This window comes from Acetoanaerobium noterae (genome assembly GCF_900168025.1).
GTDB lineage: Bacteria > Bacillota > Clostridia > Peptostreptococcales > Filifactoraceae > Acetoanaerobium > Acetoanaerobium noterae.
The window spans coordinates 1-57,671 of record NZ_FUYN01000005.1 but is presented as its reverse complement, the minus strand read 5'-3'; the positions used below and the strand labels follow the sequence as shown (position 1 = coordinate 57,671).

Below are 57,671 nucleotides of genomic sequence, written 5' to 3'. Positions count from 1 at the left end.
CCTATAAGCCCAAATCCTGTTATATCTGTTACAGCATGCACTTTTAGCTTCTCAAAAGGTATAGCTGCATACATATTTAAGTGACTCATTATTTTAACTACTTCTTCATAATGAGATTTTTCTATAATATCTCCTTTAATAGCCGTATTTAGTATACCACTTCCTAAAGGTTTAGTTAAAACTAGTAGGTCTCCCTCTTTTGCTCCAGCATTCGTAAGTACATTTTTAGGATTTGTCATTCCTGTAACAGAAAGACCATATTTCGGTTCATCATCTTCAACAGAATGACCTCCCACTAAAATAGCTCCAGATTCCGCTACCTTCTCATATCCACCTCTTAAGATTTCACCTAGAATCTCCATATCTAAGCAGTTTGGGAAGCAAACAATGTTCATAGCTAAGATTGGTTTGCCTCCCATAGCATAAATATCTGATAATGAATTTGCTGCAGCTATACTCCCAAAAAGATATGGATCATCAACTACAGGTGTAAAGAAGTCCAGAGTTTGTATTAATGCCTTGTCATTATCTATTTTATAAACAGCTGCATCATCAGAATGCTCATAGCCTACGATTAAATTTTCATGGTATTTTTGTGGAATTTTTTCTAATGCTTTTGCCAAATCCTTTGGCCCTATTTTAGCTGCTCAGCCAGCTGATTTTGTTAATTGAGTTAATTTTACACTTTTCATTGTTCTCTCACTTTCTTAACAATATTCAAACTTATACGTTTATAATATATCATAAACTCCATATAAAATAACACCCCATAAATGGGGTGTCTGGATTTTATATTAATTTTCTAGCTTCTTCAATTGCTTTATCATAATTTGGATGGTCAGTTGCTTCTTTTACATATTCCACATATGTTACTTTATTATTTTTATCTATAACTACTATCCCTCTTGCTAATAGTCTCAGCTCTTCAATAACAAACCCGTAATTTAAACCAAATGATAAATCCTTATAATCTGAATACACTTTGACTTTATCTATGCCTTTTCCTACGCAGAATCTTTTCTGAGCAAATGGTAAATCGACACTTATAGTTATTATTTTTACATCTCCTAATGCTGAAGCTGTTTCATTAAAATGAGTAGTTTGAAATTCGCATACTGAAGTATCTAGAGATGGTACTACACTAATTATTTTTACACTAGCTGGCTCACTACTAAAAACAAATGGATTTAAATCATTGTCTACTACTGTAAAATCTGGAGCATTATCTCCCACTTTTATTTCGTTTCCCAGTAAAGTAATAGGATTGCCTTTCATTGTTACTATATTTTGTCTTTTATTCATTATAATCTTCCCTTCTTTGTTTATATGATTAAATACTTAAATTATCACACTAAATCTTATATACCCAAATAATTAATATTAAACTTATAAAAGTTACATAGATTAACTAAAGTAAAAATTTATAATAAGAATTGAAGTTCTAGTTTATATTTAAGATTAAAAAAGCTACTAATCTATTGTTACCTTATCTTTAATATCAGAAAATTTTTTATCTCCGATTCCAGATACATCATTAAGCTGATCAATTGAAGTAAATTTGCCTAGCTCTTCTCTTTTATCCAATATTCTCTGTCCCAGGACGTCTCCAACACCGGGAAGTGTTTTTAATAGCTCAATATCTGCAGAATTTATATTTACAAGGTTAGACGATGAATTCATCTGGTTTAAATTTGTGGCATTAACTACATTCGTATCTCCTATTGCAGGAATTATATAGTGTCCTTCTTCTTCTAATACTAGAGCTAGGTTTACAGCATTTAAGTCAGCTTTTTCCGTAAGGCCTCCACATATTTCTACTGCATCAATTAATCTTTTACCTTTTTCTAGTTCAACAACTCTTTGATTTAAAACTTCTCCACTTACAAAAACAGTTACCTTGCTGTTTTCCTCTTGCTCATAATTTTCTTTTTCAGCATCATCAGCTATAGATTCATCTTGAATTGTAGAGCTATCAGTATCTCCAATGATGTATTCCTTGCTATTTGCATTAAGGTTTATAACCATAACTGTAAGTAAAGTAAATACTAAAATAATAGTTATTAAAAGATATTTATTTTTATTCTTCATAATAATCTCCCTTTTAATATTCTTAAGTTAAACATTTCTTCATAAAATCAAAAACTCCTTTATTTTTTAATTTTTTTCTCTAGTTCTAGAATCAAATTATCATAGTATGTTATACTAAATTCTAGTAATTGTTATTGGAGGTATTTAATGAAAACTAAATTATGCTTTGTTTATGGAATTATTACTATATTATTTTTCAATTTATTTATTAGCTCTAGCTTCGCATCTCCCATTGAGCCTGATATATCAGCTGAAGCAGCAATATTAATTGAGATAGATAGTGGAGAAATTCTCTACGAAAAAAATGCTAATGCTCCAATGTATCCAGCATCAACTACAAAAATAATGACAGCACTCTTAGCTCTTGAGCATTTAAATTTAGAAGATAAAATTACAGTCCCTGAAGATATGGGTCCAGCAGATGGAAGTGCTATGTATCTGCTCCCTGGTGAAGTATTCACTGTTAGGGAACTCTTAGATGGTTTATTAGTTAAATCAGCAAATGATGCTGCAGTACTTTTAGCTAGAACTATATCAGGTGATATTCAAAGCTTTGCAACTTTAATGAACCAAAGGGCAAAAGATATAGGCTGTACTAATACAAGCTTTGCAAATCCTAATGGTCTTCATGACCCAAGCCATACAATAAGCGCACATGATATGGCTTTAATAGCTAGAGAAGCTATGAAAAATGCTACTTTTAGAGAGCTTGTGTCACAAGTAAATGTAACTCTTGATGAAACGCCTCAAACCCCAGAAAAAAGATATTTTAGAAATACAAACAGGTTTTTATGGTCTACGAGTAAAATTATTTATAATAACGAATACATACCAATAAAATACGAGGTTGTTGACGGTATTAAAACCGGCTATACAGGAGAAGCAGGCAATTGTTTAGTTTCAAGTGGGAAGAAAAATAATATAAGAGTAATTTCTGTAGTGTTTAAAGCTTCTGGATATGATGTTTACAGGGATTCAAGACTTTTACTTGATTATGGCTTTGATAATTTTGAGAAAAAAACTCTTATAAAAAAGGATACTGTGCTTGGGAGTCAGCCTATAAACTACTCATCTCAAGGAAGCTTGGAATATGGTACTAAAGAAGATTTTGTGGTTCCTTATCTTAAATCTAGTTTACCAGTATATAACACTAAAATTATGTTAAATGATTTAAAACTACCTATTTCCAAGGGGGATATTGTTGGAAAACTAGTTATTAGCAATGATAAATCTACAAATGAACTTACTCTTTTTGCCCTTAACAATGTCGAGTCTATATTTAATCTCAACTTTATTAAACAGATATTTACATATAATTCTTCAAGTATACTAAAATATTTAGGTTATTCATTATCCAGCTTATTTGTTCTATTTATTGGATTTAGATATTATGTTTATTGCAAGAGAAAAAAAAGATTAAAAAGAAAATCTTATCGTAAACTATATTAAGGCTTTTAATTTCTGCGTTTTTTTGGTTTAATATATATAAGCACAATATTTAAAAAATTTAACCAATTTTACAAGGAGGTAATTCCAATGGTAAAATTATTAATCGGTGAGGCTGGTAGTGGTAAAACAAAAGCAATGATTCAAATGGCAAATGAATCGGTTGAGTTAGTAAAAGGCGAATTAGTTTATATTGAATCAAGCAGTAAACATATGCATCAACTTCATCGAGATATTCGATTTATCTCCACTCAAGATTTTAATCTTGATACTTTTTCTTCAATTTATGGCTTTATTTGCGGTTTGGTCAGCGAAAATTACGATATTGAAAAAATCTTTATCGATGGCCTTGATAAGATAATTAATCCTTTGTCTGCTGATTTAATATCGTTTATTGACGGTATTGATAAATTATCAGATAAGCATGAGTTTGAAATTATCATTTCAGCTAGCATTTATGACCAAGATGTTTTAGAAAAAGTTCAAAAATATTCTCATAACTATGAAAAAGTAAGTTTATAATTTTAAAAATAAAAACACTTCAAATTCGAAGTGTTTTTATTTTTTTCCCTATTAATTATAAAGGTGAATAAATTTTTTAATTAAATATTTTTGAACATAAGGTACAACCCGTAGCTGTTGCAGCAACTCCTCCAAGAGCAGTTTCTCTAAGTTCTACAGGCATGCTTCTTCCTACTTTATACATAGATTCTACAACCTCATCAAAAGGAATTATACTATCGATACCTGCTAAAGTCATCTCCGCACTAATAAGAGAATTTGTAGCTCCAATAGCATTTCTTTTCTGGCAAGGTGCTTCAACTAAGCCTGCAATTGGGTCGCATATTAATCCCATAATATTCTTGATACATATTGCTGCAGCATCTAGACACTGCTTTGGTGTACCACCCATAAGTTCACAAACTGCGGCAGATGCCATCGCTGCAGCACTTCCTGTTTCAGCTTGGCAACCTCCTTCGGCCCCAGCAACAGTTGCATTCATCGTTACAACCATCCCTATTCCAGCAGCTGTAAATAGAGCTTTTGTCATCTGCTCATCAGTAAAACCATGAGCTTCTTGAATTGCAGTTAAAACTCCAGGTATAATACCACATGAACCAGCTGTTGGAGCTGCTACTATAAGCCCCATCGAAGCATTTACTTCTAAAACTCCCATTGCGTATGCCATAGCTTTTGACGTTGTTAGTCCGCTAATATTTTTATTGTTTTCAATTTGCTTAATAAGTTTTTTTGCTTCTCCACCTATTAATCCACCCATAGATTTTATATCTTCTGTTAAAGATTTGTGAACTGCATTCTTCATAATAATAAATGACTTATGCATTTGAGCAAAGACTTCATCTTCTGTTTTATTATAGTTATTCATTTCAAGCTTAATCATAATATCAGAAATCATCAGATTTTTTTTGCTACATAAATCCAATAATTCTTTTCCATTATTAAATTTCATACAATCTCTCCTCTGTAAAAAAATCCTTAATTATATAGAAATTAAAAAAGTATCAATTATATACTCATGTTCCTTCAATTTAAGCAATATATCTTCAGACACCTTTTCATCTAGTTCGAGCATAGTAAAAGCTTTTTCTCCCAAAGATTCTCTGAACAAGCTCATAAAAGCAATGTTAATATTATTTTCACTTAAAACTTTTGTTATATGAGCAACTACTCCTGGCTTATCAATTTGTTGAACCATTATAGTAGTATATTCTCCAGTAAACTTAACATCTATACCATTTATCTGTCTTACTAATACACTACCTCCTCCAATTGATTCTCCAACCAAACTCATAGAAGAATCCTCACCTAGAATATCAATTCTAACTGTATTTGGATGCATCTCAGGTGTAGTTTCTCCTTCAACGAAGGAATATTTCAAATTATTATTATCCGCTATCTCAAATGAATTTCTAATTCTGTCATCGTCAGTATCAAAACCCATTATTCCACCTAGTAAGGCTCTATCAGTACCATGACCTTTATAAGTCTTTGCAAATGAACCATAAAGAGTAAACTTCACTTCTTTAATTGTTCCTTTAAATATCTTATAGGCAATTAGAGAAATTCTCAATGCTCCAGCTGTATGGGAGCTAGATGGTCCTATCATAATAGGTCCAATAATATCAAATACACTTATTTTTTTCATAAAACACCTCTGAAATATATTTTAATTAATTATTCGACTATATAGCTTCTACTGTAATTTCTTGTGCATCTTTCCATAGTCTTTCCAAATTATAAAACTGTCTATCTTCTGTTTTAAATACGTGTATAATGTAATCTCCATAATCTAAAAGTATCCAGTTCGAGCTAGAAGTTCCTTCTTTAGCTCTTACGAAAATCCCATGCTCTTCAAGTTCCTTCTCAATATTATCTGTTATTGATTTAACTTGTCTTTCATTTGATGCACTTGTAATAATGAAATAATCTGCAAGCGATGAAATATTACCAATTTTTAATATTTTTATATCTTCACCTTGCTTATCATCAATTGCCTTGTAAACTAATTTTATGCTTTCCTCAATATTCATTTAATTCCTCCTCTAAAAATCTTTTCCAATTACAATCAATACATCTGGCTCTATATTTTGATATTTTTCAGCTTGCTGTACTATTTTCCCTTTGCCTAAAATATTTTTGACTGAATTAGCTAATTTTTTATTGTCCTTATAATAAATTATAGTTTCATCATATGAAAATTTATCAGCGTTTCCAGTTTTTGTTATAGTAAAATCTTCAATCTTTAAAAGATCAGATGCACGTGTAGCAACTCCATTTTTACCAGATCCGTTTAAAATAATAATCTGAGCATCTTTTTCATTAACAACAGGTGTTTCTGGTGCTTGATTTGAATTCGTACTTGAATCAGAATTGTTTTCTTCAGTACTATTTTCATCTAGAATTTCTGGATAATTTCCTGACATTAGAAATTCCAAATCACTTTTTAAAGTTTCTTCATCTATTTTATAGTAAGAAATTCCATTAATTGTAGCCGCATCACCTGGCACAACAGATTTTTGAATCTCAGCAGGTTTTATTTTCAAACCTTCTTTCGCTAAATCAAGCATATCTTTTTTACTCATATCAGTATCTACATACATAAACAAAGTTTCTATGTACTGAGGGACTCTAATTATCGATGCAGGTGACATAACTTTTTCTAGTACGGCTTGTATGAACTCTTGCTGAGCATTAATTCTTCCTAAATCTTGGTTCGCATATCCTTTTCTAAAACGTAAATACTCCATAGATTTTTGTCCATCTAATATTTGTCTTCCCTTTTTTAAATCTATTTTAAGTGGTGGTGTGGCATAAGGGTCAGAATATTTCATATTCATAGGAACATCAATCTCAACTCCCCCTATATCATCTATCGTTTTAAATAAGGCTTGGTAGTCCACTCTAACATAGTGATGAATCGGAATCTGAAGCAAATCCTTTGTTGTTTTTAAAGCTAAATCCACGCCTCCATAAGCATGAGCGTGATTTATTTTATCCATACCCTGTCTTCCTCTAATCTTAACCCTGCTGTCTCGCGGAATCGATAAAATAAACGCTGTGCTAGTCTTCGGGTCAATACTTAGTAGCATCATAGTATCTGTTCTTGAAGTATTCGCTTCATACTTACCGTTAAGAGCATCAATTCCCAGCATAAGAATATTTACTCTTTCCTTTTTTACTTTTGTATCCAATTCTTCAGTTTTAACTGCAGCTTCTATAGTTTTATCAACTTCATCTTTTTCGAAATAGAAGTAAAATCCAGCTCCAAATACTAAGGTAAATATCATAAAAAAGCTTATAAAAATCTTTAGAAAATGTTTCACACACAGACTCCTTTCTCATTTAGAATACTTAAAAGATAATTTCTTGCTTCAACTGTCCTAGTATGAACAATTTTATTTTCTTCAATTAGATGTATAATTGTTCCATTAAAGGCAGTATATAAAGCTAAATTATAATCTATATCTACTAAGTTTCTTATTTTATCTACACCAGGATAGTCTCTATTTTTTTCGATATAGTCTGCCAAACAAATTAATTTTTCAAGCTCGCTCATTTTTTTTCTTCCTGTAGTATGGAACTCAATTGCATTTAACACATCATTATCATTAACATTGTAATTGTTTTGAGCTATATGTCTTGCAATTTTACCATGCATTAGCTCTTTATTGCCATACTCAATATCATCAAAGTCTAATTTATTAGCTTTAGAAAATTCAAGCATATTCTTCTTGCTCATCCCTTTAGCATAATCGTGAAATATTGCTGCTAGCCTTGCTCTTTCTTTTGAAACTGAAAATTTTTCAGCTAACTCATCTGCAGAATCGATTACTCCTAATATATGTATGTACCTTTTTTCGCTTACATTCTTTTTTAGCTCTATCATTATATCTTCCATATATCACCTAGCTCTATAAAGATTATGCTTATAAATATATCTCTCTACTTGATTGTCCACCATGTAAGTTATACTTTTATTATTGTATATATTTTGTCTTATTTCAGTAGATGAGATATCAATAACAGGAGTTTCAAAAAAATCTACTTTATCGAGAAAATCTTCAGTCAAATTGATTAAATTTCCAGCACTTTGTGTAGTTCTTGATACAACTACAAATCTTGTATATTCAGGGAGCAGTTCATAATCTTTCCACGTATGGATGGTTTCAATAGTATCATAACCTACTATAAAATATATCTCGCTATCTAAGTAAACAGTTTTAAGTTGTTTTAATGTATCTATGGTATAAGTATTGCCTTTTCTATCTATTTCTATTAATGATGAAAAAAAATAATCATTGCTCGCTATAGCTAGATTAACCATATTATATCTATGAATTGCTTCTGAGACATTTAGCCCATCTTTGTGTGGTGGTTGTCCAGAAGGGATGAATAATACTTTATCCAAATTGTACTTAATTCTAACTTGTTCAGCTATAAATAAATGTCCATTATGAATAGGATCAAAGGTTCCACCCATAATACCTATTTTTTTATTTTTCATCTGATTGCTCCTGTTTCATCAATATAATCTATACTAACTTATATATTATACATTAATTATCTTATTTTACCAACCTTTACTCCTAGAATAAGGAATTCTAATGCAAGCTAGAATAAAAACTACCCTTACGGGTAGTTTAAATGAAGTCAAATATATTTTTCTTAACGAAAACTTTACAGTTTATTTAGGCAACTTGATTTTAGGATTGTTTTTTGACTTCTTATAGAGTGTAAATGTAAAACCTATAGCTTGTACAAACTCAGCATTAATTTCTTGTGCTAATGTATTGGCTGTATCTTTTGTATCCAGTCCAGAATTTTCTAATATTCTTATTTTTAGTATTTCTCTTTTTTCAAGCGCTTCCTCTATAGAAGCCTTGACAGAATCTGTAATGCCTTCTTTTCCAATATGAGACATTACTTCTAAGTTATTTGCCAAAGATTTTAAATACGCTCTTTGTTTTCCTTTTAGCATTTCATCACCTACTCATAATATTCAAACTCTAAATCATAAATTCTTACCGTATCTCCATCCTGAACTCCGATAGAACGAAGCTTATCAAATACTCCAGTTTTTTCCATGATACTTTGGAAATATCTTATAGACTCCATGTCTTCAAAATCTACTGAATATAATAGTTTTTCAAGTCTATTACCTTCTACTATAAAAATGTCATTTTCTTTATAGACTTTAATTTCATCAATATTCTGAGAGATAACCTTTGTTTCATCGTAAATATCTTCTTCATCAAATAAGTCTACTTCCTCTGCATCTTTTAGCATCTGAGAAATAGTATTTAAAATTTCATCTACTCCGCTTAGAGTAGCAGCAGACATGCTGTAAACCTTGTAACCTCTATTTTCTAATTCTGACTTAAAATTATTATATATGTCAATATCATCTAAAATATCCATCTTATTAGCGACAACTATTTGAGGTCTAGATGATAATTTTTCATTATATTTTTTTAATTCTGTATTGATTTTTTCAAAATCATCTAAAGGATCTCTTCCTTCAATTCCTGATATATCAACAATATGAACTAGAACTTTAGTTCTTTCAATATGTCTTAAAAAGTCATGTCCTAAGCCTATCCCTTCGTTTGCACCTTCTATGATTCCAGGTATATCTGCAACCACAAAACTATCGCCATTTTTTAATTTTGTCACTCCTAAATTTGGTGTAAGAGTTGTAAAATGATAGTTGGCTATTTTAGGTTTAGCTTTAGATATTATTGAAAGGAATGTTGATTTACCAACATTAGGAAAACCAATTAACCCTACATCAGCTATAAGTCTAAGCTCTAATATAATGTTCTTTTCCTCTCCATCCTTGCCTGCTTTTGCAAATCCTGGAGCCTGTCTTACTGACGTTTTAAAGTGAGTGTTGCCTTTTCCGCCATATCCACCTTTTGCCGCAACAAACTCATCTCCATCATTTTTCAAATCCGCCATAATAAGACCAGTTTCTTCATCTTTAATAATTGTTCCAACTGGAACTCTTAGATATAAATCTTCTCCATGTTTTCCAAACATATTAGAGCCTTTTCCGTCTTCTCCTGGTTCAGCGACATATTTACTTTTATATCTGTAATCCATTAGAGTACGTAAATTTGAATCTGCAATAATTATTACATTTCCACCTTTACCGCCATCTCCACCTGCTGGTCCACCTGCTGGTACATAGATTTCTCTTCTAAAAGCAACAGCGCCGTTTCCACCATTTCCAGCTTTTATATATAACTTTGCTTTATCTACAAACATTTTCTCACCTTTTTTCTTCTATATACAAAATTAGGAGTGCTTAAAAGCACTCCTATAAGTATCTTATGTGTATACAACAAGGTTCCCTAACCAAGTAAGCAATTTAAAATCACTTAAATTAGTTGGTTTCTTATTCTGCTACAGCAGGATATATGCTGACTTGCTTTCTCTTCTTATCTTTTCTTTCAAACTTTACAACTCCGTCAACTAGAGCGAAAAGTGTATCATCTCCACCCTTTCCAACATTGTTTCCAGGATGTACTTTAGTTCCTCTTTGTCTTACAAGTATAGAACCAGCAGATACTTCTTGACCGTCATATCTTTTAACACCAAGTCTTTTAGATACAGAATCACGACCGTTTTTAGAAGAACCTACCCCTTTTTTACTTGCAAATAACTGGAGATCCATTTTAAACATGAATTACACCTCCTCTTTTCTTATATATATATAATCCGAATAGTTTTCCTTAATATTATCTAGCCCTAATCTTAGCGTATTAGTTAAAACTTGAACTTTCTCAATCATACTAGGCTCTAAATCATCTGGAAGTTTAAAATATAAGTATCCGCTTTCAATTTTATACTCAATGTTTCCATCAAGTATATCTATTAACCCAAGTAGAATCGTTTGAGTTATTCCAGATATTGATGCGCAAACTATATCTTGTCCATATTCTGAAGAGTTAGCATGTCCGCTAATTTCAACACTATTAATATCATTTTTTTTAAACTTTAATACTACTTTCACCATATTAAGCGTTTATAGATTCAATAGTAATTTTAGTATATGGTTGTCTATGACCTTGCTTACGTCTGTAGTCTTTTTTAGCTTTATATTTGAATACAATTATTTTCTTAGCTTTACCTTGAGCTAAAACCTTAGCATTCACTTTATAAGCAGCAGCATCAGAGCCAGTCATCATTTGACCATCTTTAGAAACAGCAACAATTTTGTCTAGAGTTACAACATCTCCTTCAGCAGCGTTTAGCTTCTCTACGAAAAGAGTATCTCCCTCTTTAACCATATATTGTTTTCCACCAGTCTCAACGATTGCGTACATACAGCACCTCCTATTTCCAGTCTCGCCACGTAAGGTTTTTCATAATTGAAAATTAATACCTCAAATGAGCGGCTTCTTACAAATATTTATGATATCATAAGACCATAGAGCTGTCAACGAAAATTAACCTAAAAGTGAGCCTTTAAAGTCAATTTTTTTACGTCTATAAATTCAGCCTCAATAGTTATGTTAAGCTCGTTTTCTATATCATTTAAATATTGTTTTGTCGTTTCATTTAATATATATGGTATCTTAATCTTAAATTGCTTTTGATTTGTGTGCTTAGTAGCGTTGCTAAGCTCTATAAACAACTGGTTAAAATATAGTTCATCGGTTAAAACCTTTCCGAGTCCATCACATAATGGACAAGATTTAGTATATCTCTCATAGATATTTTCTTTATCTCTTTTTCTAATAATCTGCATAATCCCAAGCTCTGTTATTGAAGTTACTGATGATTTTTTCCCATCTTTTTTTAAAAGCTCTGTTACCTTATTAATTAGTTTAATTTTGTTTTGGTTCTCTTTCATATCCATGAAATCAATTAAAATAATTCCCGATAAATCTCTTAGTAGTATTTGTCTTACTGCCTCGTCAGCAGCAATCAAATTTATTTCGAGGGCATTTTTCTCAAATCCGAGCTTATAGTTAGCATTACCACTATTTACATCTATTATATGGCATGCTTCCGTACTCTCTACAAATAGAGATATATTATTATTAACTTCAACTTTCTTTTGAAACAAGTTTCTAATCTGAGAGGTGAGCTTCAAGTAATCAAATAAAAACTCCGTATCGATAAAAGTTGGAGTAATTATCTGAATTTTGGATTTTAGCGAATTTTCAATATGCTTTAAAAGCTGTTTATCGTTACATATTAATTTATCAATACTTTCAGGGTTTGACTTAAAAATGAATTGCTCTATAGGATCATACTGAGTGTATATAAGTTTATTATTTAATCCTAGCTTGGATTGTTTCTCAATTCCATTCCAAATATCGAATAACTTATCAATATCACTTTTGATTTCATTTTCGCTTACATTATAGGCTAAGGTTCTTATCACTATGCCTACAGAAGTTCCTATGCTCTGCTTGAGATAAGCTTTAAGCTCGAGCTTCCAGCTATCATCCTCTATCCTATTTGAAAAATTGATATCCTTTCCATAAGGAAACATGACGCAATATCTTCCCATCAAGCTTAGCTCTCTCGTTAATTTAGGCATTTTATTTTTTATTCCAGGTCGTTTTACTTGAAGCAGTAGCTCGTCTCCTTTTTTCAAACCCACTAGAGAATAATTGTCCTGCAAGTATCCTTCACATATACCTAAATCAACAATAGCTGAATTTAAATTCTGGTTTATTTTTTTTACAGTTGATCTGTATATATTTCCCTCTGTAATGGAGTCTGATGAAGATACAAAATCTACTCTTATAAGCTTTTCATCTGATATGCATGCTAACTTATCAAATGCTTTTCCTTTTTCTATAATAAAATCCATTAAAATATCCTCTACATAATATTAGATTTTTTTCCAGTGTCTTCATCTATATGGTATGTTTCAAGCTTAATTAAATCATATTCAATTCCACTTAAATCTTCTAAAGATTCAACTAGCTCGATAATTTTTTTAGGATTAATGCTTTTAACTGAGCCACTGCAAATATCAACAAAGATACTAAGACCATCAGATTTTCTTTCAAAATCAATAGTTCCAATATATTCTTTTACATTGTATTCTTTTATGTTTCCTTTTTTTGTCTTTTTAGTTAGAAGCATCTCATTTGTATTGTTTATTTTATTTATAGCAGATATAATTTTTAATATTTTGTTTTCATCTTCCTCATCTACTGCGATCTCATACCTGCTATGAGTTATAAATGCCACTAAAGAATCTACTTTATCAGTTAAAATTTTAGCTTCAATAAAATTTATTCCTTCAACTGTTTTTTCGTTTAATTTTTGAATAAGTAAATCTTCTTCTACAGCCTCGTCAAATTCCATGTCTAAATATTCACAATGACTTTGAACTCCTAGCTGCAGCGCTGGAGAAAATGCAGTTTTAGGATGAGGATTAAAACCTTCACTATATGATAATTTAAGGCCAGTCCTTCTTACGATTCTTTCCATCAGCTTTATTATATCTAGGTGAGATATGTAGCTAATATCTCCTAGCTTACTGTATTTTATTCTTACTAGCATTAGCATAACCCCCTTGCAATATCAACATTAATATTACATGCTAAACAACCATTTCTGCAGTCATGGCTAGTTTCAGCTTTTAAAGCCTTTTCATTTTCTCTTATTAGAAACTCTTTTGAAACACCACAATCGATGTGATCCCAAGGCAATATTTCGTCGTATTCTCTTTTTCTTGTAGAGTAGAAATTCATGTCTATATTACATTCATCAAATGCTTCTGTCCATTTATTATAGCTGAAAAATTCATCCCATCCGTCAAATTTACAGCCCTTATTAAATGCCGCTTCAATTACAGCTCCAAGTCTTCTATCTCCTCTTGCAAACACCCCTTCTAGGCTACTAGTTAATGGTGCGTGATAGTTAAAGCTTATGTTTTTTGAAGTTCTAAACTTATCTTTAAGATATCTTTGCTTATCTCTTAACGTTTCTATATCATCTTGAGCCATCCATTGAAACGGTGTAAAAGGTTTAGGTACAAAACAAGCCGAGCTCATAGTAATGGCAGTTCTAGGATGAATTTTCCCATTATTTATAGTTTTATGCACATTAAGCGTATCGTAGCCCATTTTAATTATTCCATCTAAATCTTCATAGGTTTCAGTAGGAAGTCCAATCATATAATACAGTTTTATCCTATTCCACCCGTTCGAAAATGCTTTATGAGCTGTTTCCATCAAATCTTCATTGGTTACACCTTTATTAATTACATCCCTAAGCCTTTGTGTTCCAGCTTCAGGTGCAAATGTTAGTCCAGATTTCTTTACTTTTTGGACCTTTTCAGCCATCTCCACAGAAAAATTATCTAGTCTTAGTGAAGGCAATGAAATACTAGTCATATTTGAAGAATGCTTCTCATTCAATTCATCTAGAAGTTCTCCTAACTTAGAATAATCACTACTGCTAAGTGATGATAAAGACATTTCTTCATATCCTGTAGCTTTAAATATTTTGTCAGCAAGTTCAAGTAGCTTTTCTATACTTTTCTCTCTAATAGGTCTATAAATCATACCTGCTTGACAGAATCTACATCCCCTTGTACACCCTCTGAATATTTCAAGCATTATTCTTCCATGTACAATCTCAATATTTGGTACTAATAAATTTTCAGGATAAAATGCACTGTCCATATCCTTAATGATACGCTTTTTTATTTTTGACGGAATGTCATCATGTAAAGGGCTTACAGTTTTAATAGTATTATCATCATTATATGAAACAGTATAAAATGCTGGTACATATACCCCTTCTATACTTTTAGCTGCTTCCAAAAGAAATTCTTTTTTAGAGTAATTTGCCTTCTTATGTTTTTTATAAAGCTCCATAATTTCTTGCATTATTTCTTCGCCTTCACCAAGAAGAATCATGTCAGCAAAATCAGCAAGAGGTTCTGGATTATATGCGCATGGCCCCCCCATCATAACGATTGGATGGTTTTCGTCTCTGTCAGAAGAGCGAAGAGGAATTTTGCCTAGCTGCATAATATTTAGTATATTTGTATACGAAAGCTCATACTGAAGAGTAAATCCTATGAAATCAAATTCATGAAGTGGAGTTCTTGACTCTAAAGAAAACAAAGGTAAATTATTAGCTCTAAGCCTTTCTTCCATATCAGTAGCTACTGAAAATACACGTTCACACCAAACTCCATCTATGTTATTTAATACACCATAAAGAATATGCATTCCTAAATGGCTCATCCCTATTTCATATAAATCCGGAAATGCAAAAACATACCTTACATCTATATCATCAGTGTTTTTCATTACACTATTTAGTTCTTTTCCTATATATCTTCCTGGTTTTTCAACCTTATCAAATAATCTTCTATAATTTATAGACATTTTTCCCTCCTAAATTCAAGAAATATAATTTAACTACAGCTTTTCATTATACCTTAACTTTATAAAAACTGTCTATAGACTAAATATCTAGTAAGATAGTAAAAACCGATATACCCAAAGATATATCGGCTTAATATTAAAGAGTTAGCTATTAATTCTATCATTTAAGGTCTTTACTGCAAAAGTAGCTACATCATCAGCAAATCTTCCAGGTCCAAAACCTGCATCATAACCCAATTCCTTTGCTATTTCATTATTTATTCTAGGCCCTCCGCAAAGAAGTACAAATCTGTCTCTAAGTCCTTCTGCTTCTAATAGTTCAATTAAATGTGTCATATTTTGAATATGTACATTCTTTTGAGTTACTGTTTGTGAAACCAAAAGTACATCGGCTTCAAGTTCAACTGCTTTCTTTATGAAGTCTTCATTGGCAACTTGGCTTCCTAGATTATATGCATCTATCATTTCATATCTTTCAAGCCCGTAATGTCCTGCGTAGCCCTTCATATTCATTATCGCATCTATTCCTACTGTATGCGCATCTGTTCCTGTACTTGCACCTACAACAACAATTTTTCTTCCTATGTTTTCTTTTATATATTCATCTGTTTCTTCCATAGATAGTATTTCAGAGTTTACAGCTTCAACATGGATTTCATTGTAATTTACAGACTGAACAAAATTTCCATAAACCACAAAGAAAGTGAACTCCTCATCTAAAGACTGTTGCATTACTACGCTTGGCTCCTCAAGTCCCATCTTTAATGCAACTTGCTTTGCCGCTTCTGCCGAACGTTCATTATTTTTTAATGGTAAAGTAAAGCTAATCTGCACCTTTCCATCATTCATAGTATCTCCATAAGGCTTAACTCTTTCTAAATCCAAAACCTTATCGAATTCCTTTTTTTCCATAGAATATAAACCTGAGCTCATTTCAATTTCCTCCCATACAATGAATTACTTATTAAGCATCAATTCTACAAATGGGTTGTAATAATTCTCATCCTTGCTAACTACCCCATTTAAACCTTTTCCACCGTCTTTAGGTCTCTTAACTCCACCAAAAATACCTTTTTCTAATGTATCAAACAAGCCAAGTTGCTCTATTTCCTCTAGCAGTTCATTTGCTTTTTCTAAAACAAATCCAGCTCTTTTTTGTATTAATCCATCTTCTTTAAACTGAATTTCTTCAGATATAGATTCCATATTATTGAATATATATTGAGCATTTTCAATTGAAAGAGCTCTATCTGACATAAATGGTGTATGAAGAGCCTCTGTAAGCATTCCAAGAAGATGAATTCTCTGGTTAGTCATTATTGTTACCATATTAAATAAGGCATCTTGAATATGTCCTTTAAATATATTTCCTGTCATAAATTTTGTAGGAGGCATATATTTTAAAGGAGCTTTTGGGAAAATTTCTCTTGCCATTTGAGCTTGAGATAATTCGTAAAGGAATCCATTTTTTAGTTCAGGATCCATTTCAAAAGCATGCCCAAGTCCCATTTGTTCTTCTGGAAGCCCAGCTAGTAAAGCAAATTGCTCATTAATAAACTGAGAAGCTAGTACTGTATGAGCTTCTTCAAAAGCATCTGCTGTTGTTAAGTAGTTATCTTCTCCCGTATTGATTATTACTCCTGCAAATCCGTTTATAATTCTTGAGAAATTTTGGTCTATCATAGTTCTTTGCATATTAATATCTCTAAATAATATGCCATATAATGCATCATTAAGCATTACGTCTAGTCTTTCAATTGCTCCCATAGCAGCAATTTCAGGCATACATAAACCAGAACAGTAATTACAAAGTCTAATGTATTTTCCAACCTCAGCTCCAACCTTATCAAGAGCCTCTCTCATTAGTCTAAAGTTTTCTTGAGTTGCATAAGTCCCGCCAAAGCCTTCTGTTGTTGCTCCATAAGGAACATAATCAAGCAGAGATTGTCCAGTAGTTCTTATAACTGCTATAACATCAGCTCCTTGCTTTGCAGCAGCAACAGCTTGAGTTATATCTTCATATATATTACCAGTTGCAACAATTACATATAATAATGGTCCTGATTTATCTCCATATTCTTCAAAACGTGATTCTCTTATACTTCTGTTATTTTTTATTTTCTCAACAGTTTCTTTTGCCATAGAAAGAGCTTTAGTTTTAACTTCAAATAAATCCTTCATTGGAAGTTTTGTTAAATCAAGTTCTCCAGCTGATATTGCTTGTGCTATTTCTTGAGGTGTCTTTCCAGTATTTAGTACAGCATTTGCTATATACATTGCTGCCCCAAGATTTAATCCATTGTTTTCTTTTATATGATCTACTACTATATTAGGAAGTGGTACCTCATCAGTATCCACTCCATCTATTCCAAGCAAACGGCAAACTGCTCGTTCAACTGTAACTGTAGTATGTTTTTCAATAAACTCCTGTGTATCAATTGCAATTGCTTTTGCCTTTGCTCTTGCTTTTTCTACAAGATTAAAATCCAAATTTAATTTACTTTCCACAGATATCACTCCTCATAATACTTTTTTATAATAGAATAAAGTTCCTGATTAAGACCCAAAAATTTACAGATGTTTAAAGCATCTTTGGGAACTGCTTCATCTTCACATTTTTCTAGAGTATAATCCATAAGTTGCTGAAGTAGCTCATGATTACTTGATGATTCACTAATGCTACTAACTGATAACTTATCAAAATCTATATTTTTTAATCCTCGTACTCTATACTGAACCACATCTTTTAAATCAATACTGTCATAGTGAGTACTAATCACGGAAAATGTATCTTTATCATTTAAAAATCTCACTACTGCATTGACAATAGCTTTTCCTTCTTGTGGATTTGTTCCTCTTGCAAGCTCATCCATGACAATAAGACCTCTCCCGCTAAGGGACAAATCTATAGCTTCATCTAAAGCTTTAATTTCAGCACCAAAACTACTTAAGCCTCTATTAACAGACTGCAAATCATCCATTATCATATAAATATAGTCAAGTACCGGAAGACTTACATAATCCGCAAAAACAAAAAAACCTAGTTGAGCTAAAGTAACATTTAGAAGCAAGGTTTTAAGTGTTAAAGACTTACCTCCCATGTTTGCTCCAGTTATCACAGTCGCTCCTTCTTGAAGCTTTAAACCAACAGGAACATAGCTACTTCCTTTTTCCTTTAAAATACTATTAAAATACGGATTATTCATATTATCCAAATGAATTTCATATGTATCCGTTATTTTAGGACAGTTACACTTATAATCCTTAGCAAGCTTTGCTTTTGCGATAAGCAAATCTAAATAGGTAACTAAATTAATATTTTTTTCTATAATATAAGCAAAGTGTCCTAGCTTCTTTGTAAGCTCTTTTCTTATTTCTTGCTCTCGTATCTCTTCTTGATAAACTAAATCTCGTCGTTTAGATAAGGTTTTTTCAATTAAGTCACTATTTGTTTCATTTCTGATTTCCTGCTCAAGTCTTTTTTTATCTTTTCTAATTTTACTTAAATTTTCACAATAATCGTCATAAATCATAAATGTTGGCAATTTCATACCTTCAGGATCTAAAAGAGCATATACATCATTAAGGCTTTCAAGTTCAAAATTTTGAATTGAAATATTATTGGTATGGACGGCTTTAATTAAAGAATTTACATAGTAAGAAAATAATTTAACTTCATAAAGTTCAACAATGTCTAAAGTTCGTTGTTTTTTTAAATTGGTTATAGTTCCAGAAATATCTTTAATTTTGCTTAAAATTGAAGCAAACTGTGTGTAAACTTCTTTACGATTTATTATATTATCTAAACAATACGATATATTACTAAATTCAACTAATAGTTTTTCCTTGTTATCTTTTCCAAATATTTCAAGATTTTTAATTCTATTTCTACCCATAGGAGTTAGTATTTTCATTTGAGAAAAGACAAAATTCAAGCCTATATCTCTTATTTCTTCTTTTTTCAGCTTATACATAACTATCTCTCCCAAATACATTAATTGCATTAAGTCCCGTACTTTCTTGCAATGCTTTTCTTAAATCTTCATCATCCAAACTAGCTCCAGTAGGAGATGTGGGATTATAATATAATTCTTTTAAATTTATATGGTACTGAACATATATATTGATTGAGTGCCTCTTCATCTGATTATAAACATCTACTCCTATAAAAATTTTAGTACCATCCTCTACAACAACGTCTATGGCCTTATTTTTATGTTTTTTTGAAAGTAGCTTTTTAGAAAGATCTTCAGATAGTACTCCTTTAATATATATTGTTTCAACTTTATCATCAAGAAAGCTATCTATTTTTTCAGCAACCTCAGTAGATGTCTGCGCTTCAAGGAATACTTTGGACTGGTCATTAGCTATAATTACTGCCCTGTGACTTGGTAATAATTCTAATTTTCCTAAATCATCACTTAATTCATGTCTTGGTAAGCTGAGCATTTTTACAACATGAGCAGTTTTTTCCACTACAGTTTTAATATTATTTCCAAGTACAGCTCCAGTACAAAGTACAGCAGAATCAACTATTGCAGGTGAACATTGAGTCATTCTAGAAATAGCTCCATCGACATAAATTTGATCTGCTTTGTATTCTTTTAGCTTACTTACGATTTCTTTCATTTGTGAAGTAGTAGATGGTCCTGCTAAATCTATATATCCATCACTTTTAGAACGAATAAAAACAATATTTCCCATTGGAGTATTTATACCTGTAGATTCAAGAATTTCTTTAGTAATATCAGACTGAAACATACATATCTTAGCTGTCGCAAGTATAGTGTCCTTTTTTACATATATCTTAGGCTTAGGCGTGTGAGTAACTCTATCTACAGATTCTCCATCTCTTCCAATAGAAGTAAGACCAAGGACATCACTGCCCTTAGTCTTACTAAGAATATAATTTAATACAGTAGTCTTGCCCACGTTTTTATCCATTCCAATTATTGCTGTTGAGCGAGAGTTACTTATTACTTTTGACATTTTTTAGTGATGTCCTCTTTGTTTTCTTTCCAAACCCTCTGGTTCAAGTGTTGCTGTCTCTCCATTAAGAAGTCCAGCTACTCCAACCTTATGAACATTTGTTTTTCCTGTACATACATCGCAGTCACAGTGGAAAGTATAATGATCAGGCTCATCGTAAGTTGTAATTACACCTTCAAAGTTACGTAAAATAACTTTATTGTGATTTTGTGAAATAACATAGTTTGGCATAACTGGAGTTTTTCCTCCTCCACCAGGTGCATCCACAACAAATGTAGGAACGCAGTATCCTGAAGTATGTCCTCTTAAGCCTTCAATTATTTCTATTCCCTTTGCAACTGGAGTTCTAAAGTGCTCAATTCCAACTGAAAGGTCACATTGATAAATATAGTAAGGTCTTACTCTTATTTTAACTAAATCATTTACTAGTTTTTTCATAACGTGCATGCAATCATTTACACCTGCAAGAAGCACACTTTGATTCCCAAGAGGAATACCTGCATCAGCAAGTAACTCACATGCTCTTTTAGACTCTTCAGTAATTTCATTAGGATGGTTGAAGTGTGTATTTAACCATACTGGATGATACTTTTTAAGCATAGACACTAGTTCTGGTGTAATTCTTTGTGGCATTACAACTGGTACTCTTGAGCCTATACGAATAACCTCAACGTGTGGTATTTCGCGAAGTCTTTTGATTGTGTACTCAAGCTTTTCATCTGAGATTAATAGAGCATCTCCTCCTGAAAGTAGAACATCTCTTACTTGTGGAGTATTTTTGATATATTCAATCGCAGCATCTATTTGCTTAGTATCAACAGCAGAATCTGTTTGACCAGCGAATCTTCTTCTAGTACAGTGTCTGCAGTACATTGAACATTGATCAGTCATTAAAAGAAGAACTCTGTCAGGATATCTATGTGTAAGTCCTGGAACTGGAGAATCTCCATCTTCATGAAGTGGGTCTTCTTGATCAGAAGCTGCTCTATGTAGCTCTAAAGAAAGAGGTACAGCTTGCTTTCTTACAGGGTCATTTGGATTTTCTACATCAATTAGAGATAGATAGTATGGAGTAATAGCCATTCTTAATGTATCAAGACATCTTTTTACCCCTTCCTCTTCTTCTGGAGTAAGTGGAATATATTTTTTAAGTTCTTCAACAGTTTCAATACGATTTCTTACTTGCCATTTCCAATCGTTCCAATCTTCTTGGCTAACGTGTGAAAAAAACTTATCCTTTAAACTCATAGCAAGACCTCCTTATTAATAAACAATAAATAATAAATAATAAATTAATACCTCGGTAAATTATAGATACATCTTTTCAAATGTAGTTCTAACTATTTCTGATTCTCTAAGTATTTGAAGAGTTATCTCAGCATGTCCTTTTGTGTATCCATTTCCAATTATCATATCAACGTCTTTTCCAACTCCCTCAGCACCTAAAGCTGCTTTTGTAAAGCTTGTTGCCATTGAGAAGAAGTATACTGTTCCGCCATTTCTGATTGGAAGTATTGAAGACATTTCTGTATTTTCTACGTTTACGCAGTTGATTGATATATCATATTCGTTCCCGTTATTTGCTGCTAAGCTTGTTTCTAAAACTTCAACTGGAAGCTGAGCACTTGCTATTATTACATCATCAACTATACCCATTTCCAATAGTTTTGCTTTACTTTTTTCATTTCTTACAAGACCAACTACTCTTCCTGTTGGGCCTACTCTTTTCTTAGCTTCATAGCAGCACATCATTCCAGATTTACCAGCTGCCCCAAGAATTAGAACTGAATCTCCAGGTTTAACAAGCTTTGCTGTTTGAGCAGGTGCTCCAGCTACATCTAGTGCTGCAAGAGCTAAAGTTTCGCTCATGTCAGTTGGTAGCTTTGCATATATACCGCTTTCAAATAATATAGCTTTACCTTTAATTTCTACTCTATCTATGTCTGGCTTAATATCGATTATTTCGTCTATTTGAAGTGGAGTTAGTGAAAGTGATACTAATGTAGCTATTTTATCTCCTACTTTTAAATCAATTTTGCCTTCTAGATCTTCACCGATTTTTTCAATAGTTCCAATCAGCATTCCTCCTGAACCAGTAACAGGATTTTGCATTTTACCTCTTTCTCCAACAATTTCTAAGATTTTTGCAGCAATTTTCTTTGTATCATGACCAGCTTCTTCTTCAATTTGAGTAAAGCTTGCTGAGTCAACATTCAATGCTTGTACATCTATTAGTATCTCATTACTGAAGATGTTCATATCATTAGAAATTTTAAGTGCAGGTTGTGGTAGTGATCCTTTTGGTTCAATTACACGATGAGTTCCATATTTACAGCCTTTCATTACAAATCCCTCCAATTTTTATATAAATTAATTTTATTATTAACTATGTTATTTAAATGCTTTTTTACTTATATTTAAAATTATTTAGAAATACCTAGTATTTCTCTTGCCTCTGCTGGAGTAGCTACTGGTCTTCCAAATTCTTTAGCTAATCTTACGACTTTTTCAACTAACTCACCGTTGCTTTTAGCTGGAACACCTTTTTCTATGTAAACGTTGTCTTCAAATCCAACTCTTACATGGCCTCCTGTAATAATGGCCATCGCTGCCATTGGGAATTGATTTCTTCCCATTGCTGATACCGTAAATGATGATTCACTTGGAATGCTTCCAATTAAAAATACTAAATCTCTTGGTGTTGCACTTATTCCTCCATTTACACCCATAACGAAATTAAAGTGCATTGGAGTTTGGATATGACCTTTTTTAGCTAACCTAATTGCCATATCAATCATGCTCTTATCGAAAACTTCACATTCTGGTTTTACACCATTTTCAATCATATATTTCGAGAAATTTATAATCATATTCTCTGTGTTTACAAAGATTTCATCTCCGCCAAAGTTACATGTTCCGCAGTCTAATGATGCCATCTCTGGTTTAAGAAATACTGGTTGAAGTCTTTCTTCATCTGTCATTCCTACAGCTCCACCAGTTGAAGGTTGAATTATTGCATCTGGACAGGCTTCTTTTATCGCATCAATACACATTTTAAATCTTTCTTTTGATTGAGTTGGAGTACCATCGTCCTCTCTTACATGAAGGTGGATAACGCTTGCCCCAGCATCATAAGCTGATTTTGCTTCTCTTACTATTTCCTCCACTGTATAAGGAACATTTGGGTTGTGTTCTTTTGTAACCTCTGCTCCACAAATTGCAGCTGTTATAATTAACTTTTCCATTCTTATCCCTACTTTCTTTGTTTATCCTTAGGAACTACACAAGTACCACTAGCACGACATACTACAATCGGGGTTTCAAGTACATCGCATGCCGAATCATTTATATCTGTTCTTGGAACAATCACTTTTCTTGCTTCAAAAACCATTTTTCTTGATGTATTACCTTGCTCTGTGATGCTTCCTTCAACTTCTATGTAGTCGCCAGCAAAAACTGGAGCCATAAACTCAACCATGTCATAAGCTTTAAAAAGTCCTTCGTCTCCATCATTCATTATAAGTAGTTCCGTTGCCACGTCTCCGAATAGTTGAAGCATTCTAGCCCCATCTACAAGACCACCGCCATAATGAGCGTCATGAGCACTCATTCTAATTTTAAGTACAGATTTCATTTTGATTGCCTCCTTAAAAATAAATAAAACTAAAAAAGCGCTATTTACGTCATGACATGCATGACGTAAATAGCGCTCCATGATTAACATGGCAATGGTAAGTGCTGAACATTACCACCAAAGAAATATCCAAGAACGAATAAGTCTCTTCGGCAACAAAGACATTAGTACAATTCATCGAGTGTTCTTACTCTTAGCATAATTGTATTACCTTCTTGTTGCACCTCTATTTACGAATTTTTATAATTTTCATTTTGATTATAATCCTTAGTTATATAATTGTCAATAAAGGAAAATTTAAAAAATTTAAATATTAATCAATTTCTCTGTAATTTAAGTCTCCTCTTTTTAAACCATTTATGAATAATTCAGCAGAAGCAAGGTTTGTAGCAAGTGGTATTGCGTGAACATCACATAATCTAAGTAGAGCTTGTACATCAGGTTCATGTGGCTGTGCTGTAAGAGGGTCTCTTAAAAAAATAATCAAATCCATATTGTTCTCAGCAATTTTAGCACCTATTTGCTGATCTCCACCTAGAGGACCTGATAGAAACTTATGAACACTTAACCCTGTCATTTTTTCTATTAATCGTCCTGTTGTTCCTGTCGCAAATAAATTATGTTTTTTAAATATTTCTGAATACGCAAGAACAAAATTAATTAAAATATCTTTTTTATGGTCATGTGCAATTAATGCTACGTTCATAATATACACTCCTAATTTAGAAATTAATTTTCCTTCGTTTGACAGATACATTAAATACAAGAGCAAGAGCCATCATGCTTGTAAGCATAGAGCTTCCTCCATAGCTTACAAACGGTAGAGTTACTCCTGTTACTGGCATTACTCCCATAGTCATTCCTACATTTTGAACAAATTGATATAAAAACATAGAAGTAATACCGACTATGATAAGAGTACCATAAAAATCTTTAGCAGAAGTTGCAAGGGCATAAAGCCTTTTAAAAAAAACAAAATATAATATTAGAACAACTGACATCCCTATCAAACCAAATTCTTCACCTAAAACAGCAAAAATAAAATCACTGTCTGTTACAGGTAAAAATCCATATTGATTTTGAGTTCCATTAAATAGTCCTTTTCCAAATATTTTTCCTGAACCGATTGCGATCATCGATTGAATAACCTGAAAATTCCCTTCAAAGGATGGGTCTCCTGGATTTAAAAAAGCATCAATTCTTGTCCTTTGATGAGGTCTAAGAATGTAATTATATATAATTGGAGAACATACAAGTGCGCCCAATATTGCATATAAAACTACTTTCAAATTCAATCCTGATATATATAGCATTCCAAATATTATAAAAGAAAAAACAATTGCCCCTCCAAGGTCTGGTTGCATCATAACGAGAATAATAATAGGAAAAGGATACAAAACAGCTAAAAATATTTCTTTTAAATCATGTAGCATATCTTTTCTTTCTTCTAGATATTTTGCATAGCCTAAAATAAAAGTTAGTTTTACAAGTTCAATAGGCTGAAAATCTATTATTTTTAAATCAATCCAAGATCTAGCTCCAAATTGTGCTTTTCCTAATCCTGGAACATATACAAGAAGAAGTAGTCCTATTCCTAAAATATACAATTGCTTTTCATAATTTTTAAAATCATTATAATCGAAAAACATAAAAAATATTATAAAGAATATGCCCAAAATATATGATGCGCTTTGAATTATTAATCTCTTGTAGCTTCCACCTTCATTAACACCAGTTGCACTGGAAATTAAAATTAAACCAATGCTAAAAAGAAAAAAAACAATTATAAACAATATAAAGTCAAAATCTTTATATTTTTTTAAATCCATATTAATGCTCCATTCAATAGCTTAACTACTTCATTCTTTTGATAGGTATGTTTGCAACAAGGGCCGGAACCATTTCAGAGTTATCTTGGCTCTTAGTTTTTATCATCTTAACTTCGATATGCTCCTCATCCACTTCCATATATTTTTCAATTGCAAGTAAAATATCTCCTTTTAATGCTTCTAAAACAGTTGGAGAATAATTTCCCTTATCATGAATCAGGACAAGCTTTAATCTTTCTTTAGCAACATTTTTGCTAGAATTTTTGTCGTTTGAAAAAATCTTAAAGATATCAAGCATGATAGCACCTCCTCACTATTTTAGTCCAATAAGTTTTTTTAATTTTGACATAAAGCCTTCGTTTAAATTTAAGTCAATAAAAGGTATTTCTTCACCTTGGATTCTTTTTGAAATATTTCTATATGCTTGCCCCGCTAATGATTTTTGATTTGTAACAGCAGGTTCCCCTCTGTTTGTAGAAATAACTATATTTTCATCATCAGGAACTACGCCAATCAAATCTATGGCCAAAATATCTAGAATATCATCGATATTCATCATATCTCCTCTTTGAACCATATCAATTTTTAATCTATTAATTATAAGTTTAGGATTATGTATTTCACTTGCTTCTAAAAGCCCAATTATTCTATCCGCATCTCTAACAGCTGAGACTTCAGGAGTTGTAACTACTATAGCCTCATCAGCACCTGCAATAGCATTTTTAAATCCATTTTCTATACCTGCTGGGCAATCAATCAGTATGAAATCAAATTCTTCTCTTAAAGTATCACATAGTTTTTTCATCTGCTCAGGACTTACAGAGTCCTTGTCTCTTGTTTGAGCTGCAGGAATTAAATATAAATTTTCAAACCTTTTATCTTTTATCATTGCTTGTTTATATTTGCATCTTTCTTCGACAATATCAACTAAATCATAAACTATTCTATTTTCAAGTCCCATAACTACATCTAAATTTCTAAGTCCAATATCTGCATCAATCACTATCGTTCTTTTGCCTTCTAGACTTAAAGCTGTACCTAAATTTGCTGTAGAAGTTGTCTTTCCAACTCCTCCTTTTCCTGAAGTTATTACAATAACTTTAGACATACTTTGTGCCTCCTCTAATAAATCATCTTTATATTTTTGTAGGGTAATTTTCGATAACTATATGTCCATCATGTACAAATGCAATCTGAGGCAAGCTATTTGAAGAATATGTATCGTCATCTGGAGATATTGCAATTACTGAAGATATTCTAAGTTGTATAGGATTAAGTTTTATAGCAGAAACAAAAGCTGATTCATCGCCTTTACTTCCAGCATGAGCTATCCCTCTAAGTACTCCCATTACAACTATATTCCCATCTGCGATTAATTGCGCTCCTGGGTTTACATCCCCTAAAACCACTATATTCCCTTCATATTCTACAAAAGCTCCAGATCTAATGGTATTTTTTATAAATTTTGTAGGCTTTTCTCCATTTGTATTATAATACATAGTGTCTGAAGAGAGCTTGTTGATGATGGGTTTTTCTTTTTTTGAAAAATTAATATTATATTTTTCCTTTAAAAAATTGATTAAGTCTAGCTTTTCTTTTTCGTTTAAATTTGTAGCATAAATATCACAAAATTGTGAGCCTTTGAAAAAAAATAAATTAGAATTAATTTTATCAATTAAATTTTTTCTAGCTTCTTCATAGTCAGCTTCATTATTTATAACTATAATGAATCCATCCTTAGTACCTTTAAATTCTATTGTATCTTTTAAAGATTTCATCAACTAGTCCTCCAAATATTATATACTATATTATAAAATTATTCTTTATAAACTTTATCAATTGTTTAGTTAATTTGTACTATTCTCATCAACTTGCTCTTGCTCTGAAGTCGTAATGTCCTCATTTTGATTATTTATTCCAAAATACTGAGCAATTATTTCTCTTGCTACCGGACCTGCATAGCCACCACTGCCTCCTTGAAATATCAGGGAAACTACAGCTATTTCAGGATTGTCATGCGGAGCATACGATACAAACCACGCAAAATTGTCATAGTTGTCTTTAAACCTATTTATATCTTCATCTGATAGACTGGGATTTAATTCCAATATCGCTCTTCTAAGATATCTATGTGATGCAAGATTTTCTGTTGATTCCGATTTGAGTTTGTTTGCTAAATTAACTGCTTGAGTCTTATCTACTCTATAGTCTCTCATATGTGATAGTAAATACTCTTCTTCGTCAATAGCTGGGATTTTACCACTTTTTTGTGCTGTACCTGTTTTTGCTGCAACTTTTATTGGGAAGTTCTGAAAGATTTCCTTTGCAGTTCCTTCATCTGTAACATCGATCATCCCTCTTCTTAAATACTCTAGATTATCTTTGTTTACAGGTATTTCTTCAGATTTTCTCGCAATTTTAGCAATATCTGATTTATCATATTTCTCTATTCTATCAACTACAGTTACTCTATTTAAGTATCCATTGTTTGCAATGGCTGAAATATAATTCGCAATTTGAAGAGGTGTATAAGCATGGGCTCCCTGTCCAATAGATAGGTTAAAAGTATCTCCAGTTTTCCAGGTCCCTTGATTGTAATAGCTGTATTTAACGTATTCAGCAATTTCAACTGCTAAATCTTCCTTTACCTTTAGCTCTTTCATTCTATTTATAAGTTCTGTTCTAGATGGGTTTTCATCCATCCATGAAACAATTTTGTTTATTCTTTCTTCATATAATGGACTAGAGCTGGTAATATCTGTAAAGTAATTTCTCATCTTTGCATTAATAGAATAGTATAAAGCCTTTCTCGTTTCCTCTAGCTTTTGCTTAGGATCTGGAACCTTACCAGAAACCTCTTCAATTTGAATACCAGTAAAATCATCAAGCCCAAATAGTTTAGCCATATCAAGAATTTTTCCAGAATTCATCTCAACAGGCAGAGGTTTTTCTTTTGCATAATCGTAACCTACACTTATGCTATAGAAATAATAATTACATGAGTCTCTTAGTGCAGCGACTAAATCTTCTTCACCATGTTTCCCACCATAATCATTCCAAAACCAGCAACCGAATCTTCTTCCACCCATCTCTATAAAGCCTTCATCTTTAATTTTGTAGTTTGGATCAAGTCCACTTTCAAGCGCTGCTAGTCCAGTTATCATTTTAAAAGTTGAGCCAGGTTGGACTGAAGTCATTGTAGCAATGTTATATAATGGCTTTGGTGACAAAGGATCATTCAAATTTTCTGGCATTAAATTATCCATGTCGCTTGCTGAAACTCCAGTAGTAAAAATATTTGGATCATAATCTGGATAGCTAGCCATAGCTAGAACTTCTCCAGATTTTACATCTAAAGCCACAACCGCTCCAGATGCAGCTTTATTATAAATTTTATTATTCTTTCTTAACCTTACATTTCCCCATTCACTTTCATAAGTTCCTCCAGTTTGAATTAATTCCAGAGTTTTTTTAAGTGATTCCTCTGCAACTTTTTGCAAATCTGAATCTATGGTTAAATAAACTGTATCTCCAGATAAAGGAGTTTCATAATCTATGCTGTTAATAAGTCTCCCAAAAGCATCTACTTGAACTCTTCTATAACCATTTTTTCCCTTTAGAATTTCCTCATATTTTTTTTCTATTCCTGTTTTCCCTATTATATCTGAGCTATTGTATTTTTTTTCATTTACGTATTTAGCTATTTCTTCTTGAGTTGAAATCCTTCCAATTTGACCTAGTATGTGCGAAGCAAGACTTCCATTTGGATAATATCTTATAGGATTGATTTGAACAGTTACCCCAGGTATATCAATAGAAAGCTCTTCAATTGTAGATACCGTTTTTTCAGATACATCGACAGCTATTTGCACTGGTTCATATTGGAAATATCCTTTTGATTTGAGCATATCTCTTATTACTAAGATATCCCTCACTTTTGTATCATTTAGATTGTCTGGTATCTCATAATATTCTTTAATTAATTTATAAGCTGCACTTGCATCTATATTTTTATCCTTAATTTTATATTTTGCTAACCACTCCTGCTTTCTAATCTCCTCTGTAAACTCCCATCTACTAACTGAAATTGGTGGATAAAATCCTGCGTTATTTAGTTTTTTTTGCAAATCAACTGCAGGCTCTTCCTCTGTGGCTTCAATTAAGCCTTGATCTTTTGCATTTTGAACGACAGTATAAAAACTGTCTTTTGCATCCTTGCTAAGCTCAATGTTGTTCTTTTCTTTCCACTGGCTTATTTTTTCATCAAAAGCAAAAAATAATTCTGCTCCATTATTTTTTATAGGGAACTCATCACTAACTGCTTCGTTATTATTTCTAAGAATTTCCATTAATTTCAAAGCTGTATCATTTATCTTTTCTTTTACTAATTCATTCTGAGAAATCAAAACTGTAAAGCTCGGTCTATTTCCAGCTAAAAGCTTGCCATTTCTATCTTTGATTTCACCTCTAGGCGCTTGAGATTCGATTTTTTTATAAACTTTGTTTTCAGCAACAGAATAAAAATCGTCACCTTGAATTATTGTCATATAGGACATTCTTACAAATAATCCAACAAAAACTATGCATATAAATGCATACATTATCTGAAATCTATTATTAGTATCTAACTTCATCTTGTTCACCACTGTTCTTCAACCTTATTGAGTACAATATTTAATGGATAAAATAAAAAAGCTGAGATTATCCCATTTATAAATACAGCTTCTACTATTCTTAATAAAAATATTCCTAACTCTATACCTCTAAATCCAATAATTGTTGAAATCAACAAATTATCTATAATTGTTGCAATTATTACTAGAAGTATAACTGTAAAAATATTCTCTTTAAAGACTTTTTCTTTTAAACTTCCATACAAATAGCCTACAGCAATGAATAGTAGCCCATAGTAACCAAAGTACTTACCAACGCTTATATCAATAATCAAGCCTAAGGCTAATCCAATTATTGATGCCTTTTCTGATCCTATGTATATAGAAATAAACACCAAGTAGATTAATATAAGATTTGGTCTAAAAGAAAAAAACATTAAATCTATATCATTTAAAATAGTATTCGAAAAAACTATTAATAATAAACCAATTACAAAGTATAAAATATTCTTCACAATTATACCTCTTTTAATTAAAATCTCTAGGATTTAAGATCATAACTTTATCAATTTTTTTCAAGTTAACATACGGTTTTATTTTAACATATTTCAAAAGATTATTTTTATCTTCTATTATTTTATCAATGCTTCCAATCGGAATTCCTTTTGGATATAGGCCTAATCCAGAAGTTATAATAATATCGCCTGGCAAAACTTTATAGTTTATATCAAATAGATAACCTTTAATATACCCTTCAAAATCTTTATATTCATAATCCATAGTTACGTTTTGACTAGCTATTCCAGTATATCTTTCTTCTCTTAAAACCTGAAAACTCACAGAAGATTTACTATCTAAAATAGATATGGCCTTTGAATAATTATCAGAAACTTCATAAATTCTTCCAACAAGACCTTTTCCTGTTAAAACAATACCATCCTTTTGAACATTTTGGTTTTTACCAGCAGATATAGTAAATGATGTATAATAATTCCCATCATTTTTGCCCACTATAGATGCTGTAACATAATTTTTTTCATAATCCTCTTCAATAAACTTTAAACTTTGTTTTAAATCACTTAACTGCTTAAGCTCACTTTCCGTTACTGTATTTTTTATTAGTTGTGTTCTTAATTTTTCTACTTCTGCTTCTAACTCTTCTATTTTCTTATCTTTATCGTTTTTTGGTATTACACTTCCCATAAAATTTACAGAAGAGTTTTTTATACTCGAAATCATTTTATTCGGGGGTGCTAGCAATTCTAACCCAATTCTACTTAGTAAATTATCGTTGCCTTTCTTAACAGATAGGCTAAGACTTGTTACTAGTGTAAAGATTAACGCAAGATATATATATAATTTTTTACTATATTTCTTTTTATTAGGCATAAAATAATCTCCTAAACTATATTTGTCCATTCTCTTTAAAACTGTAAAAACTTCCATCTCCAATTATTACATGGTCAAGAATTTCTATCCCTACAATTTGACCTGCGCTAATAAGACGTTTTGTAATATTTATGTCCTCACTACTTGGTGTCGGATCTCCTGATGGATGATTATGCATCAGAATCATTTTATTTGCACTTTTTTTGATTGCTTCTAAAAAAACTTCTCTCGGGTGAACAATAGATGCATTTAAACTACCCTCTGAAATATCCTTAGATCCAATTATTACATTTTTTGTATTTAAGAGTACAACTCTGAAAATTTCTTTTTTCTTGTATCTAAGCTCTTCCATATATACATTACCTATATCTTGTGGTGAAGAAATTTTGAATTTTTGCATCTCAGAAGCTACAGACACTCTTCTGCCTAGTTCTAGTGCTGATATTATTCTACAAGCCTTGGCTAGACCAATGCCTTTTATTTTTGATAATTCTTCGACTGTGATATTTGACAAATTTCTTATTCCATCACTTGTTTCTATGATTTCACGAGCAAGAGTAATCGCAGATTTGTCTCTCGTGCCATTGTTAATCAAAATAGCTAATAGTTCAGAATCAGATAAATAGGTTTCTCCCTTTTTAAGTAAAGTTTCTCTGGGTCTTTCATCTTTTATAATATCCTTTATGAGATTCCCACCTATCATATTAGCCTCCTAATCTCTAAATCAAGCTTAAAGAAAACAACTCAGTAAGTACTTTATTTATCTCTGAAATAGGTAACCCAACAATATTAAAATAATCTCCTTCTATTTTATCTATAAAAACACTGGCTTTTCCTTGAATGGCATATGCACCTGCTTTATCTTCATACTCATTGGAACTTAAGTAGGTTTCAACAGATTTTTTTGATATGTTTCTAAAAGTAACATCAGTCTTTACATAGTCAGTGTAGATAATATTCTTTTCAGAATTGGCTATACAAAATCCAGTTATAACAGAATGCTTCTTTCCACTTAATTGAATAAGCATATCAAAAGCATCTTCTGCACTTCTTGGCTTTCCAAAAATCTTATCACCTATAGCTACTACTGTATCTGCAGAAATTATAGTCGCTTTTGGATTATTTTGTAATATATTTTTAGTCTTTAGATAAGCAATGTGCATAGCATTTATTGCTGGAGAAAATTCACTATTTATTGTCTCATCTGCATACGGAATTTTAATAATATAATCTTTGTTAAATATGTCTAAAATATCTTTTCTTCTTGGAGATGCAGAAGCAAGTATTATGTCCAAAATTTCATCCTCCTAATTTGTTTACTTCATAGTATTGCACTCTTTTTAGTGTATCATTCAATTAAAAAAAAAACAATAAAACCAAAGGTCTTATTGTTTAAATTTAAATCTTATATCATTTCTATAGCTTTTTTAGGACATTTTTGATAGCAAACTTTACAGCCTATACACTTATCTGGATCAACTTTATGTATCGCCTTTAGTTCACCCTCGATTGCATTTGTCGGACAATTTTTGGCACAGATTGTACATCCTATGCACAAATCATCGATTACTCTAGCAGTTTTTCTTTTTGATAAATCTCCACTAATTGCTTTTGTCGGACATTTTTCAACACAAACCATGCACTGAGTACATTTTGAATAATCTATTTTTGCTAAGTTATTTTCAAAAGTTATTGCTTGGAAAGGACAACTCTTAACACAAATTTGACATCCAATACAACCAACGCTACATTTTTCCTTTACATCCTTCCCTTTTTCTTTGCTATTACAATCAATAGATACCTCTTGTCCATATGGAATCCAATGAATTACAGCTTTCGGACATGCTTCTATACATTTCCCACAACCTACACATTTCTCCTCATCCACATGAGCTATTCCATCATCATAAACGTGAATAGCATCAAACGGGCATACATTTTCACATGTGCCAAATCCAAGACATCCATAAGAGCATGACTTTGGACCATTTGCAACCAATGAAGCAGCCTTACAATCTAATATCCCGCTGTAAAGAGATTTATTTTTTGCATTTGAATTAGTTCCATTACATATTACATTTGCAATCATTTTAGTTCCAGCTGAAGCATTTACACCCATAATTTCTGAGATTTTTTCTGCAACCTCTGCTCCTCCTACAGGACAAGCATTAGTAGCAGCCTCTCCCTTAGCAATAGCAGTCGCTAATCCACCACATCCTGGAAATCCACATCCACCACAGTTAGCTCCTGGTAGAGCGTTTAGTATTGCTTCTTCTTTAGGGTCAACTTCTACAGCAAACTTCTGAGATGCATAAGCTAAACCTGCTCCGAAAACCAATCCCATAGCTGAAAGACTTAATACTGAATTTAAGATAGAACTCATAGTTTGACCTCCTATTTTACTAAGCCACTGAAGCCTAGGAATGCGATTGACATAAGACCTGCGCTAATAAGAGCAATTGGGAATCCTTGAAAAATTTCAGGAATATCTGATATTTCTAATCTCTCTCTGATTCCAGCGAACAAAACAATTGCAAGTGTAAATCCTACTGCTGCGGCAAATCCATTAAATATAGTTTCAATCAAATTGTACTCACTTTGAATATTTAAAATCGCTACCCCCAAAACTGCACAGTTAGTTGTTATAAGAGGCAAATATACACCAAGAGCTTGGTATAAAGTAGGACTAGTCTTTTGAATTACCATTTCTACGAATTGAACAAGTGACGCAATTACAAGAATAAATGCTATTGTCTGCATATATTCAATCCCAAGGTTTACTAGAATTAATTTTTGAATTAAATATGTAAAAATTGAAGCTAGGACCATAACAAAGGTTACAGCCATTCCCATACCAAGCGCAGTTTCAACTTTCTTAGAAACTCCTAAGAATGGACATATTCCTAAAAATCTTGATAATACAAAGTTATTAACAAGTATTGAGCTAAGCATTATAATCAAAATCGATTTTATCATAGTTTAAACCTCCTAACTAGCAGATTGAATTTCAGATTTTTTATTTTTTTTGCCAGTTGTCATTTTTTTAAATACTGCAAGCATCATACCCAAAGCTAAAAAAGCACCTGGAGGAAGAATCATGATAATAGCAGGTTTAAAAGCTTCTCCAAATAGCATATTTCCAAATATTGAGCCTGCTCCTAAAATCTCTCTTACAGTGCCTAAAAGCGTAAGAGATAAAGTAAAGCCTAGGCCCATTCCTATACCGTCAAAAGTAGAGGCTATCCCGTTATTTTTAGAAGCAAAGCTCTCTGCTCTTGCTAGTATTATACAGTTTACAACTATTAGTGGTATAAATAGGCCTAACGATTTATCCAGGGCTGGTACATATGCTTTTAAAAGCATTCCCACTATCGTTACAAACGTTGCAATTACAACAACATATGCTGGAATTCTTATTTTTGAAGGTATTACTTTTCTAAGAATCGAAATTGCAAAATTCGACATAGCTAAAACTGCTGTAGTTGCAAGGCCCATTCCTAAACCATTAACTGCTGATGTAGTTACAGCCAGAGTAGGACACATTCCCAAAACCTGAACAAACGTCGGATTCTCATCAACTATTCCATTTTTTAGTATTTTAAATAAGTTCATATAGACACCTCCTATTGTAAGCTATTTTTAAATAGTTCAATTGCTGTATTTACACCTTTTGTAACTGCTGAAGATGTTATGGTAGCTCCAGATATTGCCACTATTTCATTCTCAGCTGGTGTACCATTTTTTATAACAGCTAAATTTTCATCTGTCATTTTTGAATTATATTGGCTTATAAATGCTTCGTCCTTTGCTTTTGCTCCAAGACCTGGTGTTTCATTCATAGTACCAATAGATACTCCAGAAATAGTGCCATCAACAGTAATTCCTGTTGTTACCTCAATAGCTCCTGCATATCCTTTTGGTGCAGTTTTTATAGTATATCCTACTATGTCGGAGCCTTTTAAGCCCTTGTATACTTCTAATACCTCTCCGCCAAAGTCTTCTTGGATTAATTCAAAACTATCAGCGTCAGAAAGTATAGATTTTCTAGCCATATTATTCGCTTCTATTATCTGAGCTTCAATTACAGGCGATGTAATTTGGTTTACAAATCCTAGTAATGCTGCAGCAATGGCTGTAATAATTAACAAAATAATTCCCAACTTAACAATTTCATTTTTCATTATTTTGCCACCTCCCCAAATACTCTTGGTGAAATATATTTATCTATAAGCGGAGTTGCTACGTTCATTAATAATATAGAGTAAGAAACTCCCTCAGGATATCCTCCGTAGTATCTTATAACTGCAGTTAGTAGACCGCATCCAATAGCATAAATAATTTGACCTTTTTTTGATACAGGAGATGTTGTATAATCAGTCGCCATAAAAAATGCTCCTAAAATCAATCCTCCAGCTAAAATGTTGTAGCTTAGCATCGAAATATCAAACCCAGAGAAAATAAACGTTAAAACAGCAACAGTTCCTATGTAGTATGTTGGTATTACATATGTTATTACGCCTCTATAAATCAGATATATTCCGCCGATTATAAGTAGTATTGCAGAGGTTTCACCAATACATCCTCCAACATTTCCAATTAATAAATCAAACATAGATGCTGAGGTTGCTCCTGCTTCAGCTCCCTTAATTACTGCTAAAGGTGTAGCTGTAGCAACTGCGTCAGCTCCTGTAGTAACCCAAGATGTCATTTCTACTGGCCAAGAAGCTAATAGCACTGCTCTAGCTGCAAGCGCTGGATTCATAAAGTTATGTCCTAGTCCTCCAAACAACTGTTTTACAACAGCAATAGCAAAAACTGATCCTATTAGAGTCATCCACCAAGGTAAAGTTGACGGAACATTGAATGCTAATAAAAGTCCAGTCACAGCCGCACTATAATCTTTGATTGTAATTGGCTTTTTCATTAATTTTTGAATTAAATACTCTGCAGCTACAGCTCCTAAAACAGCAACTAGTATATTAACAATTGCTCCAAATCTAAAATAATATATCGCTGCAATCGTAGCTGGCAAAAGTGCAATAATAACATCTCTCATAACAGTAGTAACATTTTCATTAGTCTGTATATGAGGAGATGATGACAAGGTTAGTTTTGGCATTTCCATTTATATCACCCTCCTAATTTATTTAGATTCTTTTCTTTTCTGAGCTAAAATTTCACGTTTAGCAACACGAATTGATTGTAGTAATGGCCTTGCTGAAGGACAAACAAATGAACATGATCCGCATTCAATGCAATCAAGCGCTCTAAATTCCATTGCTTTTTTATAATCATTCTTTAAAGAATACGCACTTATGAATAATGGCTGTAAATTAGCTGGGCAAATATTTACGCACTTTGCACATCTCATACAGTTTTGAACTTCTTTAGCCTTTGCTTCCTCATATGTAAAACATAATATTCCAGATGAACCTTTAGTTGCCGGTACTTCTAAAGTAAATTGTGCTATGCCCATCATCGGACCCCCACTGATTACTTTACTTGGTTGAGTTTTAAAGCCACCAGCTTGGTCAATTATTTCACTGTATAAAGTTCCAATTTTTATTTGAATATTTTTAGGATTTGAAATTGCCCCGCCCGTAACTGTACATATTCTATCGATAAGTGGCATACCTGTTCTTATAGTCTTTGCAAGCTGAGCAGCAGTAGCAACGTTATTAACCACGACTCCGGCATCCATAGGAAGACCCCCGCTTGGAACCTCTCTATTAGTGCATGCATAGATAAGTTGTTTTTCCGCTCCTTGAGGATATTTAGTCCTAAGTCCAACTACCTCAATGCTATTAATCCCTTGAGCAACCTTTGATACACTGGCAATACAATCTGGTTTATTGTCTTCTATTCCAATGTATCCTTTTTCTACACCTAAAATCTTCATTATTCCTAATAATCCATTTACAACATCCTCGGGTGTTTCTAGCATCAATCTATGATCCGCTGTTAAATAAGGTTCGCATTCTGCTCCATTTAATATTACAACATCAATATTTTTTTCTTTAGGCGGGCTAAGTTTTACATGAGTTGGGAAAGTTGCTCCACCCATACCTACTATACCAGCATTTTTAACTATCTCTAAAAGTTTTTCAGACGAAAGGTCTTTAACCTCACCGTACGGCATAATACTTTCATGGATTTCATCATTAAAATCGTTTTCAATAACAATACAAGTTGTCATTTGTCCACCTGGCGTAGTCATAGGCTTTATAGCTATAACTTTACCAGACACTGAAGAATGAACTGGAGAAGAAACAAAACCCTGTGGTTCTCCAATAGCTTGACCAACCTTCACAATATCTCCAACATTTACAATTGGGCTACATGGAGCTCCGATATGCTGGGCCAATGGTATGTACACTATTTTAGGATTAATAGCCTTTTCAACCGGAAGATGTTCTGTCAGTTCCTTATTATGTGGAGGATGAATTCCTCCTTTAAAGCTTAATAGCTTCATAAATGTTCCCTCCTTAATCTTTTTCGTATATTTATTTAAAATAAATGAATAAATGAGCAATAAAATGTATACTTTATTCATTTACACTTGTCCTTATAAAGTATACTACATTTTTTTAAAAATTTAATTTTAAATATTTTATTAACAATATTTTTTTTAAAAAAAATAACCGCTTAATTAAGCGGTTATTCAATAATCCTTGTAGCACCCATATAAGAGTTTCGATAATGCTTTTCATCTAGAGATGAAATCATCACTTTCATATTCCTCCCTGATGATGCATGAATGAATTCTCCGTCTGACAAATAAATACCTACGTGATTAACTCTGTCTAGACCACCGCCTGTATCAAAATACACAATATCTCCAGTTTGTAGCTCATCTTTAGATACTTGAGTTCCTTGCTTACTCTGAGAAGTAGATGTTCTAGGTAGGTCAATTCCTAAAGATGTCTTGTATGAATAAGAAACAAAGCCCGAACAATCAAAGCTATTTGGTCCTGAACTTCCATAGTTATATGGAGTTCCTAATTTAGATTTTGCAACTTCAATTAATGAATCGATATCTCTTGAAGCTCCTCTTGACACAGTAGCAGATTTATTTAAGTCAGATGAAATATAATCGCTATGTACATAACCTATCAGTGAATTTAATCTTACCTTCGTCCACTGACCACTTTTTTCAATTATTTCAACTTTATCTCCAGTATTTAAGATATGAATTGCTTCACTTTCTGTGGTAGCATTTCTTCTTAGGTTTACACCCTTATTAGTGATAAAGCCGTCTTCAATCTTTTTAATTTGACTATCTGAGGACTCAATAAATCCTTCTATGCCTGTTCCAAGTTTAATCTTAGTCCATCCATTCTCTTCACCTACAATTAAAATTTCTTGCCCTTTAGAAATTTTAGATATTACAGTTGAATTTGAGTTTGAATCAAGTCTAATATCTATTATAGGTGATTCCACTACTGCCTTTTCGTATTGATTTGCATCCGCTATTGCCGGAAATGTAAGTATTATACTTGTAGTAAACAAGCACGATAGTAACCATCCTTTTTTCATCGGATACCTCCTAATTTAAATTTGATTTACCCTCAAGCGTTTTAAATTGTGATATTATTGTTGAAATTACTGTATTGTAAGTTTTATCTGTTTTAGTTGTTTTGTCGTGTTTAAACTAATTATTAATACCTAAATAATCATTGTGAAGGTTAACATTTTTAAATTATACTATAAATCAAATTAAATTGCAACTTCACTTTTTTCTATAAGTTGTATCCTTGTAATTCTTTTAATTTCACCAAATCGAAGATTATGTTTTTAATGTGATAATTATAAACCATGAATAAATCATCTTCAGACGATATTGTATTGTAAATATCTATTTCAAGGTGCTTTTTTATGATATTTGCTGTACTTTTTGATATTTGTTTGTCAAAGTTTTGAATAATATTAATATTGTGATAAATTTCATCAAGCAACATAAGTGATTTAATAATTAATTCCTCTTCCTTATAATTTTTTTCTCCACTTAAAAATTCAGACTTGTAAATTTCGTAGGATTGATTTATTTCATTTAGCTTATCACTATATTCTTTTAACTCAAATGGGATATTAAGCACAAAATACTCATAGAGCTCTTTATCTAGATAGCTAATCAAATGTTCTAATATTGTTGATATTTTTTCTTTATGTTTTGGTCTGAACACTAATAAATTAACACTAAAAGCAACTATAATTCCTATAGTTGTGTCAATTACTCTAAAAGCTGAATACATAAACACATTTTCTTCAGTATTTAACATAATTGAGCAAAAAACAATAAGTGTAATAACAATAGATTTATTCCACTTTAATTTATTATTTATATGAATTATGAGTATAGTTCCAAGACCAATTAATAAAGTATTATTAGGGCTAATTTGATAAAATAGCATACCTACCATTGCACCAAAAACTGTTCCTAGAATTCTATTAATTCCACTTTTGTAGGATTCATTTATACTTCCTTGCATACTTACAATTGCACCTATAATTACAAAAATTGGATTATTCAAATTCAGTAAATTTGATATAACAATACAAATCACAACAGAAATAGCAGTCTTAATATTTCTCATCCCACCATCATAATCACCCTTTCACATTATTATATTACCCAATAAATTTGATTTATCATATAAAAAATAGAGCCATCTATACTTAGACAGCTCTTATTTTGAATAAATCAAGGCTCGGTTCATCAATTATCAGACTTTGATTGATTCAGCGAATATCGTTTTAATTGTTTTATTAGCAATAAATAATGAATTTCATAAATTTACGTAGCAATATTTATACAAATTATGCTATGGTGCGAGAGATGGGACTTGAACCCACACATCACTAAGATACACGCCCCTCAAACGTGCCTGTCTGCCAATTCCAGCACTCTCGCATCAATCTTCACGCAATTGATTTTAGCATCTAAACACTCAGTATGTCAATATTCTATTCGTATATTAAAGCATATTTGTTTCTATAACTCATTACTTTATTTATATATGCTTTAGATTCTTCAAAAGGGATTTCCCATTTTGTATAGTCAGTATCTGACAAATATCCTTTAGATATCCATGCATTTACATTACCTGATCCAGCGTTATATGCCAATACAGCTAACTCCTCGGATCCGAATTCATTAATAAGTCTTCTCAAATACCAAGTCCCTACTTTAATATTATCCTCAATATTGTAATAATCCATAGATGGTGACTCAAGTTCACTGCATCCCCAGCTCCAAGTTTTGTCAATAATCTGCATCAACCCTTTAGCATCTTTTTTTGATTTAGCATAAGGATAAAAATTGCTCTCTGCTTTGATTATTGAAAAAATAAGTTCATCTTCTATTTGATATAAATCTGAGTATTTGAAAACATACTCTTTATATTGCTGTGGATATTTTATAAACAACAATAATTTAGGCTCAGATTTATATCCTAAAAATAAAATCAATCCAATAAATAAAATTATCATAATTCTTTTCATATTAAACATCAGATATTTCCTTTTTTATTTCCAAAATAATTTCGTCAACTTGACTATATAAATTTTCAATAGTGCTATTATTGTAAACTATATAATCTGCAAACTTAAGCTTCTCGTCAATACTCATTTGACTATTAATTATACTAATAGCCATATCAGCCGTAATCTTATCTCTTTTTATTATCCTATTAATTTGCTCATTTTTATCGCAGATAACAACAATTATCTTGTTTACCTTCTTATGAAGCTCAGTTTCTATAAGTAAAGGAGCATCAAGAAAAACTACGTTTTGAGACTCTAACAGTATTTCTATCTCTTTTTCAATTTCATTTATAATAATAGGATGAATAGCCATATTTAGTCTTTGTAGCATATTTGAATTATCAAATACTATTTTTTTAATTTTTTTTCTATCTACTTCTCCGTTACTATTTAAAATTTCTTCTCCAAACACTTCTAAAATAGCTTTATATCCATTTGAGCCAATATTATAGGCTCCTTTGGATATTTTGTCTGCATCTACAACACTATAGCCTTTTGATATTAAATAGTTACTTACCGTTGACTTTCCTGTTCCAATTGAACCTGTTATTCCAATAATCATTTTATTTTGTTTCATACCAAGATTTTCCCCATTTAGCATCAACTGTAAGTTTAACATTTAAGTCTACAGCGGATTCCATTTCTTCTTTTAATAAATCTGCTACATATGATTTTTCACTATCAGGTGACTCAATTATAAGTTCATCATGAACTTGTAGTATCAGTTTAGATTTTAACCCTTCAGATTTAAGTCTAGCATATACTTTTACCATTGCAATTTTTATAACATCTGCAGCGCTTCCTTGAATCGGAGTGTTCATAGCTAATCTTTTTCCTAAATTTTTCATTATAAAATTATTTGAACCCAGTTCAGGAATGTACCTTCTTCTTCCAATATAGGTTTCTACATAACCATCATTTTTAGCCTTTTCTACTATATCTTCCATGTATTTTTTTACATATGGATATCTTGCAAAGTAATTATCGATATATTCTTTAGCAACTTGCTTTGATATTCCAAGATTATTTGATAAGCCAAAATCACTTATCCCATAAACTATTCCAAAATTAACTGCCTTTGCAGCGCTTCTAAGTTCTTTAGTGACCTCATCTAGGGGCACATTAAATACTTCTGATGCTGTAATTGTATGAATATCATCACCTTTTGAAAAGGCATCAATAAGTCCTTCGTCATTAGCAATGTGTGCCAGGATTCGAAGCTCAATCTGAGAATAGTCAGCATCCACTAAATACATGTCCTCTGGAGCTACAAATACTTTTCTTAGTTCGCGCCCGATTTCTAGGCGCACTGGTATATTTTGCATATTAGGCTCAGTTGAAGATATTCGCCCAGTAGTTGTAATAGTTTGATTAAACGATGAGTGAATTCTACCCGTTTTGGGATTAATTATATTTAAAAGCCCATCTACGTATGTGGACTGAAGCTTTGTATATTGTCTATATAAGGTAATTTTATCTATTATAGGATGTTTATCTGATAAAGCTTCTAAAACTTCAGCATTTGTAGAATACCCCGTTTTAGTTTTTTTGATTGCTGGAAGCCCAAGCTTATCAAATAAAATATGTCCAAGCTGTTTTGGAGAGTTAATATTGAAGTTTTCTCCAGCATATTCATAAATGCTTACTTCTAAAGTTTTAATTTCAATATCGAATTTTTGTTTTAGTTCATTAAGTACTTCTTTATCTGCGCTTATGCCTATATATTCCATATCCGCTAAAATCTCAACTAGTGGCATTTCAACTTCATAAAATAAATTGTGCATCGTATAATTTTCAATTGTAGTGATTAAAGCTTCTTTTCCATTATCAACAATATCTAAAACTGAACATGCGTAGCCTGATATCTGAGCATCTGATAAATCTTTAAAGTCTTTTTTACTTTTACCTTTGCCCAAAAGCTCTTCTAAAGATAGCACATCCCCAAGATTGTATTTAAGCGCTATATCTTTGATTTCGTAGTTTGAGCTAGTTGAATCAATTAGATATTCAGCTATGGCTATATCAAAATAAAGCCCTGTCAAATTTATTTCATATGGCTTTAAAATTAAACAGTCATTTTTTAGATTATATCCATACTTCTTTATTTCTGGATTCTCAAATACATCCTTAAGCTTTAATACATCTTTTTCTTCAATATTAAAAAAATCTTCATCTATCTTCACAAATAAATTTATCAATCTTTTATCACTGACTAATCCAGATTTTGCAATAGAAAATAAATTTAAAGATTTCAAACTAGTTGCTTTATCTATTAATAACTCAATATCATTTGAAATTAAATACTCCTTTTGCACTTTATCAATCAAACCAGATTCATCATTTCCAACCTTACCTATCAAGCTATTAAATTCAAATTCTGAAAACAAACTGATTAAAGTATTTTTGTCTATATCCTTCTTTTCAAACTCATCAACTTTAAGCTCTAAAGGGATATCTACCATAATAGTTGCAAGGCTTTTACTTAGAAAAGCCATATCATATCCAGCCTCAAGCTTTGCTTTTACGCTTTTAGAAATCTCATCTATATTCATATAAATATTTTCTATACTTCCATACTCTTTCAAAAGCTTAATTCCTGTTTTTTCGCCTATTCCTGCTACTCCAGGAATATTATCTGACTGATCTCCCATTAATCCCTTTAAATCGATAAATTGCTGAGGCGTAAGCTCATATTTTTCAGTCATTTTATCTGGATCATATTCATCTAGCTCTGAAATTCCTTTTTTAGTAAATAAAACCTTTATTTTATCACTTACTAATTGAAGAGCATCCTTATCACCAGTAATTATATAAACTTCAAAACCATCTTGCTCAAAATTTTTAGCAACTGTACCTATTAAGTCGTCTGCTTCATAGCCTTCAAGTTCAATTCTATTTATCCCGAAAGCATCTATCATTTTCTTAAGAGGCTCTACCTGCTTTCTTAGTTCATCCGGCATCTTTTTTCTGTTACCTTTATACGCATCGTACTGCTTATGCCTAAAGGTCGGTGCTTTTAAGTCAAATGCCACTGATATATGGCTTGGTTTATAGGTATCCATTATTTTGAATAATATATTTGCAAATCCATAAATAGCATTGGTATGCTGTCCTTTTTTATTCATCAGTTCAGGCAGAGCATAGTAAGCTCTATTCATTAAACTGTTTCCATCTATCAAAATTAATAATTTGTCCATTATATCCTCCATTGATACAAGAGCTCCATCCATTATTGCAATCAATGATTGCTAACAATTCTTGGAAATCTTGTCATATTGACAATAAGTTTTTTTCAAGTAATTTTCCTAAAGAAATTATATCAGAAAGAATGTCAAATATCCAATCAAGTCATTATTGATTTTTATATAAACATATGCTAATATAATTAAGTGTTATATGCGGGTGTGGCGGAACGGCAGACGCAGCGGACTCAAAATCCGCCATAGGTGACTATGTGGGGGTTCAAATCCCTTCACCCGCACCACTTTCTTCAAAAAGTTCTCTTCAAAGTTCTCTCCAAATATTTTTGAGCTATTAAAAGTTAGCTTTAGAAATTGCATTCGAGATAGCAGAGGCGGTGTTATTTTTTGAAGCAGAATCCAAATGGACATATATATTTGCAGTAGTAGAATAGTCACTATGACCTAGCCATAATTGGATTTCTTTTAAGCTTATTCCATTAGCAATAAGCAAACTTGCACAGCTATGTCTTAAATCATGAAATCTGATCATCTTCATTTTGTTCTTTTTTAAGAACATATTGAAATGTTGAGTAATATAATTGGGTTTAGTACGAACCCCAAGTTCGTCAAGATAAATATATTGAGCAAATTCATCGGACCAGGATGACTTTGCTATTTTTTTGTTCTCTTCTTGGGATTTATGCATTTTTAGTAAATACTCTTCAATTTCTGGTAATAAAGGTAATATTCTGTAACTCCCTTTATTCTTAGTTCTGTTTTTTTCAACTTCTTTAACTTTTCCATTTTCTTTAATCTCTGTTATTGTGTGTTTTATAGTAATTGTTTTATCTTCAAAATCTATAGCTTCCCATTTAAGTCCAAGTATTTCACTTCTTCTTAATCCGTAATATACTGCCATTATTACAGCAAATTCTATTTTTAAACCTTTTACTTTTTCTAATAAATTAACTATCTCTCTGTCATTATAATAGTTATATACTACCTGCTGTTTTTTAGGTTTCTCAACTAAATCTGCTTCATTTGTAGTTACTAGTTTCAATTTTAGAGCATACTGTAAAGCTTTCCTAATATTAGCATGGTATCTTATTAGTGTTGTGTTAGATAGATTGTATTTCATCTGGGCATACTGATAGAATTTTTGAATATGATAGGCTCTAATATCTGAAACTCTTATTGGATTTTTTTCAAAGTAAGGTATTATTCTCTTATGAATAATATTATGATAAGATGTATAGCTAGTTTTTTCTAAATTAGGTTTTACAAGTTCCAACCAATCCTGGATAAAATCTGTAAATAATAAATTTTCAAGCCTACTATTTTCGACTTGTTCATTCTGCTCATTAATGTTTCCTTCTATCATCATCTGATACTTAGTCTTATACTCATTTAAAATTTGTTCTGCTTTTTTCTTATTATTCTTTACTGGAAGTTTTGTAGATATCCATTTAGTTATTCTTTTATTTTGCCTATCTTTATAACTTAGAACTACATAATAACGACCTTTCTTTTCTTGTAGATGACCTGCTACCATTTTATCCTCCTATTTTATTTAGCATGTACACCTAATTGTGATACTTTAATATTAGGGTATACATTATTTGAAGTCAATATTAATAGCTTTAGTAAATTTACTATTACTGCTTGGTTTTTTGGTTAATTAATTCTTTTTATATAAAAATTCTATTACATATACTTTTGGTATTTTATATACTCTTCCAATTCTAATGTACTTAATTTTATTATTTTTCAGTAGTATATATGCTGTCTTTTCGCATATTCCGAGCATTTCACTCAACTCGCTAACATTAACAACATCTGGATAGTTTTCAAACACATCGATTACTCCTTATCAAATTAAAGACCATAGAAAAGCAAGATGCTCTAATATGGTCTTTATATATAGTATGAAAATTTATTTTAGCTAATTCAATTACTTTAAGCTACTTATGATTAGTAAGTATCATAGGCTCTTCGCCTCTCCCACATTATGCGAGCTGCTCTCCATACGATGAGTTAGGACTAAGCAGAAGTATCATTATTTTCCTGTACAGGTTATCGCAATAGAATTTATCAAATTCTTTTTGAACAGAAATTATTCGCTCAACTCAAAAATAGAATTTAATTTTATATGAGTTTCTTGGCGCATCCTTCATGTTGCTTTAGGGTTTATCCCTTTGCACAGTAATGTACTTAAAGCACTTTATATTTATTTTTCAAGGAACATAGGAGGGCTTACAAAAATGCCCTCACTATATAGCCTTGAGAAAGAATAAAAAGGGACAAAAATTTAAAAAATGTTTTTTTATTTCAAATCTTTTCTTAATTTTGCAATTGCTCTTTGATGTCTTTTTTTAGCCGATTCATTATTAAGACTGAGTTTTATTGCAATTTCGTTAATAGATAGTCCAAACCTATATTTGAGTTCTATTATTTCCAAATCTGATTTAGTTAGCTTTTTTAAGGCTTTTATTAGATGTTCATTACTAATAGCATCTATAAATGCTAATAATGCTTCCGCCTCTTTTTCTACATCTGAATCACCTTTATAATTGTCTCCTTTTAAAGGAACACTTTTTTCATCCAAATATTCTAGTGAAATATTATGTCTGTAATATCTCCTATCTTGGTTCTTGTCTTTTTCCTCCTCCTCTTTTAAAAATTGATAAACCATTTCTAAGTTTTTGTTTTCTTTTGGCATTTGTAACTCTCCTTTCTAAACGAAAAAAGGAGCCACACAAAATGTGCGACTCCACCTTTAAAATATGGCTATTAATCGGATTTTAGGCATAAAAAAATCCCTGAAACTTCGTTAGTTTCAGGGATTCATTTAATGCATATTAATCCTATTGTATCAATGTTATCAGTATGAAAGTGTTATGTCAGTACCAAGAGAGTATCTACTTAGTATCATGAATGTATCAAATCTATATTATTAATTTCATTTGATAGTCCTGGAATTAGATATCCCCATAGGATAGTGCTAAGCGTAGCTATAGCTTTTTTCTTTTCTCTAAAATAAGTTGCTCTTGAGCAGCATAGAAAATCAATAATATCATTCTCAGTATATTTTTCAGTAGATATATATGATTTGAATATTATCCAGTAATATCTTTCTTCATTATCGGGATATGATTTTAGCATAATCAGAGCTTTATCTATTAATTTTATAATCTCTCTACTATCTTTTATTGATTGAAGTCTACTTTCTAGTCTTGCTTCAGATACAAACATTTCTTTATCTAATAAATGATTTACTAATTCATCAACTTTTTTTCCTGTAGAATAAATACACTCATCCTCTATAACTTTAAAATTATTATTAATCCTCCAAAGAACTTTGTTATATAACTTTAGCAAAAGCTTAGTATTGTGATAATGCTTAGCCACAACTTGATTACTTTTACCTATCTGTAACTGCTTTTGTTTACTACTATTAATTTCATTTAAAAATAAGTCCATAATTATGCACTTCCTTTCTGCTTATAGCATTGACATAATCCCTGTTCTAATATTAGAATATATTTAAGTACTTTCGTTCTATTTAAAGTATATAGTGTTCTAATAATTAAGTCAATGAAAATCAGAACATACGTTCTAAGATGTGTTAAAATATAAATAAATGGAGGAATCTAAAAATGAGCTTTGGAGAAAAAATAAAAGAATTGAGAAAGAAAAATAATCTTTCACAAGCTGAACTTGCTGAGAGGATAGGAGTTACTCAGAAAACTATCTGTAATTATGAAAATGGAACTAGATTTCCAAAAGGTCAAAAGATTATTAATGGATTTGCAGATATTTTTGATGTGTCTATAGACTATCTATTAGACGATACTGATATAGATGAATATGAGAACAATATTGATATTGAATATAAAGATGAGTTTATATCTTCTGCTAAAGAAAATTTTGGTTATAAGGGGAAAAAAGAGGCTGAAAATTTACTAGAAAAAACGGCAGCTATATTTTCTGGCGGAAGTCTTTCTGATGAAGATAAAGATGCTTTCTTTCAATCAATAACTGAACTTTATTTTGATGCAAAATCTAAATCTAGGAAAAAATATGGGAAGAAGAAAATTGATGAAACTAATAAATAGAAAGGGTTTATATTATGATAAGTAGAATACTTGAAGAAGTAGATAAACTTACAAGAAAATATAAAACTAGAGATCCTTTTGAAATTGCCAAGGGCCTTAATATAGATATCATATACCATGACCTTGGCAATTTAAAAGGATATTATTACTATCAGTCTAGAATGAAATATATAGTTATAAATAAAAATATTTCAGAAGATTTAAAGCCAGTGATTTGCGCCCATGAACTTGGCCATGATAGGCTTCATCTTCATTTTGCCAAAAACTTTGCAATAAGAGAATTTGGCTTATTTGACATGTCTTCAAAACCAGAACGTGAAGCTAATCTTTTTGCTGCTGAACTTTTGATTGATGAAACTAGATTTTTAGAATTGATTTTAGCAGGCCATACTTATTCATATATAGCTTCTGAGCTTTGTATCCCTATTCATCTTGTTAAAAATAAAATAGATATATTGAAAATAAAAAACTACTAAAAATTATATTAAACCCCTATATCAATTATTAATTTCATACTTTTGTTTGATTTCGTTATAGTGATCATATGGAATATGATTCTCTTTTTGTAAGCGTCCTAGAACAATACCTGGAGATATACCTATTTTATTAGCAAATGATATAATGCAATCTTTAGAGTAGCATTTATTTTCTATAAAATCATTATAATCATCGGGAGAAATCAATGTATCTTTTGCAAAGCCATCCGCTTCGTTTTCTTCTTCTAGTGTTGTCTCTTCAGCATTGATAATGTGTCCAGATATAATGTGATGAAGTTCATGAAAAAGACTAAACCAAAATTTATCTGCATACTTTCCTCTTACAGTTAATCCCATTACAATTTTATTACCATCATAAAAAGTTGTCCCATGTAAGAAAGAACCTCCTATATGAGGAAGAAAAATCAAAGCAATGCCACAGCCTCCTAATAGTTCTATAAGCTCTTTACAAAATATTTCAGGTGATTTTGTTGTCATTTCTCGAATATTTGGCATTACTTTTTCCAACTTACTAATGTTGATTGGCTCTACATTATATTTTCTTGCTTCTAATCTAGCTTTTTGAGCCCAAACAGCAAGACTATAGTCACTAAAGCTATTTTCCCCAGTTTTTCTGTAGGCTATGCCAGGAATTCTCAAATTTTCTAATAAATATAATTTCGCTACTTCAAAGAACTGTCTTAGCTGATTTACTTTTTCTTCTGGTTTTCTTGTTTTGTCAACCCATCCAAGTGCTGCAATTTTTGAGTAAGGAAAAGCTTTTATAATCTCTATATCCCGATTCATGTCCTCTTCTGATTCGATACGAGCCAACTTCTCACGATAAATAACCTCCATGTTGTTCCAAAAGCTTGCTGGAACACCTAAAACAGATTCCAATCTTAATGAAACATCTTGAGTCAACTCTACTTGCCCATTAATTAATCTACTTATATGCTTTTCTGATAAACCCATTCTTAGAGCAAACTCTTTTTGTTTCATCCCTCTATTTTCAATCTGCTCTCGTATTGTCGCACCTGGTGGAATAGCAATAGTGTAATTACTATACCTCATAACTCATTCCTCCTAGCCACATTCATTTAGTGGTAATCCTCTATATTAATAATTTTTACAAATTGGATTGCTTTGTCATTGTTCTCAAAAACCAATCTATAAGGATGTACTAAATCCATTGCATATTCACCTTTTCTATTTCCTTGTAATTGGTGGCATCTTCCAATCGAAAACTGAATAAGCATATCAACGGAAGTTGCAGCTTTAATTTCATCTATGCGTTGATGAATTAGAGTTGCCATCCTCTCGCCATAATCTTTTTTAGCACAAGAAAAGTTTGTACACACCTTTAATTGCTTATGATATCATTTCCCGTATGAGAGCCTTGCGAAGATCCGATACCTGTACATATTACAATTGGTCGGTTTTCTCGGTTTGCGATTGCCAATAAATATTTAATGCCCATCATGAAATCATTTTCCTGATAACAAATTGCATCTTCCGGTATACCAAAAAAATCTTTTAAATATGGCTTGGCGGGCTTTAATTTTACGATAACCAATTCGGAATTTATAGCTTCTCCGGCAAATTGTTTTTTTTGATCATAAAATGCGGCAGCAATTCCGGCCATGGCGGTACCTTCCCCAATGTCATCGGTACTTGGGACAATATTATGAGGGTTATCAGAATTTATCGCAGCATTAATCTGATCACGATTATATTCGGTACCATAATAGAAACCATTCGGATTATGGTTGCTTTCAATTGTCTGGTCCCATATTGAAATAATTTTAGAAGTTTTATCCGGATACTGGAAGACAGGCATGGTATAAACTATCCCTGTATCTACAATCCCAATAATTACGCCTTTCCCTGTAAGAGTTTCGCTTGGTAATTGATGTAGAGTAAAACCTGGTACATTTTCAGCTTGAATATAAGTCATGATCCCATAGCATTTAGGCATTGAAGAATAGCTAAATCGATAAATACCATTTTCTGTTATTTCATTTACCGGAATATGCAATATGGCCAATTTATCGTTTATTAAGTTGTATGAATAATTTGGGTTACTTTCCAAAATATCCATATTTCCGTTATACGCTATTATTAAGTCAGCATATTCATTGCTTGTAATTTTATATTTTTCATTATTATTCATATCATACCCTGAATAAATTTTATTACTATATTATATGCTTTTTAGATAATTATATTACTTACTAGACTTGTATAACTTCCCATACTTGCGAAATACAAAAGCTATAAAGAGAACTTTATAGTAAAATATTTTCGGTATGCATAAAGGAGGAACAACCTAATCATAAGTAGTATTGGAGAAGCTTTTAAAGAGTCATATAACTCAATACAGTAAAGCTATTATTAAGAGTTAATATCCGGTAGATAATAGAGCGGTTACGATGAAAGCATACTTATTGATAAAAAATGAGAAAAATCGAATCCAATGATAAAACAGTCGATACAGATAAATATGTTATGGAATAAAAAAGCTACCTTGGCAGTTCGGTTGGATTCAAACGGTGTTGAACAGGTAATTGTTGATTTAATAAGTATAAAGTATCACAAAGGGAGGCGATGAATATGATGGGTTACGGCAGTTATGGATATGGAATGATGGGTTACGGCTGGGGATGGCTTATGATGATAGGAATGTGTATTCTGGTGGTTCTAGGTATTATTGCCTTGATCCGATATCTTCGACAATCAGCTCGGCCAGACGATAGTCAGGCTGCGTCTAAAACAGCTCTTGATATATTGAATGAGATTTATGCAAAAGGCGAAATATCGGATGAGGAATACCAGAGAAAGAAATCTGAGATTAAAAAGTGAAAAAATAATAAAAAAGCAGTTAGGTAATTCACTAATTCAGTTCTGATTCAATTCCGCGGAATATATCAATCAAATTTGTTTTATGGTAAATAAATTTAATTGTTGTGATATTCTATGAAAGATGTTTAGAATTGGAAAATCAATCTGATAATGTAAGCTTCATATATTCCTTCTCGACAGAAAGATAAAAGTACTTTGGAATTTATGGATATATAGACGTATGGCAGATTTTATGTTAGTTTGGGATAGAAAATCCTTTACAGCTTTGGGAATGCTGAATCCCTGCGTATAAAAGAAATTGCCTTCAAACTGATATAATTTTCATCAATTTGAAGGCTATGGATACTATTCAAAAAAAAATATATAATAATACTCTAACCAAATACTAAACTACTCACAATTTATCAGTGAAATTTTGCTCCTTTTTTTTCTGATAACAAACTAATCTATCCTTTCCAAATTCTTTCGCTCTATATAAAGCTATATCACTTGCTCTTAATAGATTAACAATAGACTCAGCATCATCAGGAGCAGAAGCTAATCCAGCAGAAACTGTAATTCCTGAATAAGGTGTATTATCACAATCCCTGATATTCTCTACAATTCTATTACCAATTTTCAAAGCTAATTCTTTTGAACACTCATCTAAAATAACTATCAATTCTTCACCGCCATATCGATATGCTTTATCAATGTTCCGAATGCTACCTTTAATTGTTTTTGCCACATTTTTTAATACGTTATCGCCTGCTTCATGTCCATAGGTGTTATTAAATTTACTAAAATCATCTATGTCCAAATAAATCACAGTGTAAGTTGAGCTGTTATTCAGACTCTTTATATCTTCTTCAAAAGCATATCTATTATATAATTCAGTTAATTTATCTATTCTTATTTCCTGTTCAAGTTTTTGTTTATCTACTTTTAGAATACTGTACCTATGTATAAAAAACAATGTAAATAACGAATTGATTAAACCATAAATAATTCCAGTTGAAACACAGTGTATTAATAAACATTCGCTAGTCGACATAAAAATCAAATAAAATGTATATCCGCAAACAGCGCCCAATAATATCATGGACAAAATAACTATAGCAGTGAATTTTTTATTCATATTCGCTTTCCTCGTTTGTTATCATCATTCAATAATTTTTCTATTGCTAAAAAAGCGTCAACGATTCTAGCATCAAACTGTACTTGTTTATTACGCAATATTTCATCGACTGCTACCTCATGTTGGAGTTTTTTTCGATAAGGTCTATTAGATGTCATCGCATCATATGTATCTGCCACTGATATTATCTTAGAACACAGCGGAATTCTTTCTCCACTAAGCTTATCCGGATATCCGTTGCCGATATATCTTTCGTGGTGATGCATGATTATGGGCAGAATATCATCTAGAAACTCTATAGATTTAAGTATATTTACCCCCATTTCAGGATGCTTTTGAATTATAGCGAACTCTTCGTCCGTAAGTTTACTGTTCTTTAACAGAATATGATCAGGAATTCCTATCTTACCTATATCGTGGAATAAAGCGGCGTATTCCAGTTTTTTCATCTCATCCGCTGACAAGCCAAGATTTTCACCTATAAGAAGAGATATTTTTGTTACTCTTTCCGAATGCCCAGCGGTATATGCGTCTCTGGCGTCGACTGCATTTGATAATGCTGATATAGTGTTCCTATATGAGTCTGAAAGCTGTTTATAAGCTGTTTCGATCTCTGCTTTTTGATTTATTAGTTCATTGTTTTGATTCCTTAATGTCTTTGATGCTGAATACAAGATTCTTATTAACAACAAAAAGAGTACCAGCAATCCACCAGACATAGTCAAAATTATTTCTTTTAAAAGCATATCCACATGTGATTTAATAACCACTTCCGGGATTTGAAGCATTAGTACTCCTGCAATGTTCTCTTTATATTTTATCGGAACATATAAGTTGAATACTCTTGTATTAATTACATCATTAATAGAATAAGCTTTGGAGATATAATATGTTACCTTACTTTCCAGTATCATATCAACACCACTAAGATCATTTGCAGTTATTGTCTCTGAGGACTGTCTGTTTGTTAATACTATTTTCTTCTTATTATTAAACATGGTATATGATTGGGGCATATACAGGCTCAATGATCTATTGATATTTTCTTCCAGAAGCATTTGCTTAGCGTTATCAATATTATTATCAAAATCAGATTCTACTAAAATACTTTCATTTATACTGTCCACGGCAATTTGAGCGGCATCATATAAATTTTGATGATAATCATTTTTAATATGATTCGATATGACAAACGATAAAACGGCGCCAATTAAAATAAAAGTAATAAGACTGTATAGTATAAATGTTTTTACTAATGAATACTTTTTCATTACATACCTCAATCCCTTAAATATATAGTAAAGTGGGCGACTGTTAAGTGCCCACCTTGTTGTATCATAAAATATTTTACTAATAATTTTATATATACTATTTTTCTGCCTCAATCTCAGTTGTTTGAAAGTACTGAATCATCTTATTAAGATTTTCTGTCATCATCAGAAGAGGATTAGATACAGCACTTATCTCTTGAATTGCAGCTATTTGCTCGCCAATTTTACCATTTATATTATGTGCGGACTGTGCTACATCCTTTGAATTAATCACGGCCTGATCCATATGTTCTGAAATATTTTCAGCGGAATTTGCCTGTTCTTCTGATTGTACTGAAATCTTCCTTATCTTTTCAGCCAATTGAGCAATACTATCAAGAATAATAGTTAAATTAGTATCGGCCACTAATGCAGCCTGATTTCCTTCAATTACTTTTTTCTCTGTAATTGTTATGCTCTGTACTGCTATGTTTGTTTTATTTTGTACTTCGATTATTGTATTCTCAATGTCGGCTGCTGCAACCGCACTGCCATCCGCCAATTTTCTCACTTCTTCAGCCACAACCATAAAACCTCTACCATGTTCACCTGCTCTAGCTGCTTCTATTGATGCATTAAGGGCTAAAAGATTGGTCTGTGCGGCAATATCCTTAATCACAGTTATTATATTATCAATTTTACCTGAAAGTACTTGTAGATCGTCTATTGTTACATGTACCTCATTTGTCGATTTCTCGATATCTTTTGTATTATGTATTAATATATCGACTGAACTTCTACCTTTTTTTGCTGACTCAATAAGAGTATTAGATTCTGTATTAGCTTCCTGGGTTAATTTTGATACTTCATCAGCATTAATAACTATATTTTTTAAATTACTACTGATATGTTCTATCGAAGAAACCACTTGCTCAATATTATCTGTAATGGCACCTACCGAAACTCCTATTTCATCCATAACCTGATTCGATTCTTCTGTTGCCATATTTAATTGTTCTGTACTTTCTTCCAAACCCATTGAAGATTTCTTGATTTCAGATACAATTTCACTTAGTTTCTCACCTGTATTATTAAGGGAATTCACAAGCATGCCAATTTCATCATTAGCCATTCGAATATCAATTCTGCTATTCAAGTTCCCTTTTGATAATTCATCGGCGAATCGTACTGATCTTTTTAAAGGCTTGATTACCGACGCGGCCATTCTACTCATTATGAAAGCACCGGCAATTAAAGCAAAAAATATAATTCCAATAAAGATCAAAAATGATTTATTATATGTACTATTACTGTTTATAAAAGTATCATCGGCTTCTGCCAATTCATGCTGTGATAGTTCTGTAATCAATGTGTCTATTTTATCAAATGCCTTGGCACTGTTTTGAGAAAGTGCTAGTGCCTCATCCTCACTACCTGCCATACTTTTATCAATTACTTCACTCTGGATTTTTTTTACATCATTAACTTTACTAATCAATGCTTCAATCTCGGCCTCGTTACCTTCACCTGCACTCAAAGCCATATATAAATTTAAATTTTTGATAATTCCATCTGTATATGTTTCATCCAAGTGCATAGTGTGTTCCATTTTTTCATCTTTTGTTTTTGATAAAAGAACATTCTTTTCTACTCTCTGAGCTTTGATAATATTATAATGAGCATCTTTCAAATAGTATACTCCTTTTAACGTGACATTATAAATTTCCTTTACATTGTTATTAATTGATTTCATTTCATAAAGGCCAAACACTCCCAAAAACACCATGATAATCATAATAGCAGAAAATCCTATCAATAATTTTTTTCTAAATCCCATTTTTGTTGTCCTCCCTATTATAGTTAGATTCATATACTTTTTTGTCGCTTTTAATAATATAGCATAAATATATGTAATTTTCATGGAGATTTTGATATTTTATGAATTTTCAAAAGAATTCATTTACCTCGCATGTTTGAATCTTAGTTGTAAAAATGATATTTCTTTTCTTAAAAGCTTTCTTGTTCCAGCTCGGCAGTTAGTTGCTTAGAGCATATAAGTAATTTACCTAACGCAATTTCAGTATTATGAAATTAAAAATACTATTATGAGTCCCTTATTATCACAACATCATTATGAGCGTGCTGCTCATTACAAGTCTGGCACACTCATAGTATATACAATATTTTAGTATATATAATTTTGATTATCTTGGTATTGTCAATATGAATTTACTACCTTTAGTTAAATCAGATTCTACAATAATTGTACCATGAATGATTGCCATATTTTCATTTGCTACATAAAGGCCAATACCGTCTCCTGCCGATCCAATTGATATATCCTTTTTATAATAGGCGCCAAAAATTTTAGCTTGATCTTCTTTACTTATTCCCGGACCGTTATCTTCTATTGCTAAGATAATACTATCAGAATTTACATGGTAGGATACAAATACATTACCATTTGGTTCAGTAAATTTATACGCATTCGTCAGTATGTTGTATATAGCCTGGCTTAATCTATATTTATCCGTTTTTATCGATACTTTTTCGTGATCTGTGATTTTAAAATCTATTCCTTTTTTTTCAAATTGTGCTTTTAAACCATTAACAATCTGCTTAACGAGCTGGCTAAGTTCAAATTCTTCGATATTTAATGTCGTCTCCAATTTTTCTGCATCAATCATACTGCTCATATTTGTAATAATAGCTGTAATGTTCTCAATCTGATTTTCACATACCCTGATTTCCTCAGGAACCATATCAATTACCCCATCCTCGATTCCTTCCAGATGTGTCCTTAAGATGGTTAGAGGCGTCCTAGTCTGGTGTACCAGCTGATCAATAAGAGCTTTCCTATTTTTCTGTTTCAACTTTAACCTTGATTGTAATGTTTGCAAGCTCTGTTGGATTACTCTAATTTCTTTCACTTTTGACTGACGAGAGGGTGTAATGGTATAATAAAGTTGTAACATCTAGTACGAAAATATATAATAAAATCGGACTAGGAGGATTGCAAATGAAAACATATTACGATATAGATTTTAAGAAAGAATTAGTTAAAGAATATTTAGATGGTAAATCATTAAATAATCTTTACCAGACCTATGGAGTAGCAAAATCTACAATAGCAGGATGGATTAAAAAATACAGTGAAGAATGCCAATATATTAAACCACATAATAAAGAAAAAAATGCTTCAAGTGAAGAAATACGAGCTTTAAATAAGAAAATCAAGGAACTT

63 protein-coding genes, 2 tRNA genes and 1 riboswitch (1 of these 66 running past the window's edge) are annotated in these 57,671 nt (G+C 31.6%); of the genes, 7 read left to right on the top strand and 58 right to left on the bottom strand.

The annotated features are described in order from the left end of the window. The 3 genes from selD to B5X47_RS09960 all read right to left on the bottom strand — a co-directional run. Positions 1–692, bottom strand: partial view of a selenide, water dikinase SelD gene (gene selD, locus B5X47_RS09970; protein WP_079590009.1) — the 5' portion only. It extends 352 nt beyond the left edge of the window; 692 of the gene's 1,044 nt are visible here — the first part of the coding sequence; the start codon lies at positions 690–692; the stop codon falls past the left edge of the window. 97 nt (positions 693–789) lie between these two features. Beyond that, positions 790–1,302 (bottom strand): thiol peroxidase, encoded by a 513-nt coding sequence (tpx, locus tag B5X47_RS09965; protein WP_079590008.1) that lies wholly within the window; start codon positions 1,300–1,302, stop codon positions 790–792. Between the two features lie 168 nt (positions 1,303–1,470). Next, a complete protein-coding gene (locus B5X47_RS09960) occupies positions 1,471–2,088 on the bottom strand; it encodes a helix-hairpin-helix domain-containing protein (protein WP_079590007.1) in 618 nt (205 codons plus the stop codon). Positions 2,089–2,235: 147 nt separating this feature from the next. Here B5X47_RS09960 and B5X47_RS09955 point away from each other — a divergent pair, with 147 nt between their 5' ends. Both B5X47_RS09955 and B5X47_RS09950 read left to right on the top strand, forming a co-directional pair. Beyond that, a complete protein-coding gene (locus tag B5X47_RS09955) occupies positions 2,236–3,537 on the top strand; it encodes a D-alanyl-D-alanine carboxypeptidase family protein (protein WP_079590006.1) in 1,302 nt (433 codons plus the stop codon). Positions 3,538–3,624: 87 nt separating this feature from the next. After that, positions 3,625–4,056: a hypothetical protein gene (locus B5X47_RS09950; protein ID WP_079590005.1), complete on the top strand. Its 432-nt coding sequence runs from the start codon at positions 3,625–3,627 to the stop codon at positions 4,054–4,056. A 76-nt stretch (positions 4,057–4,132) separates the two neighbouring features. On the opposite strand, the gene sdaAA is transcribed toward B5X47_RS09950, so the two are convergent. The 44 genes from sdaAA to polA all read right to left on the bottom strand — a co-directional run bounded on the left by sdaAA (position 4,133) and on the right by polA (position 44,622). Then, positions 4,133–5,005 carry an L-serine ammonia-lyase, iron-sulfur-dependent, subunit alpha gene (gene sdaAA / locus B5X47_RS09945; RefSeq protein ID WP_079590004.1) on the bottom strand — a complete coding sequence of 291 codons (873 nt, stop codon included), beginning with the start codon at positions 5,003–5,005 and terminating at the stop codon, positions 4,133–4,135. A 30-nt stretch (positions 5,006–5,035) separates the two neighbouring features. Then, positions 5,036–5,701, bottom strand: a complete 666-nt coding sequence (sdaAB, locus tag B5X47_RS09940; RefSeq protein ID WP_079590003.1) for an L-serine ammonia-lyase, iron-sulfur-dependent subunit beta — start codon at positions 5,699–5,701, stop codon at positions 5,036–5,038. A gap of 37 nt (positions 5,702–5,738) precedes the next feature. Then, positions 5,739–6,086 (bottom strand): ribosome silencing factor, encoded by a 348-nt coding sequence (rsfS, locus tag B5X47_RS09935; protein ID WP_079590002.1) that lies wholly within the window; start codon positions 6,084–6,086, stop codon positions 5,739–5,741. Between the two features lie 12 nt (positions 6,087–6,098). After that, positions 6,099–7,379, bottom strand: a complete 1,281-nt coding sequence (locus B5X47_RS09930; RefSeq protein WP_079590001.1) for an LCP family protein — start codon at positions 7,377–7,379, stop codon at positions 6,099–6,101. Beyond that, positions 7,376–7,954: a bis(5'-nucleosyl)-tetraphosphatase (symmetrical) YqeK gene (yqeK, locus tag B5X47_RS09925; protein ID WP_079590000.1), complete on the bottom strand. Its 579-nt coding sequence runs from the start codon at positions 7,952–7,954 to the stop codon at positions 7,376–7,378. Before yqeK ends, B5X47_RS09930 begins: the two co-directional genes overlap by 4 nt. Positions 7,955–7,957: 3 nt before the next feature. Beyond that, on the bottom strand, positions 7,958–8,560 hold the full coding sequence (gene nadD, locus B5X47_RS09920; protein WP_013361582.1) for a nicotinate-nucleotide adenylyltransferase: 603 nt from the start codon (positions 8,558–8,560) through the stop codon (positions 7,958–7,960). Between the two features lie 180 nt (positions 8,561–8,740). Next, positions 8,741–9,034 carry a ribosome assembly RNA-binding protein YhbY gene (yhbY, locus tag B5X47_RS09915; RefSeq protein WP_013361583.1) on the bottom strand — a complete coding sequence of 98 codons (294 nt, stop codon included), beginning with the start codon at positions 9,032–9,034 and terminating at the stop codon, positions 8,741–8,743. Between the two features lie 8 nt (positions 9,035–9,042). Then, positions 9,043–10,323, bottom strand: a complete 1,281-nt coding sequence (gene obgE, locus B5X47_RS09910) for a GTPase ObgE (RefSeq protein ID WP_079589999.1) — start codon at positions 10,321–10,323, stop codon at positions 9,043–9,045. Between the two features lie 130 nt (positions 10,324–10,453). Next, complete coding sequence (gene rpmA / locus B5X47_RS09905) at positions 10,454–10,741, bottom strand: 50S ribosomal protein L27 (protein WP_013361585.1); 288 nt, start codon at positions 10,739–10,741, stop codon at positions 10,454–10,456. Between the two features lie 3 nt (positions 10,742–10,744). After that, on the bottom strand, positions 10,745–11,074 hold the full coding sequence (locus B5X47_RS09900) for a ribosomal-processing cysteine protease Prp (RefSeq protein ID WP_079589997.1): 330 nt from the start codon (positions 11,072–11,074) through the stop codon (positions 10,745–10,747). Position 11,075: 1 nt separating this feature from the next. Continuing rightward, the gene (gene rplU / locus B5X47_RS09895) at positions 11,076–11,384 is read right to left on the bottom strand and encodes a 50S ribosomal protein L21 (RefSeq protein WP_013361587.1); all 309 of its coding nucleotides are present in this window, start codon (positions 11,382–11,384) and stop codon (positions 11,076–11,078) included. 128 nt (positions 11,385–11,512) lie between these two features. Continuing rightward, entirely contained in the window at positions 11,513–12,886 is a 1,374-nt protein-coding gene (locus B5X47_RS09890; protein WP_079589996.1) for a ribonuclease E/G, read from the bottom strand. Between the two features lie 11 nt (positions 12,887–12,897). Next, on the bottom strand, positions 12,898–13,587 hold the full coding sequence (locus tag B5X47_RS09885) for a TIGR03936 family radical SAM-associated protein (protein ID WP_159446456.1): 690 nt from the start codon (positions 13,585–13,587) through the stop codon (positions 12,898–12,900). Beyond that, the gene (locus tag B5X47_RS09880; RefSeq protein WP_079589994.1) at positions 13,587–15,428 is read right to left on the bottom strand and encodes a TIGR03960 family B12-binding radical SAM protein; all 1,842 of its coding nucleotides are present in this window, start codon (positions 15,426–15,428) and stop codon (positions 13,587–13,589) included. The genes B5X47_RS09885 and B5X47_RS09880 overlap by 1 nt, the downstream gene beginning before the upstream one ends. A gap of 144 nt (positions 15,429–15,572) precedes the next feature. Further along, positions 15,573–16,361: a lysine 5,6-aminomutase subunit beta gene (kamE, locus tag B5X47_RS09875; RefSeq protein WP_079589993.1), complete on the bottom strand. Its 789-nt coding sequence runs from the start codon at positions 16,359–16,361 to the stop codon at positions 15,573–15,575. 24 nt (positions 16,362–16,385) lie between these two features. Beyond that, positions 16,386–17,936 (bottom strand): lysine 5,6-aminomutase subunit alpha, encoded by a 1,551-nt coding sequence (gene kamD / locus B5X47_RS09870; RefSeq protein WP_041487138.1) that lies wholly within the window; start codon positions 17,934–17,936, stop codon positions 16,386–16,388. 5 nt (positions 17,937–17,941) lie between these two features. Then, positions 17,942–19,402 (bottom strand): lysine 5,6-aminomutase reactivase ATPase KamC, encoded by a 1,461-nt coding sequence (gene kamC, locus B5X47_RS09865; protein WP_159446455.1) that lies wholly within the window; start codon positions 19,400–19,402, stop codon positions 17,942–17,944. Continuing rightward, entirely contained in the window at positions 19,395–20,417 is a 1,023-nt protein-coding gene (gene kamB / locus B5X47_RS09860) for a lysine 5,6-aminomutase reactivase subunit KamB (protein ID WP_079589991.1), read from the bottom strand. The genes kamC and kamB overlap by 8 nt, the downstream gene beginning before the upstream one ends. Positions 20,418–20,420: 3 nt before the next feature. Then, positions 20,421–21,665, bottom strand: coding sequence for a lysine 2,3-aminomutase (gene kamA / locus B5X47_RS09855; RefSeq protein WP_013361595.1), 1,245 nt, complete (start codon positions 21,663–21,665; stop codon positions 20,421–20,423). Between the two features lie 60 nt (positions 21,666–21,725). Next, entirely contained in the window at positions 21,726–22,760 is a 1,035-nt protein-coding gene (gene kdd / locus B5X47_RS09850; protein ID WP_013361596.1) for an L-erythro-3,5-diaminohexanoate dehydrogenase, read from the bottom strand. 80 nt (positions 22,761–22,840) lie between these two features. Next, positions 22,841–23,662 (bottom strand): 3-keto-5-aminohexanoate cleavage enzyme, encoded by an 822-nt coding sequence (gene kce, locus B5X47_RS09845; protein WP_079589990.1) that lies wholly within the window; start codon positions 23,660–23,662, stop codon positions 22,841–22,843. An 8-nt stretch (positions 23,663–23,670) separates the two neighbouring features. Continuing rightward, the gene (kal, locus tag B5X47_RS09840) at positions 23,671–24,051 is read right to left on the bottom strand and encodes a 3-aminobutyryl-CoA ammonia lyase (RefSeq protein ID WP_079589989.1); all 381 of its coding nucleotides are present in this window, start codon (positions 24,049–24,051) and stop codon (positions 23,671–23,673) included. 62 nt (positions 24,052–24,113) lie between these two features. After that, positions 24,114–24,288: riboswitch (Lysine riboswitch) on the bottom strand. Positions 24,289–24,364: 76 nt separating this feature from the next. Next, the gene (gene mgsA / locus B5X47_RS09835) at positions 24,365–24,757 is read right to left on the bottom strand and encodes a methylglyoxal synthase (protein WP_041487139.1); all 393 of its coding nucleotides are present in this window, start codon (positions 24,755–24,757) and stop codon (positions 24,365–24,367) included. Positions 24,758–24,773: 16 nt separating this feature from the next. Then, positions 24,774–25,880 carry a rod shape-determining protein RodA gene (rodA, locus tag B5X47_RS09830; protein WP_079589988.1) on the bottom strand — a complete coding sequence of 369 codons (1,107 nt, stop codon included), beginning with the start codon at positions 25,878–25,880 and terminating at the stop codon, positions 24,774–24,776. Between the two features lie 25 nt (positions 25,881–25,905). After that, the gene (gene minE, locus B5X47_RS09825; RefSeq protein ID WP_013361601.1) at positions 25,906–26,178 is read right to left on the bottom strand and encodes a cell division topological specificity factor MinE; all 273 of its coding nucleotides are present in this window, start codon (positions 26,176–26,178) and stop codon (positions 25,906–25,908) included. Positions 26,179–26,193: 15 nt separating this feature from the next. Further along, on the bottom strand, positions 26,194–26,988 hold the full coding sequence (gene minD / locus B5X47_RS09820) for a septum site-determining protein MinD (RefSeq protein ID WP_079589987.1): 795 nt from the start codon (positions 26,986–26,988) through the stop codon (positions 26,194–26,196). Positions 26,989–27,016: 28 nt separating this feature from the next. After that, positions 27,017–27,658 (bottom strand): septum site-determining protein MinC, encoded by a 642-nt coding sequence (gene minC, locus B5X47_RS09815; protein ID WP_079589986.1) that lies wholly within the window; start codon positions 27,656–27,658, stop codon positions 27,017–27,019. A gap of 69 nt (positions 27,659–27,727) precedes the next feature. Then, positions 27,728–30,514 carry a penicillin-binding transpeptidase domain-containing protein gene (locus B5X47_RS09810; protein ID WP_242951040.1) on the bottom strand — a complete coding sequence of 929 codons (2,787 nt, stop codon included), beginning with the start codon at positions 30,512–30,514 and terminating at the stop codon, positions 27,728–27,730. Positions 30,515–30,519: 5 nt separating this feature from the next. Then, positions 30,520–31,008 (bottom strand): rod shape-determining protein MreD, encoded by a 489-nt coding sequence (gene mreD, locus B5X47_RS09805; RefSeq protein ID WP_159446454.1) that lies wholly within the window; start codon positions 31,006–31,008, stop codon positions 30,520–30,522. 13 nt (positions 31,009–31,021) lie between these two features. After that, positions 31,022–31,882, bottom strand: a complete 861-nt coding sequence (gene mreC / locus B5X47_RS09800; protein ID WP_079589984.1) for a rod shape-determining protein MreC — start codon at positions 31,880–31,882, stop codon at positions 31,022–31,024. Positions 31,883–31,898: 16 nt separating this feature from the next. Continuing rightward, positions 31,899–32,585, bottom strand: a complete 687-nt coding sequence (gene radC / locus B5X47_RS09795) for a RadC family protein (RefSeq protein ID WP_079589983.1) — start codon at positions 32,583–32,585, stop codon at positions 31,899–31,901. A 16-nt stretch (positions 32,586–32,601) separates the two neighbouring features. Beyond that, positions 32,602–33,177 (bottom strand): Maf family protein, encoded by a 576-nt coding sequence (locus tag B5X47_RS09790; RefSeq protein ID WP_159446453.1) that lies wholly within the window; start codon positions 33,175–33,177, stop codon positions 32,602–32,604. A gap of 110 nt (positions 33,178–33,287) precedes the next feature. After that, on the bottom strand, positions 33,288–34,265 hold the full coding sequence (gene rnfB, locus B5X47_RS09785; protein ID WP_079589981.1) for an RnfABCDGE type electron transport complex subunit B: 978 nt from the start codon (positions 34,263–34,265) through the stop codon (positions 33,288–33,290). A gap of 11 nt (positions 34,266–34,276) precedes the next feature. Further along, positions 34,277–34,858 (bottom strand): electron transport complex subunit RsxA, encoded by a 582-nt coding sequence (gene rsxA, locus B5X47_RS09780; RefSeq protein ID WP_013361611.1) that lies wholly within the window; start codon positions 34,856–34,858, stop codon positions 34,277–34,279. Between the two features lie 12 nt (positions 34,859–34,870). Beyond that, positions 34,871–35,494, bottom strand: coding sequence for an electron transport complex subunit RsxE (gene rsxE / locus B5X47_RS09775; protein ID WP_079589979.1), 624 nt, complete (start codon positions 35,492–35,494; stop codon positions 34,871–34,873). 11 nt (positions 35,495–35,505) lie between these two features. Continuing rightward, positions 35,506–36,063, bottom strand: a complete 558-nt coding sequence (locus tag B5X47_RS09770; RefSeq protein ID WP_079589978.1) for an RnfABCDGE type electron transport complex subunit G — start codon at positions 36,061–36,063, stop codon at positions 35,506–35,508. Further along, positions 36,063–37,007 (bottom strand): RnfABCDGE type electron transport complex subunit D, encoded by a 945-nt coding sequence (locus B5X47_RS09765; RefSeq protein WP_079589976.1) that lies wholly within the window; start codon positions 37,005–37,007, stop codon positions 36,063–36,065. Before B5X47_RS09765 ends, B5X47_RS09770 begins: the two co-directional genes overlap by 1 nt. A gap of 18 nt (positions 37,008–37,025) precedes the next feature. Then, positions 37,026–38,354, bottom strand: a complete 1,329-nt coding sequence (gene rsxC / locus B5X47_RS09760) for an electron transport complex subunit RsxC (RefSeq protein WP_079589975.1) — start codon at positions 38,352–38,354, stop codon at positions 37,026–37,028. Positions 38,355–38,539: 185 nt separating this feature from the next. Beyond that, positions 38,540–39,418: a C40 family peptidase gene (locus B5X47_RS09755; protein WP_079589974.1), complete on the bottom strand. Its 879-nt coding sequence runs from the start codon at positions 39,416–39,418 to the stop codon at positions 38,540–38,542. 203 nt (positions 39,419–39,621) lie between these two features. After that, complete coding sequence (locus tag B5X47_RS09750; RefSeq protein WP_079589972.1) at positions 39,622–40,476, bottom strand: FUSC family protein; 855 nt, start codon at positions 40,474–40,476, stop codon at positions 39,622–39,624. A gap of 231 nt (positions 40,477–40,707) precedes the next feature. After that, positions 40,708–40,793, bottom strand: a tRNA-Leu gene (locus B5X47_RS09745). Positions 40,794–40,846: 53 nt separating this feature from the next. After that, positions 40,847–41,383 carry a lytic transglycosylase domain-containing protein gene (locus B5X47_RS09740; protein ID WP_159446452.1) on the bottom strand — a complete coding sequence of 179 codons (537 nt, stop codon included), beginning with the start codon at positions 41,381–41,383 and terminating at the stop codon, positions 40,847–40,849. Between the two features lies 1 nt (position 41,384). Beyond that, positions 41,385–42,002: a dephospho-CoA kinase gene (gene coaE / locus B5X47_RS09735; RefSeq protein ID WP_242951039.1), complete on the bottom strand. Its 618-nt coding sequence runs from the start codon at positions 42,000–42,002 to the stop codon at positions 41,385–41,387. Continuing rightward, complete coding sequence (gene polA, locus B5X47_RS09730) at positions 41,989–44,622, bottom strand: DNA polymerase I (protein ID WP_079589970.1); 2,634 nt, start codon at positions 44,620–44,622, stop codon at positions 41,989–41,991. The genes coaE and polA overlap by 14 nt, the downstream gene beginning before the upstream one ends. A 201-nt stretch (positions 44,623–44,823) precedes the next feature. On the opposite strand from polA, the gene B5X47_RS09725 reads away from it, so the two are divergent. Next, positions 44,824–44,909: transfer RNA gene (locus B5X47_RS09725), tRNA-Leu, on the top strand. 50 nt (positions 44,910–44,959) lie between these two features. On the opposite strand, the gene B5X47_RS09720 is transcribed toward B5X47_RS09725, so the two are convergent. The 4 genes from B5X47_RS09720 to B5X47_RS09705 form a co-directional block, all read right to left on the bottom strand. Continuing rightward, on the bottom strand, positions 44,960–46,159 hold the full coding sequence (locus B5X47_RS09720) for a tyrosine-type recombinase/integrase (RefSeq protein WP_079589969.1): 1,200 nt from the start codon (positions 46,157–46,159) through the stop codon (positions 44,960–44,962). A gap of 126 nt (positions 46,160–46,285) precedes the next feature. Further along, a complete protein-coding gene (locus B5X47_RS09715) occupies positions 46,286–46,462 on the bottom strand; it encodes a helix-turn-helix domain-containing protein (protein ID WP_330395761.1) in 177 nt (58 codons plus the stop codon). A gap of 468 nt (positions 46,463–46,930) precedes the next feature. Beyond that, positions 46,931–47,326, bottom strand: a complete 396-nt coding sequence (locus B5X47_RS09710; protein ID WP_079589968.1) for an RNA polymerase sigma factor — start codon at positions 47,324–47,326, stop codon at positions 46,931–46,933. A gap of 209 nt (positions 47,327–47,535) precedes the next feature. Beyond that, on the bottom strand, positions 47,536–48,087 hold the full coding sequence (locus B5X47_RS09705) for a hypothetical protein (protein ID WP_079589966.1): 552 nt from the start codon (positions 48,085–48,087) through the stop codon (positions 47,536–47,538). A 176-nt stretch (positions 48,088–48,263) separates the two neighbouring features. Between B5X47_RS09705 and B5X47_RS09700 the strand changes: the two genes are divergently transcribed. Beyond that, positions 48,264–48,722, top strand: coding sequence for a helix-turn-helix domain-containing protein (locus B5X47_RS09700; RefSeq protein ID WP_079589965.1), 459 nt, complete (start codon positions 48,264–48,266; stop codon positions 48,720–48,722). A 14-nt stretch (positions 48,723–48,736) separates the two neighbouring features. Next, a complete protein-coding gene (locus B5X47_RS09695; protein ID WP_079589964.1) occupies positions 48,737–49,198 on the top strand; it encodes an ImmA/IrrE family metallo-endopeptidase in 462 nt (153 codons plus the stop codon). Between the two features lie 21 nt (positions 49,199–49,219). Here B5X47_RS09695 and B5X47_RS09690 read toward each other — a convergent pair whose 3' ends face one another. Genes B5X47_RS09690 through B5X47_RS09680 form a run of 3 tightly spaced genes read right to left on the bottom strand, consistent with a single transcriptional unit; the run spans position 49,220 to position 51,371 of the window. Beyond that, a complete protein-coding gene (locus B5X47_RS09690; protein WP_079589963.1) occupies positions 49,220–50,272 on the bottom strand; it encodes a helix-turn-helix domain-containing protein in 1,053 nt (350 codons plus the stop codon). A gap of 26 nt (positions 50,273–50,298) precedes the next feature. Next, positions 50,299–50,514: a type II toxin-antitoxin system RelE/ParE family toxin gene (locus B5X47_RS09685; protein ID WP_242951038.1), complete on the bottom strand. Its 216-nt coding sequence runs from the start codon at positions 50,512–50,514 to the stop codon at positions 50,299–50,301. Between the two features lie 47 nt (positions 50,515–50,561). Continuing rightward, the gene (locus B5X47_RS09680) at positions 50,562–51,371 is read right to left on the bottom strand and encodes a S8 family serine peptidase (protein WP_079589961.1); all 810 of its coding nucleotides are present in this window, start codon (positions 51,369–51,371) and stop codon (positions 50,562–50,564) included. Positions 51,372–51,814: 443 nt separating this feature from the next. Between B5X47_RS09680 and B5X47_RS09675 the strand changes: the two genes are divergently transcribed. Continuing rightward, positions 51,815–52,060, top strand: coding sequence for an SHOCT domain-containing protein (locus tag B5X47_RS09675; RefSeq protein WP_242951037.1), 246 nt, complete (start codon positions 51,815–51,817; stop codon positions 52,058–52,060). A gap of 394 nt (positions 52,061–52,454) precedes the next feature. On the opposite strand, the gene B5X47_RS09670 is transcribed toward B5X47_RS09675, so the two are convergent. From B5X47_RS09670 to B5X47_RS09655, 4 genes are all read right to left on the bottom strand, one after another. Further along, positions 52,455–53,177 (bottom strand): GGDEF domain-containing protein, encoded by a 723-nt coding sequence (locus tag B5X47_RS09670; protein WP_079589959.1) that lies wholly within the window; start codon positions 53,175–53,177, stop codon positions 52,455–52,457. Beyond that, positions 53,174–54,193 carry an HD-GYP domain-containing protein gene (locus B5X47_RS09665; RefSeq protein ID WP_159446451.1) on the bottom strand — a complete coding sequence of 340 codons (1,020 nt, stop codon included), beginning with the start codon at positions 54,191–54,193 and terminating at the stop codon, positions 53,174–53,176. Before B5X47_RS09665 ends, B5X47_RS09670 begins: the two co-directional genes overlap by 4 nt. A 352-nt stretch (positions 54,194–54,545) precedes the next feature. Then, positions 54,546–56,264 carry a methyl-accepting chemotaxis protein gene (locus B5X47_RS09660; protein ID WP_159446450.1) on the bottom strand — a complete coding sequence of 573 codons (1,719 nt, stop codon included), beginning with the start codon at positions 56,262–56,264 and terminating at the stop codon, positions 54,546–54,548. A gap of 367 nt (positions 56,265–56,631) precedes the next feature. Continuing rightward, on the bottom strand, positions 56,632–57,327 hold the full coding sequence (locus tag B5X47_RS09655) for a sensor histidine kinase (protein WP_207651483.1): 696 nt from the start codon (positions 57,325–57,327) through the stop codon (positions 56,632–56,634). A gap of 119 nt (positions 57,328–57,446) precedes the next feature. On the opposite strand from B5X47_RS09655, the gene B5X47_RS09650 reads away from it, so the two are divergent. Further along, positions 57,447–57,671 (top strand): transposase (locus B5X47_RS09650; RefSeq protein WP_079589955.1); only part of this gene is annotated, 225 nt, incomplete at its 3' end.

Coding starts and splice junctions, on each gene's coding strand:
- tpx (WP_079590008.1), bottom strand. CDS start 1,302: ATGAATAAAAGACAAAATATAGTAACAATGAAAGGCAATCCTATTACT.
- B5X47_RS09960 (WP_079590007.1), bottom strand. CDS start 2,088: ATGAAGAATAAAAATAAATATCTTTTAATAACTATTATTTTAGTATTT.
- B5X47_RS09955 (WP_079590006.1), top strand. CDS start 2,236: ATGAAAACTAAATTATGCTTTGTTTATGGAATTATTACTATATTATTT.
- B5X47_RS09950 (WP_079590005.1), top strand. CDS start 3,625: ATGGTAAAATTATTAATCGGTGAGGCTGGTAGTGGTAAAACAAAAGCA.
- sdaAA (WP_079590004.1), bottom strand. CDS start 5,005: ATGAAATTTAATAATGGAAAAGAATTATTGGATTTATGTAGCAAAAAA.
- sdaAB (WP_079590003.1), bottom strand. CDS start 5,701: ATGAAAAAAATAAGTGTATTTGATATTATTGGACCTATTATGATAGGA.
- rsfS (WP_079590002.1), bottom strand. CDS start 6,086: ATGAATATTGAGGAAAGCATAAAATTAGTTTACAAGGCAATTGATGAT.
- yqeK (WP_079590000.1), bottom strand. CDS start 7,954: ATGGAAGATATAATGATAGAGCTAAAAAAGAATGTAAGCGAAAAAAGG.
- nadD (WP_013361582.1), bottom strand. CDS start 8,560: ATGAAAAATAAAAAAATAGGTATTATGGGTGGAACCTTTGATCCTATT.
- yhbY (WP_013361583.1), bottom strand. CDS start 9,034: ATGCTAAAAGGAAAACAAAGAGCGTATTTAAAATCTTTGGCAAATAAC.
- obgE (WP_079589999.1), bottom strand. CDS start 10,323: ATGTTTGTAGATAAAGCAAAGTTATATATAAAAGCTGGAAATGGTGGA.
- rpmA (WP_013361585.1), bottom strand. CDS start 10,741: ATGTTTAAAATGGATCTCCAGTTATTTGCAAGTAAAAAAGGGGTAGGT.
- B5X47_RS09900 (WP_079589997.1), bottom strand. CDS start 11,074: ATGGTGAAAGTAGTATTAAAGTTTAAAAAAAATGATATTAATAGTGTT.
- rplU (WP_013361587.1), bottom strand. CDS start 11,384: ATGTACGCAATCGTTGAGACTGGTGGAAAACAATATATGGTTAAAGAG.
- B5X47_RS09890 (WP_079589996.1), bottom strand. CDS start 12,886: ATGGATTTTATTATAGAAAAAGGAAAAGCATTTGATAAGTTAGCATGC.
- B5X47_RS09885 (WP_159446456.1), bottom strand. CDS start 13,587: ATGCTAGTAAGAATAAAATACAGTAAGCTAGGAGATATTAGCTACATA.
- B5X47_RS09880 (WP_079589994.1), bottom strand. CDS start 15,428: ATGTCTATAAATTATAGAAGATTATTTGATAAGGTTGAAAAACCAGGA.
- kamE (WP_079589993.1), bottom strand. CDS start 16,361: ATGAGCTCAGGTTTATATTCTATGGAAAAAAAGGAATTCGATAAGGTT.
- kamC (WP_159446455.1), bottom strand. CDS start 19,402: ATGTATAAGCTGAAAAAAGAAGAAATAAGAGATATAGGCTTGAATTTT.
- kamB (WP_079589991.1), bottom strand. CDS start 20,417: ATGTCAAAAGTAATAAGTAACTCTCGCTCAACAGCAATAATTGGAATG.
- kamA (WP_013361595.1), bottom strand. CDS start 21,665: ATGAGTTTAAAGGATAAGTTTTTTTCACACGTTAGCCAAGAAGATTGG.
- kdd (WP_013361596.1), bottom strand. CDS start 22,760: ATGAAAGGCTGTAAATATGGAACTCATCGTGTAATTGAACCAAAAGGA.
- kce (WP_079589990.1), bottom strand. CDS start 23,662: ATGGAAAAGTTAATTATAACAGCTGCAATTTGTGGAGCAGAGGTTACA.
- kal (WP_079589989.1), bottom strand. CDS start 24,051: ATGAAATCTGTACTTAAAATTAGAATGAGTGCTCATGACGCTCATTAT.
- mgsA (WP_041487139.1), bottom strand. CDS start 24,757: ATGAACGTAGCATTAATTGCACATGACCATAAAAAAGATATTTTAATT.
- rodA (WP_079589988.1), bottom strand. CDS start 25,880: ATGGATTTAAAAAAATATAAAGATTTTGACTTTATATTGTTTATAATT.
- minE (WP_013361601.1), bottom strand. CDS start 26,178: ATGCTTGATATCTTTAAGATTTTTTCAAACGACAAAAATTCTAGCAAA.
- minD (WP_079589987.1), bottom strand. CDS start 26,988: ATGTCTAAAGTTATTGTAATAACTTCAGGAAAAGGAGGAGTTGGAAAG.
- minC (WP_079589986.1), bottom strand. CDS start 27,658: ATGAAATCTTTAAAAGATACAATAGAATTTAAAGGTACTAAGGATGGA.
- B5X47_RS09810 (WP_242951040.1), bottom strand. CDS start 30,514: ATGAAGTTAGATACTAATAATAGATTTCAGATAATGTATGCATTTATA.
- mreC (WP_079589984.1), bottom strand. CDS start 31,882: ATGCCTAATAAAAAGAAATATAGTAAAAAATTATATATATATCTTGCG.
- radC (WP_079589983.1), bottom strand. CDS start 32,585: ATGATAGGTGGGAATCTCATAAAGGATATTATAAAAGATGAAAGACCC.
- rnfB (WP_079589981.1), bottom strand. CDS start 34,265: ATGAGTTCTATCTTAAATTCAGTATTAAGTCTTTCAGCTATGGGATTG.
- rsxA (WP_013361611.1), bottom strand. CDS start 34,858: ATGATAAAATCGATTTTGATTATAATGCTTAGCTCAATACTTGTTAAT.
- rsxE (WP_079589979.1), bottom strand. CDS start 35,494: ATGAACTTATTTAAAATACTAAAAAATGGAATAGTTGATGAGAATCCG.
- B5X47_RS09770 (WP_079589978.1), bottom strand. CDS start 36,063: ATGAAAAATGAAATTGTTAAGTTGGGAATTATTTTGTTAATTATTACA.
- B5X47_RS09765 (WP_079589976.1), bottom strand. CDS start 37,007: ATGGAAATGCCAAAACTAACCTTGTCATCATCTCCTCATATACAGACT.
- rsxC (WP_079589975.1), bottom strand. CDS start 38,354: ATGAAGCTATTAAGCTTTAAAGGAGGAATTCATCCTCCACATAATAAG.
- B5X47_RS09755 (WP_079589974.1), bottom strand. CDS start 39,418: ATGAAAAAAGGATGGTTACTATCGTGCTTGTTTACTACAAGTATAATA.
- B5X47_RS09750 (WP_079589972.1), bottom strand. CDS start 40,476: ATGAGAAATATTAAGACTGCTATTTCTGTTGTGATTTGTATTGTTATA.
- B5X47_RS09740 (WP_159446452.1), bottom strand. CDS start 41,383: ATGAAAAGAATTATGATAATTTTATTTATTGGATTGATTTTATTTTTA.
- coaE (WP_242951039.1), bottom strand. CDS start 42,002: ATGAAACAAAATAAAATGATTATTGGAATAACAGGTTCAATTGGAACA.
- polA (WP_079589970.1), bottom strand. CDS start 44,622: ATGGACAAATTATTAATTTTGATAGATGGAAACAGTTTAATGAATAGA.
- B5X47_RS09720 (WP_079589969.1), bottom strand. CDS start 46,159: ATGGTAGCAGGTCATCTACAAGAAAAGAAAGGTCGTTATTATGTAGTT.
- B5X47_RS09710 (WP_079589968.1), bottom strand. CDS start 47,326: ATGCCAAAAGAAAACAAAAACTTAGAAATGGTTTATCAATTTTTAAAA.
- B5X47_RS09705 (WP_079589966.1), bottom strand. CDS start 48,087: ATGGACTTATTTTTAAATGAAATTAATAGTAGTAAACAAAAGCAGTTA.
- B5X47_RS09700 (WP_079589965.1), top strand. CDS start 48,264: ATGAGCTTTGGAGAAAAAATAAAAGAATTGAGAAAGAAAAATAATCTT.
- B5X47_RS09695 (WP_079589964.1), top strand. CDS start 48,737: ATGATAAGTAGAATACTTGAAGAAGTAGATAAACTTACAAGAAAATAT.
- B5X47_RS09690 (WP_079589963.1), bottom strand. CDS start 50,272: ATGAGGTATAGTAATTACACTATTGCTATTCCACCAGGTGCGACAATA.
- B5X47_RS09685 (WP_242951038.1), bottom strand. CDS start 50,514: ATGGCAACTCTAATTCATCAACGCATAGATGAAATTAAAGCTGCAACT.
- B5X47_RS09680 (WP_079589961.1), bottom strand. CDS start 51,371: ATGAATAATAATGAAAAATATAAAATTACAAGCAATGAATATGCTGAC.
- B5X47_RS09675 (WP_242951037.1), top strand. CDS start 51,815: ATGGGTTACGGCAGTTATGGATATGGAATGATGGGTTACGGCTGGGGA.
- B5X47_RS09670 (WP_079589959.1), bottom strand. CDS start 53,177: ATGAATAAAAAATTCACTGCTATAGTTATTTTGTCCATGATATTATTG.
- B5X47_RS09665 (WP_159446451.1), bottom strand. CDS start 54,193: ATGCCCCAATCATATACCATGTTTAATAATAAGAAGAAAATAGTATTA.
- B5X47_RS09660 (WP_159446450.1), bottom strand. CDS start 56,264: ATGGGATTTAGAAAAAAATTATTGATAGGATTTTCTGCTATTATGATT.